The organism is Nocardia sp. GCM10030253 (assembly GCF_042675075.1).
Classification (GTDB): domain Bacteria; phylum Actinomycetota; class Actinomycetes; order Mycobacteriales; family Mycobacteriaceae; genus Nocardia.
Genome location: NZ_JBHTDL010000005.1, coordinates 286854 through 342370 on the forward strand (window position 1 = coordinate 286854; position 55517 = coordinate 342370).

Genomic DNA, 55517 nt, shown 5'->3' on the forward strand with positions numbered 1-55517 from the left:
TCCGCTCGGCGTAAATGTCGGGGTCAGTGACGTCGAACCCGTCCGGCAGATTGGGCCGGGCATTCCGAGGGTCAACCACCAGATGTCTCCTTCGACAAACTGAAACACGTTCTACAATCATTGAAGCACAGGCGGAAGAACGAGGAAAGAACAGGACAGATCCCCCTGGAGCTATCGTGGATACACGTTTCAGTTTTCTGTCCCAAATGAAAGGTTGGACATGGGCACACCCGTCATCGTCGAGGCCGCTCGCACCCCGATCGGCAAGCGCGGGGGCTGGCTGTCGGGCCTGCACGCCGCCGAACTACTCGGCCTGACTCAGCGCGGACTACTGGAGAAAGCACACCTGGATCCAGCCCTGGTGGAACAGGTCATCGGCGGCTGCGTCACCCAGGCCGGCGAGCAGTCCAACAACGTCACCCGGGTCGCATGGCTGCACGCGGGCCTGCCGTGGCAGGTCGGCGCCACCACCATCGACGCGCAGTGCGGTTCGGCGCAGCAGGCCAATCACCTGATCGCCGGGCTCATCGCGACCGGCGCCATCGATATCGGCATGGCCTGCGGCGTGGAAGCCATGAGCCGAGTTCCCTTGGGCGCCAACGTCGGCACGAACGCGGGCCCGCGCCGACCCGCCACGTGGAGCATCGACCTGCCCAACCAGTTCGAGGCGGCCGAGCGTATTGCCAAGCGGCGCGGCATTACTCGCGATGATGTCGACGCACTCGGCGTCCGCTCACAGCAGCGGGCGGCCCAGGCATGGGCCGAGGGCCGCTTCGATCGTGAGGTGCTTTCGGTGACCGCACCCGTCGCCGACAAGGAGGGCAACCTCACCGGCGAGAAGCTCGAGGTGACCAGGGACCAGGGTCTGCGGGACACCAACCTGGAAAGCCTCGCCAAACTGAAGCCGGTGCTCGAGGGTGGTATCCACACCGCGGGCACCTCGTCGCAGATCTCCGACGGCGCCGCAGCGGTCCTGCTGATGGACGAAAAGGCCGCGCAGCAAGCGGGATTGCGGCCGCGCGCCCGGATTGTCACGCAAGTCCTCGTCGGCGCCGAGCCGGAGTTCCATCTCGACGGCCCCGTTCAGGCGTGCACACGGCTACTGGAGCGGTCCGGCATGAATATCGGTGACATCGATCTATTCGAGATCAATGAGGCATTCGCTTCGGTCGCACTTTCGTGGGCGTCTGTACACAATCCAGACATGGACCGGGTAAATGTCAACGGTGGCGCGATCGCACTCGGGCACCCAGTGGGCTCCACCGGATCTCGGCTCATCACAACGGCTTTGCACGAACTGGAGCGAACCGGGGGCAGCACGGCGATGGTGCTCATGTGCGCAGGTGGCGCACTGGCGACGGGCACGATCATCGAGCGACTGTAAGAACGTCAACCAATTCCCCGATTGTTGAACGTTCATCCCAAAGCCGCCAAAACGTGTCGTACGCCACACAAAGTCCACTTCGGGCAACTAGATGAGACGTCAGCTATGTTTCGGCTATCATCGATCCGACGGGCAAGACCTCTGCGACGGGCCAGAACCGGTGAACACCACCCCTTCGCAAGAGCCGTTGGGGCGACCCGCAAACGCAACGGTCGCAGTGACTTCGCCGGGGCTGGACCTAGAAGCTTCAAGGAAATCCTGAATCAGGCGTAGGTTTTCAGTTACTGAGCCGCTAATATCAATGATACGTATCCGAGATAACGACTGTTAGTACAGCGAAGGGAATTGGGCGGCTCACAATGGCTGATTTCGCGGCGCGGCTGAACAAGCTGTTCGAAACCGTGCATCCCCCGGGGCGCAAGCCGCACACCAACGCGGAGGTTGCGGCTGCGCTGACGGCCTCCGGGCATCCGATCTCCAAACCGTACCTCTCGCAGTTGCGGTCGGGACAGCGGACCAACCCGTCGGACGAAACGGTGGCTGCACTGGCCAAGTTCTTCAAGGTCAAGCCGGACTACTTCTTCAACGACATCTATGCCGCCAAGATCGATCACGATCTGGAGTTGCTGTCCCAGCTGCAGGGCTACGGATTGCGGCGGTTGTCGAGTAGAGCGTTCGATCTGTCCGAAGAATCACAGAACCTCCTCACCTCCATGGCGGAGAAGTTGCGAGCAAGCGAAGGCTTGCCCGAAATTCCTCCGGACGGCACCGAATAGGTTCTCCCACAGTGCGGTACGGTGCGACCTTCGGGTCGCACCGTACTTCGTCATGGGTTGGGGTGCCCCCAAAATTATGGGCTGGCGGAGCATGCGGGGGGTGAGTTACAAGCTTCCCCGCGACTTACCCATGTGTGTACGAAACAGTTGATCGGATACCGGGGTGGGCTTAACACGAATCCGGCTCGGCGATCGCCGAGCCGGATTCGTTGTTGTGTCAGGAGATTCAATACGGGGGTTTCATCGAGAATGCGCCGCGATGATCAGTATTGCGGCGAGTCGATCAATTCTGGGCGTGGGCGGGAGTGGACGCCTCGTAGGCGCGAGCGATGGTTTGGACCCAACCGCGCGGGCTGATTCCCTCGGGCGGAGCAATCCACCGCGCGTCTACTACTACGTCGCCCAATGGATTACGCGCCCACTCCGCGACTCGGTCCGCACGCTCGACCGGTGACAAGGGCGGCGGACCCGCCGCAATCAACTCAAGGCCGCCACCCGACTGCAGGTAGAGGGCGTCCATGATCTGTGCCACTTGATCGGACGCCTTGAGCTGAGTCGACGAAGTCGCCTGCTCGTGCGCGATCACCTCGGGGAACCGGCCGATCATGACGCGGTGCAGCGGCCGAATCTGGCGCAGCAGCACCCGTGCTCGCACCCACAGTTCGACCACGATCCATACCGCACCGAATGCGATGAGCAGACTGGCGATCTCCCATGCGGGCCATGCCCACGCCGCATGGCCCGGAACTGTTCGCGGCGCATCGATGAATGCCTGACGGACCTCCAGTACCGCGAGCACCGCCACGAACGCCGTGCCCGTGGTGTAGATCGCGATACCGCGACCGAGCGCCGTCCAGTCGAGGTTGCGCAGTCCGGTAATGACGATGAATATGCTGCCGAGTGCCACGACGACCCAGCCGAAGGTGGTCGACCAGGCCAGCGTGATCGCGATCGCGATCGCACCGATGCCGTAGATCACCATGGCGATCTGGCGCAGGTTCTGGCGCGACACCACCGGCCATGCGGCCGAGGCGACTACCGAAGTGGCCGTGGCGAAAATCATCCACGCCGACACCACAACACCTTCGGAGAGCATGGCGTTGTGCAGTCCGCGCGGCAGTAGATTATCGATCGCCAATGCGATCTCGGGGACCGCGACCGTGGCGGCAAGCGCGACGGCGGCGACCGCGACGACGATGGCCACCCGGGCGGTCGTCGCGGGCTTCACCAGCACGCGGCCCACTCGCGCACCGGCGGCAACCCAGACCAGCAAGGCAGTCAACCAGAGGGTCATCCGAGTGCCTCATCGAATCGAAGGACCGAGACGCCTGCGCCTCGGCTGTTGAATACGCGCAAGCGGGTCATCAACATGGCGGCGAACGTCTCGGCCTCCCATTCGGCGAGTTCGTCGGCGCCGTCGTCCATGATCTGCTGATGTGCCCGCTGGCTGAGCATGTACGCGATCAAATCGTCGCTGGCCTCCAGCGTCACCTCCGGCGCAGGCGCGCCTTCGTGATCGAACACGATGTGGCCCAACTCGTGTGCGAGGGTGTGGTCTCGGCTCGGCAGTGCGGTGGCCAGCACGATCACGTCCCGGTCCGGATAGAACCTGCGCTGTCCGCAGACGCCGGGACCCAGTTGCGCACTGGCGATCTCGATCTCCCGGTTGCGTTCACTGGCGATCGACGCGACAACCTCGTCGAGGGTTGTCGCGTCGAAGTCCGCGGCGACGGCGCATACGGCATCGACCGCCGCGGCCACCCGCCGGTAGGACCGGGAGCTGCTCTGTGTCCTGCTCTCACTCATGCCGCACCCCACTGACGCTCGACTCCGGCTTGTGCGACGCACGTTGTGAATCGGTTCGCTCAGTCATCAGTAGCCCCTCACGCCCGCGGTCCGAAGAACTCGGCACGTGCCGCATCAATGCGCGCCTGCGCGGCCGAGGCACTCTGGAAACTCACTGCGCCGGAACCGGTTCCGACCAACGCCATCGCGACGAGGCCACCGATCACCGACAACAGCTTCGGCTTGGGCAGTCCGTCGTTCGCACTGGTCGGCCGCACGTCCGGATTAGGTTTGGCGGGCGCCGCCGGCGGGGCTGTGGCAGGGGGTGCGGGCGGAGGCGGAGGTGCGTCCGCGAGAGCGGGCGCGGGTGGCGCGGCCACGAGGACCGGCGCGATCTGCGGGGCCGCGGGCGGGATGACCATGGGAACGGGCGGGACGACCGGGGCAGGCGGAGCAGGAAGCGGTATCAAGAGCAGCAGCAGCGGGCTTGCCGAACCGAGCGCCGCAGAACCGACTGCCGCAGAACCGGTTCCGATGCCCGCCGAACCGACACCGGCGGAGCCGACACCAGCCGAACCGACACCAGCCGAACCAATACCTGCCGAACCCACACCAGCGGACCCAACGCCTGCCGAACCGACCGCGGCGGAACCCGTCGCACCGAGCGCCGAACCTGTGCCGAGAACGGCAGAACCGGTACCGACGGCAGCCGAACCGACTGCCGCAGAACCGGTTCCGACAACAGCGGAACCCGTCCCGACCACGGCGGAGCCGGTACCGACAACAGTCGAACCGGTACCGACTGCCGCAGATCCGAGCGCTGCCGAACCCGTGCCGAGTGCGACACCGAGTCCCGCTGAGCCCGAGCCGAGCAGCGCACCGAGAATCACCGAGGTCGCCGTAGCCGAAGCTGCGGCCGAACCCCCAGCGGCCGAACCAGCTGCGGCCGAACCGGGAACCAGCGCCACGTCCAACGCGGATTCGATCGGCTCTACCGAAAGACCAACGGGCGACTGCTGGCCCGGGATGGAAAGCGGCTGCCAGACATCCCCGTCGTCATGGCCTGAGGTACCGGAGGAGTCGGAGGAATCGGGCTGGGCCTGCGCCGCGACGCCCCCGAGTAGCGCAATACCGGCAACAGCCGCAGCTACTGCAACTACGCGCGACGTGCGACCAACGGCCATGCGCCAGCCTTCCCCTCATTCGATATAGCGCAGATCTTCACCCGGTCGCAACGCACAGGTCCGGGACTTAACGGACGGGAGCCCATAGTAAACCCCAGCCCAAATCAGCGCAGAGGGTCGGCCCAGCCACTCCATGAGACACGCCCGACACGCTGAGACGCCGCGCTCCCCCGCGCACACACGGCAATCCCGCACGTCCTTCCGCGTAATACCCAGCGCCCGACCCCGCCCATCAACCACCCCGGGAAATCCGCACTGCGCGGACCGCTCACCTCGGACACACCGCCCCTTCCACCGATCCGTACATCGCGCGGCCCCGAACCCATCGGACCGTTCACGCATCCCTCAGCCCGGCCACACACCCTGGATCGGCCGTACCTCCGAACCCAGCGACACACCTCGAAATCCCCACAACGCCACCGCAACCAGTCCTCACACCAGAACCCGACACCACCACGGCACAACAGGTATGGCCGTCACCAACAGCCGACCCGCAACACCAACCGTCTCTGATCTCGAAATCCCCACAACACCACCACAACCAGCCCCACACCAGAACCCGACACCACCACGGCACAACAGGTATAGCTGTCACCAACAGCCGACCCGCAACACCAACCGTCTCTGATCTCGAAATCCCCACAACACCACAACCACCAGCCCCCACAACGGAACCCGCCACCGCGCCCAGCTGTCTTTGGTCTCGAAAATCCCTACAACGCCACCACAGCCAGTCCTCACGCCGGAACCCGACACCGCGCACCTGACTGCGGAAGGTAAGCCGGGTACCCCACACGACGCACCCAGCACTGCCCCGAAAACCACCCCAACGCAACCTGTTCTCCCGCACCGGAACCGGAGCGGGGTACGTCCCGGGAACGAACCCACCACAATGCCGTCCCGGAAAGGTTCGCCTACCCGGGAATTACCGGGGGCAGTGCTGGGCACGACGAGTGCCGTACCCGGCTTACCTCCCGCAGCCAGGTGCGCAACATCGAGTTCCAGCGTGGTCATCCGGCTGTGGTTACGTCTCGAGCACGATCCCTAGACAACAGCGCAACCCGTCGTTGCAACGCACACAACCCGCCGCTCATCGCCGACAACGCCCCCCACACTCGGCGTGATCGAAGGACCGTGCACCCCGTGTTACAGCCGCACACCCCGTGTACTGGGTGTACGGCTGATGTAAAGAGTGTTCGGATGCGCAGCGCCAGCTTCCAACGTGGCCGTCTGACTGTGGGTGCGTCGCCAGCGACGCCACCCGAGAACCGAACACCCCGTGTAGCAACCGCGCACCCCGTGCACTGGGTGCGCGGTGACGACGCGGGGTGTCAGGACGCGCAGCGCCAGCCGCCCGCGTGATCGTCTGACTGTGATCGCGTCACGAGGCGGATGCCGCCCGGTACCGAACACCCCGTGTTACTGCCGCACACCCCGTGTATTGGGTGTACGGCTGATGTAAGGAGTGTTCGGATGCGCAACGTCAGATTCCAGCGTGGGCATCTGCGTCTCGAGCACGATCCATAGGGCGCAATCGTCGTTGCGACGCAAACAACCCGCCATCCATCGCCGACACAGCCACCCCACCCCACACGCGGCGTGATCGAGGGACCGGACACCCCGTGTCCTAACCGCACACCCCGTGTACGGGGTGTGCGGTCTAGGAAAGGGGTGTTGGGACGACCGATGGGGGCGACCGCCGTCAATGGGTCAGGCGCTTCGGCCGAGCGTGTTGATTGTCGGGCGAGATGTTGGCGTGCTGCGGTCAGTGTCGGCTTGCGCGGCGAAGGCGGACGGATCGCTGAAGGTCAGGCGCCGTATACCGGTTCTGGTGGGGCTGCCTTTGCGATCAGGTCGGCGACTACGGGGGCGAGTTCGGCGGGGGTCCAGCGGGCACCGCGGTCTACGGCGACGCCGTGGCGCCAGCCGTCGGCCAAGGCCACCTTGCCGCCTTCGACCTCGAACATGCGGCCGGTGATGGCGGCGGACTGGGTGCTGCCGAGCCAGACGACCAGAGGGGAGATGTTCTCCGGGGCCATCGCGTCGAAGCCGTCCTCCGGGGCGGCCATGGTTTCGGCGAAGACGGTCTCGGTCATCCGGGTGCGGGCGGCCGGGGCGATGGCATTCACGGTGACGCCGTAGCGGGCGAACTCGGCGGATGCGGTCAGGGTGAGGCCTGCGATGCCTGCCTTGGCCGCGCCGTAGTTGCCCTGGCCGACGCTGCCCTGCAGGCCTGCGCCCGAGCTGGTGTTGATGATGCGGGCATCGACGGCGCGGCCCGCTTTGGACTCACCGCGCCAGTACTCGATCGCGTGCCGCATGGTCGCGAAGTGGCCCTTGAGGTGGACCCGGATGACCGCGTCCCATTCGTCCTCGCCGAGATTGACCAGCATCCGGTCCCGCACGAAGCCCGCGTTGTTGACGAGCACGTCGAGACCGCCGAACGTGTCGACGGCCTGCCGGATCAGATTGCGGGCGCCGTCCCAGTCCGCGATGTCGTCGCCGTTGGCGACGGCCTCGCCGCCGAGCGCTTTGATTTCGGCAACCACCTGCTCGGCGGGCGTCTCCGTGGTCTCCGCGCCATCCAGCGCCGAGCCGAGATCGTTGACCACCACGCGGGCGCCCGCGGCGGCGAAAGCCAGCGCGTGCGCCCGGCCGATGCCGCGGCCCGCGCCGGTGACGATGACGATGCGCCCGGCGCAGATCTGCTCGGTGTCCATACCTGTTGTCCCTCTGTCGTATTTGTCTATTAAGTCGGGTCTGTGCGGTCAGGCGTCGGCGAGTTTTTCGCCGACGGCCGCATTGGACGCCGCGAGGAAGGCCGGGCGTTCCCCGCCACCGTGGACGAGCAGGGTCGCGCCGCTGACATAGGAAGCCAGTGGTGAGGCAAGGAAGGCGGCACAGCGGCCGATGTCGTCGGGCTTGGCCATCCGCCCGAGCGGGATCGTCTCGCCCACCGCGTCGATACCGTCCTGGTCGCCGTAGTGCAGCTCGCTCTGCTCCGTCTCGACCGGACCGACGACAAGCGAGTTCACCCGGACCTTGGGCGCCCACTCGACCGCGAGCGAGGCGGTGAGGCTGTCGATACCCGCCTTCGCCGCGCCGTAGGCGGCGGTGCCAGGAGAGGGCCGGTGCCCGCTCACGCTCGAGACCATCACGATCGATCCGCCGCCGTGCTGCTGCTGCATCACAGCGTTCGCGGCCTGTGAAACAAGCAACGGTGCGAGCAGATTCAACTCGACGATCTTGGCGTGGAAGTTCTTGCTCGCGTCGGCGGCGAGGGCGAACGGCGCGCCACCCGCATTGTTGATCAGATGGTCGAGATGGCCGTGCCGCTCGACGATCGCGTCGATCAGTGCCTGTACGGCCTCCGCATCGCGCACATCGCACGGCAGATATTCGATCTCGCGCCCGCCGCTTCGCACCGGGTCGTCGGCCGGGCGCCGGGCACACGCCACCACGGTCGCGCCCGCGGCGAGAAATGCCTTACTCACCCCGGCGCCCACCCCGCGCACACCTCCGGTGACCAGAACGACGCTGCCGGCGAGATCGATTTCGAGTGCCACCGTGCTAACCTACCAAGCAACTGCTTGCTTTGCCAATGCGCCGAGCTAATCCGGCACGCACGATGGGATATGCGATGGGGATCAACCGTCACTCCGAATCAACCGGCATCACCGTGGTCACGGTCGATTACCCGCCGGTCAATGCCATACCGTCCGACGGCTGGTTCGCCATCGCGGACGAGATCCGGGCGGCCGGACGCGAGCAAGAGACCAAGGTGGTCGTGCTGCGCGCGGAGAACCGCGGGTTCAACGCCGGTGTCGACATCAAGGAAATGCAGCGCTCACCGGGCCATCAGGCGCTGATCGATGCGAATCACGGCTGCTACGAGGCGTTTGCGGCGGTATACGACTGCCCGGTTCCGGTGATCGCCGCCGTGCAGGGCTTCTGCCTCGGCGGCGGCATCGGGCTGGTCGGCAATGCCGACGTCGTCATCGCCTCGGACGATGCCACCTTCGGCCTGCCCGAGGTCGACCGCGGTGCGCTCGGTGCGGCAACCCACCTGTCGAGGCTGGTCCCGCAACACCTGATGCGTGCGCTGTTCTACACCGCGAGCACCATCACCGCACAGCAGCTGCAGCACTTCGGCTCGGTGTACCAGGTGGTTCCGCGTGCCGAACTGGACGCCGCCGCAATGGAGGTCGCCAAGAACATCGCGGCAAAGGACGGCCGGGTGATTCGTGCGGCGAAGCGCGCGCTCAACGGCATCGATGTGCAGGACGTGCACCGCAGCTACCGCTTCGAGCAGGGGTTCACCTTCGAGCTGAACCTGGCCGGTGTGGCGGACGAGATCCGCGCCCGCTTCGACGACGATCTGGCGGCGCGCAAGGCAGCAGAGAGCAAGGGGAACTAAGACCATGCGGGACAAGCGAATGTCGCTCGACGAGGTCGTCGGCGAACTGCGCAGCGGAATGACCATCGGCATCGGTGGCTGGGGTTCCCGGCGCAAGCCGATGGCCATGGTGCGGGCCATTCTGCGCTCGGACATCACCGACCTGACCGTGGTCAGCTACGGCGGGCCGGACCTCGGGCTGCTGTGCTCGGCGGGCAAGGTCCGCAAGGCGTACTACGGCTTCGTATCACTGGATTCGCCGCCGTTCTACGATCCGTGGTTCTCAAAAGCGCGCACCTCGGGTGCGCTGGTGGCGCGGGAAATGGACGAGGGCATGCTCAAGTGCGGGCTGGAGGCAGCCGCGGCGCGACTGCCGTTCCTGCCGATCCGCGCCGGGCTCGGGTCCGATGTCATCAATTTCTGGGACGGCGAACTGCGCACCGTCACCTCGCCGTACGCCGACGCGGACGGCAAGACCGAGACGCTGGTCGCGATGCCCGCGCTCGAACTCGACGCGGCCCTTGTGCATCTGAACATCGGCGATCGGCACGGCAATGCCGGCTACACCGGAGTCGATCCGTACTTCGACGACCTGTACTGCCTGGCCGCCGAGCGCCGCTACGTCTCGGTGGAGCGGGTGGTCGATACCGAGGAACTCGTGAAAACCGTTCCGCTGCAATCGCTATTGCTCAACCGCATGATGGTGGACGGCGTCGTCGAGGCGCCCGACGGCGCGCACTTCACCTTGGCCGGTGACAGTTACGGCCGCGACGAGAAGTTCCAGCGCCACTACGTGGAATCGGCCAAGACGCCGGAGGCATGGCAGCAGTTCGTCGACAAATATTTGGCCGTCTCCGAAGCGGAGTACCAGGCCGCCGTTCGCGAGTTCGCACAGGAGGCATCGAAGTGACGAGCACCGAGACCATCACCAGGGCCGAGATCTGCGCTGTTGCCTGCGCCGAAATCTTCAGCGGCGCCGGGGAAATCATGGCGAGTCCGATGTCGCCGATGTCGATCCTCGGCGCACGCCTTGCCAAGCTGACCACCGAGCCGGACCTGCTGCTCTCCGACGGCGAGGCGCTGTTGTTCGCCGACACTCCCCCACTCGGTGGCAAGTCGCCGATCGAGGGCTGGATTCCGTTCCGCAGGGTGTTCGACGTGGTGGCCTCCGGCCGCCGCCATGTGGTGATGGGCGCCAACCAGATCGACCGGTTCGGCAATCAGAACCTCTCGGCGTTCGGCCCGCTCCAGCAGCCGAGCAGGCAGATGTTCGGCGTGCGCGGCGCTCCAGGCAACACCATCAATCATGCGACCAGCTACTGGGTTTCGCGGCACACGAAGCGCGTCTTCGTCGATCAGGTCGACATCGTCTCCGGCGTCGGCTACGACAAGGTCGATTCATCCAACCCGGCGTTCCGGTTTCACCACCTGCACCGAGTGGTCACCAACCTCGGCGTCTTCGATTTCGAGGGCCCGGACCACACGATGCGGGCACGCAGCCTGCACCCCGGCGTCACCGCCGACGAGGTCGCCGAGAACAGCTCCTTCGATATCGCGGGGCTTGCCGACGCCGGTGAGACGCCGCTGCCAACGGCCGAGCAGCTGCGGCTGATCCGAGATGTGCTCGACCCCAAGAAAGTTCGTGAATCGGAGGTTCCGGCATGAGTGAGCGCAGCGGACCATTGCGGACCGCATTGACCGAGCTCGTCGGCGTCGAGCACCCGATCGTGCAGACCGGCATGGGCTGGGTAGCGGGCCCGAGCCTGGTGTCGGCGACCGCGAACGCGGGTGGTCTCGGCATTCTCGCCTCGGCCACCATGACCTTCGCGGAGTTGGAGGCGGCGATCGCGAAGACCAAGGCGCAGACCACGAAACCGTTCGGCGTGAACATTCGCGCCGACGCTTCGGACGCTCCCGAACGCATCGACCTGCTCATCCGCGAGAAGGTGGCGGTTGCGTCGTTCGCGCTCGCCCCCAAGCAGGACCTCATCGCCAAGCTGAAAGACGCCGGGGTCGTGGTGATTCCGTCGATCGGCGCAGCGAAGCATGCCGTGAAGGTGGCCTCGTGGGGTGCGGACGCGGTGATCGTGCAGGGCGGCGAGGGCGGTGGGCACACCGGCCCGGTGGCAACCACACTGCTGCTGCCCTCGGTGCTGGACGCCGTCGATATCCCGGTCGTCGCGGCAGGCGGCTTTTTCGACGGGCGCGGCCTGGCAGCCGCCTTGGCCTACGGCGCGGCGGGCATCGCGATGGGCACGCGCTTCCTGCTCACGCAGGAGAGCACGGTGCCCGATGCGGTCAAGCAGGAGTACCTGGCCAGGCAGTTGCAGGACACGGTGGTCTCGCTCAAGGTCGATGGCATGCCACACCGGGTGCTCAACACGGAACTGGTGCAGCGCCTGGAACATTCGGGCCGTTGGCGCGGCCTGGCCGCCGCCGTCTCGAACGCGGCGAAGTTCAAGGGCATGACCGGCATGAAGTGGTCGACCATGGTCCGCGACGGACTGGCCATGCGAAAGGCGAAAGACCTCAGCTGGTCTCAGGTCGTGATGGCCGCCAACACCCCGATGCTGTTGCGCGCCGGCCTCGTCGAGGGCAACACCCATGCAGGCGTACTGGCCGCAGGCCAGGTCACCGGCATCATCGACGACCTGCCCACCTGCAAAGAACTCATCGACCGCATCATTACCGATGCCGTCGCGCGAATCGAGGCCATCGCCGCACTCACCGAGCACCACAAGGTGACCCCGAGCGCGCCCTAACCGAAGCGCCCCTTCGGTTTACCCGCTAAGGCCGCCCTGGTCCAGCTGACCGGGGCGGCCTTCCGTATGCCAGGGACATGGTGGCGGACCGTCGGTCGATGCCGCAGCGATGCCCTGTTGATCTAGATGGGTGTGTGACGGTAGAGGTCAAGGCCGCCCGTTGAAATCGGCTCCAAGGGGCGGCCTTCGGTTTACTCAGCGAGACTGACGAAGGCTTAGCTGAGGCGTTCGATGATCGTCGCGTTCGCCGTGCCGCCGCCCTCGCAGATGGTGAGCAGGCCGTAGCGGCCGTTGACACGCTCGAGCTCGTTGAGCAACGTCGCGAAAAGCTTTGCGCCGGTGGCACCGAGCGGGTGGCCGAGGGCGATTGCGCCGCCGTTGACGTTGACCCGCTCCGGGTCCGCGCCGGTCTCCTTCAGCCACGCCAGGACCACTGGCGCGAAGGCCTCGTTGATCTCGACCACGTCGATGTCGTCGATGGTCAGCCCGGACTTCTCCAGCGCCCACTTGGTCGCAGGAATGGGGCCGGTAAGCATCATGATCGGATCGGCGCCGCGGGCACTCACGTGATGGATGCGGGCGCGTGGCTTCAATCCATATGCCTCGACAGCCCATTCGGATGCCAGCAGTGTCGCGCTCGCGCCGTCGGAGATCTGGCTGGCGACCGCGGCGGTCAGCGTGCCGCCCTCGGCGAGCACGGGCAGCGACGCCATCTTCTCGAGCGTGGTCTCCCGCGGGCACTGGTCGATCCAGAAGTCGCCGACCGGAATGATCTCCCGATCGAAACGACCGTTCTTGATCGCATCGCGTGCTCGCTCATGGCTGCGCAGTGCCCAGCGCTCCATGTCTTCCCGGCTGATGTCCCACTTATCGGCGATCAGCTGCGCGCCGTTGAACTGCGAAACCTCGCCGGTGCCATAGCGGTGATCCCAGCCGGTGGCCCCGACGAACGGGGAGTCGAACCCGTACTCCTTGCCGGCGAGCATCGCCGCGGAGATCGGAATGGCGCTCATGTTCTGCACGCCGCCCGCGACGATCACCTCGGCGGTGCCGCTCATGATGGCCTGCGCGCCGAAATTGATGGCCTGCTGGCTGGATCCGCACTGCCGGTCGACGGTGACGCCGGGGACTTCCTCCGGGTATCCGGCGGTCAGCCACGCGGTCCGGCCGATATTGCCCGCCTGCGGGCCGATGTTGTCGACGCAGCCGACGATCACATCGTCGACGGCCGCAGGGTCGATCGTGTTGCGGTCCAACAGGCCTCGCAGAGCGGCCGCGCCGAGATCGGCGGGGTGGACGGCGGCCAGTGCGCCGTTGCGCTTGCCGACCGGGGTGCGCACCGCGTCGATCACGTAGGCATCGCGCAGCGGGGCGTAGGGACGGCGGGCAGGTGCAGACATGAAGTTCTCCTACTTGGAGTGCTCGGGCACGGTGAGCCCGTCGAGCACGATGGTCAGGTACTGCTTGGCAAGGTTTTCGACGGTGATGGCGCCACCCGGCTCGTACCACCGCACCGCGACCCACACGGTGTCGCGCAGGAAGCGGTAGGCCAGTTCGACATCGAGTTCGGGCCGGAAGCTGCCGTCGTGCACACCGTTGGTCAGCACCCGGTGCCAGAGCTCGCGGAATTCGCGGTTGTACTCGGCGATATAGGTGAACCGGTCCGAGGTGCGCAGGCGCTTGGCCTCGGCCTGGTAGATCGCGACCGCCGCGTGCGAGCGGTCGAAGGACTCGTAGGAAGCAAGCACCAAGGCTTCCAAGGTATCTCGCGAGCTGAGCCCGGAACCGACGATCTCCCGGTAGCGCCCGAACAGATCGTCGAGGAAGCCGCGCAGGATCTCGTCGACCATCGACTCCTTGGAATCGAAGTGGTGATAGAGGCTCCCCGATAGGATTCCGGCCGCATCGGCGATATCGCGCACGGTTGTCGCGCGCAGCCCCCGCTCGGCGAACAGCTGGGCTGCCAGTGCGAGCAGTTCATTGCGCCGTGCTGATTTCGAGGCGTCTGGTGCGGTCACGTCGCCATAATACAACCAAGCATTTGCTTGGTCGAGTCTCGCCTATCCATTACCGCTGCGAATACCGCAGTGGTGACGAGACCGACAGGTCCGCGAGGAGCCGGTCGCAGATCACCACGGGCGACACACCCGCTCGCGCCAGCCGCGCCACCAGCGCAAGACGCCGCTCGCAGCTGTCCCACTCGACGATGAGCTGACCGCGCCCGGGCCCGGCATCCACCGTCGCCATCACCCGGGGCGGTCCGAAGGGCATCGGTACCTCGTTCAGCTTCAGCACCATGCCGCGCTGCCAGGCTTGATAGGTATCCATATCCGCACCAACGACCAGCTTGTCGGTGGCCGCACACAGTCCCTGCGCGATCTCGTCCGCGAACGTGACGCGATCGAACCGGAATTTCCGGCTCTTGCTGACCACCTCGAGCAGATCGGCCCGCACCTCGCACAGTAGCGCCGCCTGCCGCTGCCTGCGCCGGTCCTGTTCGGAGGCGGGCACACCCGGCTGCGCACTGAGTCCGATCCGGCAGGCCCGCGCGTGGTCGCGGGCCATATCCGAGCGCAACGCGCCGCGCGGATCTCGCGCGACTTCGCCCTCGTCGACGGCATACTGTTCCAGGATCTGCGCGGCCCGTGTCGCGGTTGCCCGCTCGGACAGGTGGTCCATCAGTTCGGCACCGAGGGTCAGCGCAGCAAGTACCAAGCTGTCCAGGCGACGCCTGGCCAGTACCACTTCGCGCACCAATTCGAGTTCCAGTTGTTCGCGGGCAATTGGGCGATCCAAGCCCATAGCCATCGCCCCTTTGGGAGTGCGGGATCCGACCACCCTCAGCATGGCACACCCGACGACTCAACGCGCCATCCTTTTTTACCTGATCAGACGCCCACTTTGCCCCAACCGGCAGAGGTCTGGATGCGATCGCATTCCGGCGCCGACGACCACAGAAACTCAGGCGCGTTGACTGCTCACCGAGACGACTTCGCCGGTGAGGTACGAGGTGTAGTCGCTTGCCAGCATGGCGATGGTCGCGGCCACTTCCCACGGCTCGGCGGCGCGGCCGAAGGCTTCGCCCTCGGAGAGCCGGTCGAGCAGTTCGGTCGAGCTGACCTTGTCCAGGAACGCGTGCCTTGCGATGCTCGGGGCCACCGCGTTGATCCGGACGCCGAGTTCGGCAGCCTCGATCGCACTGCATCGGGTCAGCGCCATCACGCCCGCTTTTGCGGCGGCGTAGTGGGCCTGGCCGTATTGGGCGCGCCAGCCGAGGACGCTGGCGTTGTTGACGATCACGCCGCCGTGGCCCGCATCGCGGAAGTAGGCGAGCGCGGCGCGAGTGCAGCGGAAGGTGCCGTTGAGGGTGATGTCGAGGACGCGGTCCCACTGTTCGTCGGTCATATCGACCACCGGGGTCTCGCCGCCGAGGCCCGCGTTGTTGACCATGATGTCGATGCGGCCGAAAGCGGTTGCCGCGCCGCGCACCAACTCGTTGACCTGCTCGGTGCTCTGCACGTCACAGGCGATCGACGCGACCCTGCGATCCGGGAATTCGGCCTTCAGCTCGACCTCGGTCTCGGCCAGACGCCGCTCGTGCCAATCGGATACGACGACATCTGCGCCTTCGGAGAGCAGCCTGCGTGCCGTTGCCGAGCCGATTCCGGTGCCCGCGGCGGCGGTGACGACGGCGGTCCGGCCGGTCAGCAGACCGTGGCCGGGAATGGGCTCGGGTGCGATGGAGAGCGGCCGTGCTGTGTTGTCACTCATGGACGCGCCTCCCGCGGCAGACCGAGCACGCGCTCGGAGATGATGTTGCGCTGCACTTCGTTCGAACCTCCGTAGATGGTGTCGGCGCGGGTGAACAGATACAGCCGCTGCCATTCGTTCAGATCGTCTTCGTCGGCGAGCAGGCCCGCGGGACCGAGCACCGCCATGGCGAGTTCGCCGAGGCCGCGATGCCAGTTGGCCCACAACAGCTTCGAGACGGAGGCCTGGCCCCCATCGTCGGCGCCGGTGCCTTCCATCGTGCGCAGCGCGTGCGCGCGCAGTACGCGCAGTCCCACCCAAGCCTTGTCGATCCGGTCGGCGATCAGTGGATCGTCGGCCGCGCCGGTGCGGCGGGCGAGCGCTTCGACATCGGCCAGTTCGCGGGCGAACCTGATCTGCTGACCGAGTGTGGAGATGCCGCGCTCGAAGGTCAGTGTGCCCATGGCGATGCGCCAGCCGTCGCCCGGCGCGCCGACCACCAGGTCCGCGGCGGTGCGCGCGTTATCGAAGAAGACCTCGTTGAATTCCGAGGTTCCGGTCAGCTGGATGATCGGGCGCACCTCGATACCCGGCTGCTTCATGGGAACCAGCAGGTAGGAAAGGCCCTTGTGGCGGGAGGAGCCGCGCTCGGTGCGCGCGATGACGAAGCACCAGTCGGCGACATGGGCCAGCGAGGTCCAGATCTTCTGGCCGTTGATCGACCATTCGTCACCGTCCAGCTGCGCGGTGGTGGTGATGGCCGCCAGGTCCGAGCCCGCGCCCGGTTCCGAGTAGCCCTGGCACCACAGCTCGGTGACATTGCGAACTCCGGGCAGGAACCTGGCCTTCTGCTCGTCGGTGCCGAAGGCGATGACCGTCGGCCCGAGCAACTCCTCACCGACATGCGAGACCCTGGCGGGCGCATTGGCCTTGGCGTACTCCTCATGGAAGATCACCTGCTGCCGCACCGACGCCTCGCGGCCGCCGTATTCCTTGGGCCAGCCGAGGCAGGTCCAGCCGGACGCGGCCAGGTGCCGGTCCCAGGCGAGGCGTTCGTCGAACGCCTCGTGTTCCCGGCCCGGCCCGCCTAGTCCGCGCAGCTCGCGGAATTCTCCGTTGAGATTCTCGTCCAACCACTGGCGCACTTCTGCGGAAAACCGCGCGTCCTGTGCGGCAGTGTCGGAATCTGAGGTCTGGATCGCAACCACGCCGGTAGGATAACCTACCAAGCACTTGCTTTGTTAAAGTCCATCGAATTGGGCCCAGTCTGGTGACTTTGACTGAGTATCGGCATCAACGACCGCACCGACGGTGAGGACAACCGTGACAACCCCTGCACAAACGACACCGCTGGCACTGCACGACGCCGCACGCACGTTCGGCGCCGCACCCGCCGTCGGCGACGGCGACGTCCGGCTCGACTGGACGCAGCTGCTGACGTCGGTCCAGGAGGTGGCGCGGGCACTGATCGCGCGCGGGGTGCAGGCAGGCGACCGGGTCGCCATGTGGGCACCCAATACCCACCACTGGGTGATCGCGGCGCTGGCCGCCCACTACGCCGGCGCTGCCCTCGTCCCACTCAACACCCGCTATGTCGCCGACGAGGCCGCCGACGTGCTCACCAGGGTCGACGCGAAGGCGCTGTTCATCGCGGGCACCTTCCTCGGCCGCGATCGGCTCACCGAACTGCGCGCTGCCGCACCGGAACTGGCGATCGATACGATCGTCGTCATCCCGGTCGAACCCGGCACCGAGGCCGTGGGCAAGAACGTGCTGAACTGGTCCGAGCTGCCCGTGGCGGCGGAGCAGGTCACCGTCGCCGAGGCGGAGAAGCGCGCACTCGCCGTCGAACCCGACGACATCTCCGACATACTGTTCACCTCCGGCACCACCGGGCGCAGCAAGGGCACCCTGGTCGCGCACCGGCAGGCGCTCTCGGTGGTGCGGGCATGGGCGGAGTGCACCACCCTCACCGGCACCGACCGCTACCTGGTTGTCAGCCCGTTCTTCCACAACTTCGGCTACAAGGCTGGCATCCTCGCCTGTCTGGTCACCGGGGCGACGATCGTCCCGCAGCCGGTGTTCGATGTGCCTGCCACCATGCGTCTGGTCAGCGCGGAGCAGATCACGGTGCTGCCGGGGCCGCCGACGATCTATCAGACGATTCTCGACTTCCCTGACCGCGACAAGTTCGACCTGAGCACGCTGCGCGTGGCGGTCACCGGCGCGGCGACCGTGCCGGTTGTGCTGGTCGAGCGGATGCGTTCGGAGCTCGACTTCGATGTCGTCATCACCGGTTACGGCCTTTCCGAGGCCGCGGGGTTCGGCACCATGTGCCGCGCCGACGACGACGCCGCGACCATCGCGGGCACCTGCGGGCGGCCGATCGCCGATTTCGAGCTGCGCCTCGGCCCCGACGGCGAAGTACTGCTGCGCGGCCCGAACGTCATGCTCGGCTACCTGGACGACCCCGAAAGCACCGCCGAGACCATCGATTCCGATGGTTGGCTGCACACCGGCGATATCGGCACGCTCGACGAACGCGGCTATCTGAAGATCACCGACCGGCTCAAGGACATGTACATCTCCGGCGGTTTCAACGTATATCCGGCGGAAGTGGAACAGGCGCTCGCCCGCCTGGACGGCGTCGCCGAATCCGCGGTCATCGGCGTGCCGGACACCAGGATGGGCGAGGTCGGCAAGGCCTACGTGGTCCGCAAGCAGGGATCCGCCTTGAGCGAAGACCAGGTGCTCGCCCACGCCACCACCGTGCTGGCCAACTTCAAGGTGCCGCGGTTCATCGAATTCCGCGATCAGCTGCCCTACAGCGCCGCCGGGAAAGTGCTCAAGCGTCAACTACGTGAGGAGAAGTCGTAATGTCGGACGAAGCCGGGGTTCCCGACGAGGGAGACGTCGTCACCTATGAACGGCGCGGCCGGATCGCGATCATCACCTTGGATCGGCCGGACTACCGCAACGCACAGAACTCGGTGATGACCTATGCCATCGACGCCGCATTCGAGCGCGCTGTCGAGGACGACGAGGTCGGCGTGATCGTGTTGGCGGGCAACGGAAAACACTTCAGCGCCGGACACGACATCGGCACGCCGGGTCGCGATCATCACGTGCGCTACCCGAACAAGGCCGCGCTGTGGTGGGACCATGTCGACAAGGTCGGCGGCGATCAGCGGTTCGCACGTGAGCTCGAGGTCTATCTCGGCATGTGCCGTCGCTGGCGTGAGATTCCGAAGCCGACCATCGCGATGGTGCAGGGCGCGTGCATCGCGGGCGGCCTCATGCTGGCCTGGGTGTGCGATCTGATCGTCGCGTCCGACGATGCGTTCTTCTCCGATCCCGTTGTCCGCATGGGTATCCCGGGTGTCGAATACTTCGCGCACCCCTGGGTGATGGGGCCGCGCGCGGCCAAGGAGTTCCTGTTCACCGGGGACCGGTTCGGTGCGGCGCAGGCCAAGGAGTGGGGCATGGTCAACCGGGTGGTGCCGCGGGCCGAGCTCGAGGCCGAGACCCTGGCGCTCGCCGAAAAGATCGCGACCATGCCGCGATTCGGCCTGGCCCTGACCAAGAAGGCGGTGAACCAGGCCGAGGACCTCATGGGCATGCGCACGGGCATGGATTCGGTATTCGGCCTGCACCACTTCGCGCACGCACACAATGCCGAGGTCGGCGCCGACTCACTGGGCGGCATGAACGCCAAATCCATGAAGGCGACAGCAGAGCAGAACGGGACAGCGTAGTGGATCTGGATCTCGACAAGGCGACCCAGGAATTCCAGCGGGAAGTCCGCGAATTCCTCGCTGCCAACAAGCCCGGCAAACCGCTGCCCTCGATGGATACGAAGGCCGGTTTCGAGGCGCACCGCGAGTGGGAACGCACCCTCGCCGACGCGCGCCTCTCGGTCGTCTCCTGGCAGCCGGAATACGGCGGCCGCGACGCCTCACTGCTGGAGTGGGTGCTATTCGAGCAGGAGTACTACGCCGCCGGGGCGCCGGGGCGAGTCAGCCAGAACGGCATCTTCTTGCTCGCGCCGACGCTTTTCGAACACGGCACGCCGGAGCAACTGGACCGCATCATGCCGAGGATGGCGCGCGGCGACGATATCTGGGCGCAGGCCTGGTCCGAGCCAGAGGCGGGCAGCGACCTGGCGGGCATCCGGTCCACCGCGCGCCGCACCAAGGGCGGCTGGCTGCTGAGCGGACAGAAGACCTGGAGTTCGCGAGCGTCGTTCGCGGACTGGGCATTCGGGCTGTTCCGTAGCGATCCCGAGGCCGAGCGGCATCGCGGGCTCACCTACATGATGTTCCCGCTGACCGCCGACGGCGTCTCGGTGCGCCCGATCCCCCAGCTCGACGGCGAGCCCGGTTTCGCCGAGATCTTCCTCGACGACGTCTTCGTGCCCGATCGCGACGTGATCGGGGAACCGAACGACGGCTGGCGGGTGGCGATGAGCACCTCCAGCAACGAGCGCGGCCTTTCGCTACGCAGCCCGGGCCGGTTCAGCGCGACCGCGCAGCGACTGATCGATCTGTGGCTCGACACCGGCGACCGCACCAACACCACGCAGCGGGATGCGGTGGTGGACGCCTGGATCGGCAGCGAGGCCTACCGGCTGCACACCTTCGGGACGGTCACCCGGCTGAACGAGGGCGGCAAGCTCGGCGCGGAATCCTCGATCACCAAGGTGTTCTGGTCCGAACTCGACATCGCCATGCACGAGACCGCGCTGGAGGTACTCGGCGGCGCCGCCGAGCGGTCCGGACCGTGGACCGACGGCTACCTGTTCTCGCTGTCGGGCCCGATCTACGCGGGCACCAATGAGATTCAGCGCAATATCATCGCCGAGCGACTGCTCGGACTACCGAGAGGGAGCAGCCGATGAGTGTGCAATACCTGTCCGGCGTCTACCCGTCTCGAGCCATCTATTGGTCTGCTTCTACGACGCGGGAGTCGCGTATGGAAAGGAGGGCTCGATGAGATTCGCGCTCAGCCCGGAACAACTCGACTTCGGCACCAGTGTGCGCAAGCTGCTCGATGCCGGACGCACCCCCGCGGCGGTGCGCGCCTGGGCGGCAGGCGATCCCCGGCCCGGCCGGTCGCTGATCCGCCAGCTGGCAGGCGCAGGCGTGCTCGGCTTGGCCGTGGACGAAAGCAACGGTGGCATCGGCGCCGATCCGATCGACCTCGTCGTCGCATTCCTGGAAATCGGCAGGGCCGCCGCGCCAGGACCTCTTGTCGAGACCGCTGCCGCGATTCCCGCGCTGCTGCAGGGCCTTCCGGACGCCGGACTTGCCGCACGGTGGCTGCCCGGCTTCGCGGACGGCGCCGCGCTCGGGACCGTGGCCTTCGCCGCGCCGGATCAGGGCACTCTCGCGCTGGATGCGGACACCGCGGAGGTGGTGCTCATCGCCGACGGCGACCAGCTGTATACCGCGCACCGGACCGGTCTGGTGCGGTCGGTCGATCCGGCTCGGCGCCTGTTCACCGTCGCCTCGGACGAGGTTGTCGCCTCGGGCGAGCAGGTGTCCGAGGCCATCGCGGTGGCGTTCGACACCGGCGCCCTTGCCGCCGCCGCGCAGCTGCTCGGCGCCGGGCGGGCGTTGCTCGACGCCGCGACCGGATATGCCAAGCAGCGCAAGCAGTTCGGCAAGCCGATCGGCGAATTCCAAGCCGTCAAGCAGAAGCTGGCCGACGTGCTGATCGGCCTCGACCTCGCCGAGCCATTGCTGTTCCGCGCCGCACTGACGATGGCCGACACCACCCGAGGCCGCGATGTGTCGGCGGCCGTTGTCGCCTGCGGCGACGCCGCCTACCAGGCGGCCCGAGCCGCCCTTCAGGTGCACGGCGCCATCGGCTATACCGCCGAGTACGACCTGTCGCTGTGGCTGACCAAAGTCACCGCGCTCCGGTCCGCATGGGGCACACCGGATCTGCACCGCTCGCGAATCGCCCGCGCACTGCGTGACGAAGCGGTACGCGACCGCGCGCTGCGAGGTGCGGTATGACCACTACCGAGCATCTCGAATTCGTCAACTCCGTTCGTGCACTGCTCGCCAAGCATGCGGGCCGCGACGCGGTACGCGCGGGCATGGACACCGAACTCGGCTACGACGAGGCGTTGTGGCGGCTGCTGTGCGAGCAGATCGGGGTTGCCGCACTGGCGATTCCAGAGGAATACGGCGGCTTCGGCGCAAGTCTTGTCGAATCCCTCCTGGTGGTCAGTGAACTCGGGCGCACCCTCGCCGGAGTCCCGATGATCGGCTCGGCCGTGCTCGGCACCCAAGCCGTGCTGCTGTCCGGCGATGCCGATGCGTGCAAGCGGCTGCTGCCCGAGGTCGCCGAGGGGACCCGCACAATCGCGGTGTGCTGGGCGGGCGAACGCGGCTGGGACGAGCCCGGCGTGTATGCCGAGAACGGAACACTCACCGGCACCGCCAGTTATGTGCTCGACGGCATCCACGCGGACACCTTCATCGTGGTGACGCCCTCCGGGCTGTTCGAAGTCGAGGCGGCAACCGAGGGCATTACCCGACGCGCCCTCCCGACCATGGACCCGACGCGCAAGCTCGCCGAGGTCACCTTCGCTGCGGTCGCCGCACGCAAGCTCGACGCAGGCGATCCGGCGGCGGTCACGGCACGCCTGCACGAAATCGCCTGGGCCGCAGTAGCCGCAGAGCAAGTCGGGGCAGCCGAGCAGTGCCTGGACATGACGGTCGAATACACCAAGTCCCGTGTGCAGTTCGGCCGCGCGATCGGCAGCTTCCAAGCACTCAAGCACCGCATGGCCGACATGTATGTGCTGCTGGAATCTGCCAAGTCCGCCTCGTACGCGGCGACCACCGCCGTCGCCACGAACAGTCCGTCGGCCGCAGAAGACGTCTGGGCCGCGCGCATCCACTGCTCCGAGGCGCTGAGCACCATCGTGGCCGAAACAGTCCAACTACACGGCGGCATCGCCATCACCTGGGAACACGACGCGCACCTGTTCTTCAAGCGCGCCCACGGCGACGCCCAACTATTCGGCACACCCCGAAGGCCGCTCCCCCACCCCGCCTAGCCACCCCCACCCGGTCCAAACACCTCGTGCCCCAACCAAACACCCCGTATACCGGGTGCGCGGTGGGGACGCGGGGTGTGAGGTGGTGCGACTGCCGGTGGATCACTGCTCGAGACGCCACCACAGCCAGATGACCACACCGGAACTCGACACCACGAACCCGACTGCGAGAGGTAAGCCGGGTACCGCACCCGACGCGCCCAGCACTGCCCCCGGTAATCCCGGGTAGGCGCACCTTTCTGGCGCAACGAACAATGCCCTACTCCCAACCCCATCTCCCCGACCCGGTCCAAACACCCCGTGTCCCAACCAAACACCCCATATACCGGGTGCGAGGTCGGGACACGGGGTGTGAGGTGGGTACGACTTCTGCCGGCCGATCACTGCTCGAGACGCAACCACAGCCAGATGACCACGCCGGAACTCGACACCACGCACCCGACTGCGGGAGGTAAGCCGGGTACGGCACCCGACGCGCCCAGCACTGCCCCGGTAATCCCCGGGTAGGCGCACCTTTCCGGAGCAACGAACAATGCTTACCCCAACCCCAACCCCAACCCCAACCCCATCGCCCTCACCCGGTCCAAACACCTCGTGCCCCAACCAAACACCCCGTATACCGGGTGCGCGGTGGGGACACGGGGTGTGAGGTGGGTACGACTTCTGCCGGTGGATCACTGCTCGAGACGCAACCACAGCCAGATGACCACGCCGGAACTCGACACCACGAACCTGACTGCGGGAGGTAAGCCGGGTACGGCACCCGACGTGCCCAGCACTGCCCGGTAATACCCGGGTGGGCGTACCTTTCCGGGACGGCATCGTGGTGGGTTCGTTCCCGGAACGCACCCCGCTCGGCCCGGTGACGGAGAACAGGTTGCGTTGGGGTGGTTATCAAGGCAGTGCTGGGCACGTCAGGTGCGGTACCCGACTTTGTCTTCCGCAACCCGGGGAGGCAGGCACACGGCTTCCAGCGTGAGGACTGGCTGTGGTGGCGTTGTAGAGATATTCGGGATCGGGAAGAGGGTTGGTGCGGCCCGATTGTTCAGGTCAGCCGAGTTTTCGTTTCCTTGCGGTGTTGTGGTTCCGAGCCTGACATAGTTAGCCTATGTAATAATATTTGGGTGCAGCAGGCTCGGGTGGCATCACCAGAAGACAGCGTGGTCAATCTGCTCGTCACCGCAGGTCGGCTGACCCGGCTGGCCGGGGTGATCAGCGGCGACGATCTGCCGCGTGCCGTGCTGCGAGCGCTGGCGGTGCTCGAGGAGCACGGCGCCGTGCGGGTCAGCGAGTTCGCCCGCATCGATCGATGTTCACAGCCGGCGGCAACGGCGCTGATCGGCCGACTTGTCACGGACGGCTTCGCCTCCCGCCGCAAGGACCAAGAGGATTCCCGGGCCGTGGTCGTCGAACTCACCCCGGCTGGACGCGACCGGCTGCACCACGCACGCCGCGCCTTCGGCACCGCACTCGTGACCCGACTATCCGAGTTCGACACCGACCGACTCGCCCGAATGGAAACAGATCTGAACGAACTGCTGGAGGCCCTGAAAAAGGCTGCGCCACAGTACTAGCGGAATCAGTCGGCGCGGACCGTTCTTCAGCGCCTCGGTGCTGATCCGGGCCGGTATTGCTATGGGGCGTCGGTGCCGAATGCCCAGGTGTTCCCGACGGATCGGCCGCCACGGCGGATGGGAGCGCCGAGTAGGTCGGTGATCTGTGCCTCGACCTCGGCCAACAGCTGGTCGCCGAATACACACAACGTGTACTCCCATGGGTGACCGAAGGTTCCGAGCCGGAAATCGGGCGTCAGGTAGATGTAGTAGTCACCGTCTGGGCATGCGGAACCGGGCCAGTTCGGCTGGCCCGTGCCACCCACCCGGCTCGGATCGAAGCGATATCCGGCATGGTGCCAGTCGAGCCAATAGATCACCTCGCCGGGCTTTCTGCACGCGAGCAGGCCGGCGCTGATGATGCGCTGAAGTTGTTCCACGCCATCCTGTTCGGATCCGGCGTCCGTCCGATCGAGAGCTCCCAGATGCCAGGTTGCCGATGCGGTCGGTTCGGTAATGCCTGGAGAGGTGGTGGTGCTCGGACGAAACTCGAACTCGGTATAGAAGCGATCCCACAGGGTGTTGTGTTCAGGGTCGTCCAACAGTTGCCGGACCGGGCGCGTTTTTGCGGGTGGGTCTTCGGGAATCCAGTGAAAGGCAGTGACGGTGGCGATGACGCGCATGCCCGCTGTTTCCAGTACGGATTGCAGCGCACCGTCGGCCTCGGCCACCACGTAACGCCGATCGGCGGTGCGGTTCGAGCCGATCGAGTCCGAGCGCTGCCAATCCCACGCGCACAGGTGGTCTGCGAACATCAGCTCCGGATCCGTGATCCCACCGATGGACACGAAGTTCGTGTCCGCGAGATATTCGGCCCACGCGGCGGCCCGAATCCGTCCATCGTGCCTGGCGACCAGCACGTGGTCCGCCCAGCGCAACATCCGGCCATCGGCAAGGAACTCGGTGAAACGGGTTGGCTGTGGTCCGGTTCCGGCCACGAACAGGGCAACGTCCTGAAGGTATCGGTGTTCGGATACCTCGACCACCTCTGCCAACGATGGCAGCGGGTCGGTAGTGGCGATCTGCTGCACAGGCGCGACCAGCACGCTGCGTTCCCAGCCCGCGATAAATCCCGCCGCGCGCAGTCGCTGTGGTAAGTCGGGCGGACTGTCGTGTGCGTAGACCTTCCATTCCACGGGCTCACCGCGTGCAGCACAGGCGTCGCGCTGGCGGGCGATCAGCTCATCCAGTCCCTCGGTGGGTAGTGCGCGATGATCGATGGTCGCGTGGGTGCCGTAGTGGATTCGGACAACCGGACCGTCCTGTTCGACGACGCCGCCGACCGGCGGCGGTACCGGCAGTCGACCACGCAACTGGGCATCGTGCAGTGCCAACAATTCCTCGATGCTCTCTGTCGTCGAGCCCATTCCATAGATCTTCCCATTGCAAAGGACACTCTCGCGAAGCCGGATCGGCATCTTCGGAACGCGGGTCACGCCGGGGTGCGATCGGGGACGTCCGCCCGGCCCGGCGCGCCTGCGCCGACTCGTCCAGGCAATCCCTGTAGCGTCCGCCGGGTCGGAACCCTTGCGTGCCAGATTCCCTTCGGTCGAACGGAGCAGCATGTTGGAGACAGCGCAGACGCTTGTGCTCGGCGGGACCGGCAAATGCGGTCGACGCCTGGTGCGGCGCCTTCGTGCCGCAAACCGGTCGGTGCGGGTGGGTTCCACCGCGGGAACCCCCCGATTCGACTGGGTCGACCGGGCAACATGGGCCGCCGCGTTGGACGGGATCAGCGCCGTTTTCGTTGTGTACTCCCCCGATGCCGCAATGCCTGGGGCGCCGGAAGTGATCGGCGCGTTCGCCGAGCAGGCGGTTGCCGCGGGCGCCCGGCGGTTGGTCATGTTGTCCGGCCAACGGGCCGAGGTCGGCTTGGACAGCGAGCGGCGACTACAGGACTCCGGTGCGGAGTGGACGATCCTGCGGGTCGCCTGGTTCGACCAGAACTTCGACGAAGGTTTTCTCCTCGACGATGTGCGGGCCGGCCGAGTGGCATTGCCGGTCGGCGCGGTGGGTGAGGCGTTCATCGATGCCGATGACATCGCGGATGTCGCGGCGACCGTGCTCACCGAGCCGAGGCATTCGGGGGCGATCTACGAACTCACCGGGCCGCGCCTGCTGACCTTCGCCGACGCGGTCGCCGAGATCGGTGCGGCCAGCGGGCGGGACATCCGATTCGCCGAGGTGTCACCCGACGCCTATGCCGCGACACTGACCGCGCAAGGCATGTCGGCGGCCGCGGTCGAGCAGTCGATCTACCTGTTCACCAAGCTCATGGACGGGCGCAACGCCCGGGTAGAACACGGAGTCCAGAAGATCCTCGGCCGTGAACCGCGCGACTTCGCCGACTACGCACGTACCGTCGCCGCAACCGGAGTATGGGCGGTCGACTGACTTCGGATTTCCGTCGACATTGCGGAGTACGGTCGGGAACTATGACCGAAGAGAAGCGGGGCCGCGTCAAGATCGAGACGAGCCAGAAGCGGGTGCGGGTCTATCTCGGCGGACAACTGGTTGCGGATACGGCTCGGCCGGTCCTGGTCTGGGAGAGCCCGCACTACCCGACCTACTACCTGCCGGTCGCGGATCTGCACGCGAAGCTCGAACCGAGCGGCACCGGCAAGCACTCCCCCAGCCGGGGTGAGGCGACCGGATACGACGTGGTGGTAGACGGCGCCACCGCGGCGGGCGCCGCATTGCGCTACCACGATTCTCCGCTGCCCGAACTCAACGATCTGGTCCGGCTGGACTGGAACTCGATGGGCGAATGGTTCGAAGAGGACGAGCCGGTCTACGTCCATCCACGCGATCCATACTCCCGAGTCGACATCCTGGCCAGCTCGCGGCATGTGCGCGTCGAGATCGACGGCGTCACCGTCGCCGACTCCCATTCGCCGCGAATCCTCTTCGAAACCGGGCTCCCCGCAAGGTATTACCTGCCGTTGACCGACGTGCGCATGGACTTGCTGACCACCTCACCGACTCATTCGAGTTGCCCCTACAAAGGCACCGCCGACTACTGGAACGTCCGCATCGGCGACAAGGAGCACACCGACATCGTGTGGGGCTATCGCACACCGCTGCCGGAGAGCCAGAAAATCGCGGGCCTCGCCTGCTTCTACAACGAGAAGGTCGATATCTACGTCGACGGCGAACTCCAGGAACGCCCGCACACGCCTTTCAGCTGACCAACGAGTAGAAGCCGATGCCGTGGGCATCGACGAAGTCCACGAGCAGCAATCCAACGCTCGGACAGGCGATGTCGAGCCGATCGGCCTGAGACAAGGCGCCGAACCCGATACGCAAGCAGTGAGCTCAGCGGTATCCGGCTAACCCGTCGGCCAGTTCCACGTGGTCACCGTCGTGGTGGGCGTCGAAGGCCTGCTGCAACGCGAAAGTTCCTTGGATGGCGGCGATCCTGGTCGGCAGACTGCTGTCGGAATCGCCGCTCAGTTCCAGAATCGGGCGCAGCAAGTCCGAGCCGTATCCCGCGCCGAGCGCGGCGAGGTCTTCGGCGGGATCGCCGAGGCATGCGCCGTCCCAGTCGACGATCCCGCGCAGTATGGGTCCTTCCGCGCCGTTCTCCCACAACAGGTTCTCGCCGCCGAGATCTCCGTGCACCAGCGCCGTGGTGCGGTGCGGCAGCGCATCGAGCACCGCCAGTTCTCGGGTGGCACGCGCCCGCCCTCGGTCGCTCATCAGCGGATACAGATCCTCGCGAACGCCGTCGGCGAATTCGGCCCATCGGCCCTCGGGTGCGACCGGCAGTGTGGCGCGTATCGCGGTGTCACGTCGTCACCCGGCAACAGCTGGCTCAGCAGTGCACGGTGCGTCTCGATCAGCTGTGCGCGGCGGGCCGGTTCCATCCTGATTCTTACTCCTGACTATCCGGCGCGCATGGCCCGCGGGCCCCGGCAGGTCAGACCGCGATGAGTGGCGGCTTGTCCTCGGCGCGGCGGTATTGCCCTGGGGCTTCGCCGTATTCGCGTTTGAATGCCTTGGCGAAGGCGAATTCCGATGTGTAGCCGACCTTTCGGGCGATAGTGCTCAGCGAGCTGTCGGTATCGCGCAGGAGCCGAGCCGCGGTGAGCATTCGCCAGCGGGTGACGTAGGCGAGGGGCGCCTCGCCGACGGTGGCGGTGAAGCGGCGGGCCAGGGTTGCGCGGGAGACGCCCGCGATATCGCTGAGGTCGGGGACGGTCCAGATGCGGTCGGGTTCTTCGTGCACGGCACGCAGGGCGGCGGCTACGGCCGGGTCGGCGAATGCGCCTGCCCAGCCGGAGGCGGGCTCATCGGCCGCGGCCTGTTCGTCGAACCAGGCCCGCAGGATGAACAGCAGCAAGGTCTCCAGCACGGCGGGCACCGCCGCGTCAGTGCCTTGCCGAGGCTCGGCGACCTCGGCGGCCAGCAGGTCGACGGCCGCGCGCAGCGACGGATGGCGGCCGGGACGGGCTGGGAGATGGATGAATTCGGGTAGCTCGTCGAGTAGCGGGTGGCTGCGCTGTCGGCCGAGTTCGTATGCCCCGCACAGCAATGCGGTCCGGGCACCGGGCCCGACGATCTCGCGCGGCTCCCCAGGCTGCGCCTTCTCGGTGACCGGGCTGTCCAGCCGGTCCACCAGATCGTGGTCGGCGCCGCGCGGCATGAACAGGACGTCACCGACGCCGAGCGCGACCGGCTCTCCGTTCGGGCGCACCAGCCAGCAGGAACCCTGCAGCAGCACATGGAAGCTCGAGCCGGGCACCACCGGGTAGCTGCGCCCCCACGGAGCATGCCGGACGAACATGCCGGATACCGGGTTGCCTGTGCGGATGGCGGCGATGGTCTCGCTGAGAATGTCCACCCTTTCACCATAGCGCTTACAGATGAGTGTTCAAGACATAAAAGTGAGCCACACAGCCATGGATTCGCTCATCATGTAGCCATATCGTTTGAATCATGACAAACACGGAAACCACCAGGACGATCGCCGTCTACGGCGCGACCGGAGTCACCGGCGGCCACCTGCTCACCGAACTGAACCGCCGCGGCATCACCCCGATCCTGGTGGGCCGCAATGCCGATCGCATGCACGAGGCCGCCGCGGCCGCGGGAGTCCCGGCCGCGGAGATCCGGGTCGCGGACCTCACCGACCACGGCGCCCTGGTTGCCGCGTTCACCGGCGCCGACGCGGTGATAAGCAGCCTGCACTCCTACAGCGACAACGGCGAGGCAGTGCTCGCGGCCGCGATCGATGCCGGTTCGCACTACACGGATATTTCCGGCGAGCAGCGATTCCTGCAGCGAGTGCTCGACGACTACGCGGCCCGCGCTGAGGCGGCCGGAGTCACCGTCGTTTCCGGGATCACCGATAGCAGCCTGCCCGGCGACCTGCTCGGTTACCTGACGTCCCGCGCCGTAACGGGTCCCGCCGAAATCGTGCTCAGCCATCTGAGCAAAAGCGGCGGAAACGGCTCCAAGGGCAGCGCGAAGACAGTGTTCGCCAACCTCGACTGGTTCCGCAGCGGCGGCTGGCACTACGCGGACGGTGAATTCCGTACCGACGCGACAGCCCGGCACACCGAGATGACCATCCCGGGCGACACCGAGCCCACTGCCGTCTCGAAATTCCCACTGCCGCCGGTGCTTAGCGTCCCCCGCCACTCGAACGTCTCCTTCGTCGAAGGCGTGGTCCCCACAAAGCTCCACGAGACCCTGAGCGGCTTCACCGAGGAGATCATCGAATCACTGCCCGAGCATCCCAGCTCGGATCTGCGCTACGACCTGGTCGTCGACGCCTACGGCACCGATGGCGGCCGCGCCCGCGGCATTGTGAGCGGCGGTCACACCTACCGCGATTCGGCGCTGATGGCCGTAGAGGCCGCGGTCCGACTCACCGACGGCACCGCGAAGGCAGGCGCGCTCGCCGCGGCCGAGGCCTTCGACGCCACCGACTTCCTCGACGCCCTCACCCCCTTCGGCATCAGCTGGCGCATCGAAACACGATGAGCTCGGGCGCCGTCGTTCGCGCACAGTGATCAGGCATAGTCGGACCATGACCGACAATCGACCGCCGCTTGCCGTCGCACTCGATCTGGAACCGCACCCGGAGGGCGGGTGGTATCGGGAAACATGGCGCAGCGCAGTGGAATTCATGCCGGAGGGATACACAGGTACGCGCGCGAGCGCGACCGGGATCTATTTCTTGCTGCTGCCCGGTGAGGAGTCCGCACCGCACACGGTGCAGTCGGACGAGGTGTGGCTGTGGCACCGCGGCGGACCATTGGTGCTCGATATCGGAGGCGAGGAGATCATCCTCGGTCCCGATGTCGAGCACGGTCAGGTATTGCAGGCGGTGGTGCCCGGCGGTGTCAGCCAGGCCGCGCGACCCGCGGGCGCGGACTATGCACTGGTGAGCTGCATCGTCTCACCCGGCTTCGATTTCGCCGACTTCCGTTTGGACTGAGCGGCGTGTTCGGGCCCTGCTAGTGCCCGTAGATTCGGATTTCATGCGACACGGTTGGTGCACGCGGCGCTACGCCAGCGATCAAGCTCACCAATCACTCCATGGGTGAGCCCGCGCCGGCGTAGCACAGCCCGGTTGGGCAGCGAGTCCCACCGCGGCATGTGTATGGCAGGACCGACGGTGGAGCCGAGCCTTCGACACCTATCGGCCGGTCACCATCACCTCGTTGTGATTTTTACCGGCGAGGGCCTGGGCGATTGCGAGGCCGGGGCCGATCGTGGCGACCGCCGCGGTGGTCGTGACAATCGCCAACCGAGCGAGTAGGTGGCCGGGGGTGGTGTCATCTCGTGGGTGGGGGGTTGTGTGGTTCATCTCGACTCCTTGATAGCTGAACCGGATAATTGCCCATCCCACGGTTGTCCCCGGCCTCCGCTGCGGAAACCGACCCAAGGTGTCGATATCCACCACCCTCGACGTTGCTCCCGGTCCGGCGGCCATATCCGGGATAGCCGTCTGAAATGGCCACTCAGGCCGGATCCGGTGTCACGGAACTTCGATGACGCCTTCGTCCACCGCCCACTTGATGGTCTTCTCCAGGTTCGGGCAGGTGTCGGGGCGGCCGGGCGCGTTTCCCTTGGCCGCGAGTTCGGCGAAGACCGGGCAGTGGGCGGCGGGATCGCCCTTCCACTGCACGGAGGTCTGGTGCGAGCTGCTCTTCCGCACCAGGACTTCGCTGTCACAGGCCTGACACCGCAGCGGGGTCAGGCCGTCCTCCAGGTAGCGCTGTTTGTCGACCACGGTCTGGGCCCGCACCGCGGCCCGCCGAGCCGGCTGGTCGGCGAAGTCGGGTGCTTTGGCCCAGGTCGCCGCCATCAGACACCCGCCTCCGCTTGATTCGCCTCGGCCGCATCGACTTCCGCCTTGCGCCGCAGATTCTCCGCGACCTCGGCCTCCCACGCCTCATTGGCCTTGGTGGTGTCCACCTCGAACTCGAAGCGCTGCGTCATCTTCTCCGTCACGTCGGCCAGGTCCACGTAGAACTGGTCATACCAGCGGCGCAGCTGGTAGACGGGGCCGTCTTCCTCACACAGCAGCGGGTTTTCGACCTTGGACTTGTGCTTCCAGATCTCCACGTCCTGCAGGAAGCCGACGCTGATGCCCTCGGTCATCTTCGCGGCCAGCTTGTCGGCCATCTCGCCGTCGACGCCCTGCGGCTTCTCCAGTGTGATGCCCCACTGCAGCATGAAAGAGTCCTGCGTCACCGGATAGTGGCAGTTGATCAGGACGCTCTTGACCTCGTACCCGCTGTAGATATTGATCAGCGGATTGATCATGTAGGACGGCCCGAAGTACGACGCCTCCGACTTCAGCAGGGTGTCGCCGCCGTACTTGGAAGCCATACCGATGTCGGGACGGCCCTTGGTCTCCAGGAACTGAGTGGCGATGTGCCCCTCGAAGACGTTCTTGAAGTACGTCGGGAACGCGAAGTGGATGTAGAAGAAGTGCGCCATGTCGACCACGTTGTCGATGATCTCGCGGCAGTTCGCGCCCTCGATCAGCATGGAATTCCAGGTCCAGTCGGTCCAGCCGCTGTCGAGTTGCTCGGTCGGATTGCCGGCCGAGTCCGTGTACGGGCCCTCGATGTGCGGGATGGTGATTTCCGGCGGCGGCTGGCTGCCCTCGTGGTCGTGCCAGACGAACAGCTGACCGTTGCGCTCCAGCGTGGTCCACTTCCTGGTGCGCGCCAGCGGCGGTACCCGCCGCGCATAGGGAATCGCGGTGCACTTGCCGCTCGCGCCCCAGCGCCAGTCATGGAACGGGCAGGCGATGTCGTCGCCCTTGATCTCGCCCATAGTCAGGTCGCCACCCATATGCCTGCAGTAGGCGTCGAGCACCCGCAGTTCGTCATTGGTATCGGCCCAGATCACAAGCTTGGTGCCGAACACCTCGACCGCGTGCGGCTTACCGTCGCGGAACGATTTCGCCAGGCCGAGGCAATGCCATCCCCGCGCATATCGGGTGGGTGCGGAGCCCACATCGAGCTCTCGAACCTTCGCACCGCTCCCCTGTGGGGTAACTGCCATCGCGATTCCTCCTCCTTCTGTACTAGAACACGTTACAAAAATGTCGCGTTCCACGCCAGCGATTCGGCCTACTTCCAGCACATGTCCGTACTTTCCCCGAGATGAACACCCGTTCTCGACAGAAATAGGAACCTGTTCTAGTCTCAGAGGCAAATGAGTACCGGTTATCAATCCGACCAGGCAGGAGCAGGTCCCGAGATGACGCAAGAAGTGACCGAACGGGTCGAAGCGCTATTGCCGACGCTGCGCGAGCGCGCGCAGGAGGCCGAGGACCTGCGGCGCATCCCAGACGAGTCGATGAAGGCACTGCAGGAGACCGGGTTCTTCCGGCTGCTGCAGCCCAAGCAGTGGGGCGGCTACGCGGCCGATCCGGTGACCTTCTACGACACGGTCCGCAAGATCGCGAGCGCGTGTGGTTCCACCGGCTGGGTGGCAGGCATTGTCGGCGTGCACAATTGGCACCTCGCGCTGTACTCGCAGCAGGCACAGGAAGACGTGTGGGGCGAAGACAACGAGGTCCGCATCTCGTCGTCCTACGCTCCGATGGGCGCAGGCACGGTCGTCGAGGGCGGCTACATCGTCAAGGGCGCGTGGGCCTGGTCCTCGGGCTCCGACCACGCCACCTGGGCGGTGCTCGGCGGCCCGGTGATCAAGGACGGCAAGCCGGTCGACTTCGGCAGCTTCCTGATCCCGCGCACCGACTACCGCATCGATGACGTGTGGAATGTGGTCGGCCTGCGCGGCACCGGCTCCAATACCGTTGTGGTCGAAGAGGTTTTCGTGCCGTCGCACCGGTTCCTCAGCTTCCGCAAGATGAGCGAGCTCGCCTCGCCCGGCCTGGAGCAGAACACCGACCCGGTGTACAAGATGCCGTGGGGCACTATCCATCCCACGACCATCGCGACCCCGATCGTCGGCATGGCCTACGGCGCCTACGAGGCGCATGTCGAGCACCAGGGCAAGCGCATCCGCGCCGCCTACGCGGGCGAGAAGGCCAAGGACGACCCGTTCGCCAAGGTGCGTATCGCCGAGGCGTCCAGCGATATCGATGCCGCGTGGCGGCAGCTGTCGGGCAATGTCGCCGACGAATACGCACTATTGGTGGCGGGCAAGGAGATTCCGTTCGACCTGCGGGTGCGGGCACGGCGCGATCAGGTCCGCGCCACCGGCCGGGCGATCGCCTCCATCGACAAGCTGTTCGAGAGCTCCGGCGCCACCGCACTCGCGAACGGCACTCCGCTGCAGCGCTTCTGGCGTGACGCACACGCGGGCCGGGTGCACGCGGCCAATGATCCCGAGCGCGCCTATGTCATGTACGGCACCCACGAGTTCGGGCTGCCGGTCACCGACGGCATGGTCTAGGAGACTTTGTGACCTCGACAGTAGAGCTCACCTACGAATCGACCTCGCGGTACGCGCAGGTGCGGCCCGATCTGCGCCTGCACTACCACGAAGCCGGGGTCGGGAACGGCCCGACGATCGTGCTGCTGCACGGCGGCGGGCCCGGCGCTTCCTCCTGGTCGAATTTCGCGCGCAACATCCCGGTGCTGGCGCGGAATTTTCATGTGCTCGCCGTGGATCAGCCGGGGTTCGGGCAGTCGGACAAGCCGGTCGACCATCCGCAGTACTTCGTGCACAGCTCGACGGCGCTGAAGGATCTGCTCGACCACCTGCAGATCGCCGGCCGGGTGCATCTGCTCGGCAATTCGCTCGGCGGCGGCGCCGCGGTGCGGTTCGCGCTGGACTACCCGGATCGCGCGGGCAAGCTGGTACTGATGGGCCCTGGCGGGTTGAGCGTCAACCTGTTCGCGCCGGACCCGACCGAAGGCGTGAAAAACCTCGCGAAGTTCAATTACGAGCCGACCAGGGAGAACCTGGAAGCGTTCCTGCGGATCATGGTCTTCGATCAGTCACTGATCACCGAAGAACTGATCGACGAGCGCTTCGCCTCGGCCAGCACGCCGGAGTCGCTGGCGGCGACAAGGGCGATGGGAAAGTCGTTCTCCGGAGCCGACTTCGAGAAGGGCATGATCTGGCGGGAGGCGTACAAGCTGCGCCAGCCGGTACTGCTCATCTGGGGCCGAGAGGATCGCGTGAATCCACTCGACGGCGCTTTGGTTGCGACAAAGATGATTCCGCGGGTTCAGCTGCACGTGTTCGGTGGTTGCGGGCACTGGGCCCAGCTGGAGAAGTTCGACGAATTCAACCGGCTGGCAAGCGACTTCCTCGCCGGCGTCAAGGAGAAGTGATGGGCATTCGATCACTGGCGTATTTGCGCATCGAGGCCACCGACATGGCGGCTTGGCGCGAGTACGGACTCAAGGTACTCGGCATGGTCGAGGGCAAGGGCGGCGATCCGAACGCGCTGTACCTGCGCATGGACGACTTCCCCGCACGGCTTGTCATCGTTCCCGGCGACAAGGACCAGCTACAGGTCTCCGGCTGGGAGACGGCCAATGCCGGTGAGCTGCAGGATATTCGGGATCGACTGGACGCGGCCGGGGTGGCCTTCAAGGAGGGCACCGCGGCGGAGCGGGCCGACCGCAGGGTCGATGAACTGATCCGTTTCGAGGACCCCTCGGGCAACACGCTCGAGGCTTTCCACGGTGCTGCGCTGGAGCATCGGCGCGTGGTCAGCCCCTACGGGCACAAGTTCGTCACCGGCGAACAGGGACTCGGCCATGTGGTGCTGAGCACGAAGGACGACCAGGCCTCGCTGACGTTCTACCGGGACGTACTCGGCTACCGGCTGCGCGACTCGATGCGGCTGCCACCGCAGATGGTCGGGCGGCCCGCCGACGGCGAACCGGCCTGGCTGCGTTTCTTCGGCTGCAATCCGCGCCACCACTCGCTGGCCTTCCTGCCCATGCCGACCCCGAGCGGCATCGTGCACCTGATGCTCGAGGTGGAGGGCTCCGACAGCGTCGGGCTGTGCCTCGACCGCGCGCTGCGCAAGAAGGTGAAGATGTCCGCGACGCTCGGCAGGCACGTCAACGACAAGATGCTGTCGTTCTATATGAAGACTCCTGGCGGATTCGATGTCGAATTCGGTTGCGAGGGTCTCGAAGTCGACGATCATTCATGGATCGCCCGGGAATCCACCGCGGTGAGCCTGTGGGGCCACGACTTCACGGTCGGACAGCGACAGCAATAACTTTCGAGCGACCCGCAAGCGATCGCTAGCGGTGATGAACAGGGCGAACAACACAATGACAACCGACGAATACCCCGCGGTCGACGGACGCCAGTTCCGCAACGTACTCGGCCAGTTCGCCACCGGCATCACGGTGATAACCACCTTCGACGGCGAAAGCGCGCCGATGGGGTTCGCCTGCCAGTCGTTCGCCGCCCTCTCCCTCGAACCACCTCTCGTCCTGTTCTGCCCCACCAAGACCTCCAGGTCCTGGGCGGCGATCGAACAGTCCGGACGCTTCTGCGTGAACGTCCTCGCCGAGGAACAGCAGCAGCTGTGTGCCCGCTTCGGTTCCCGCGAACCCGACAAGTTCGCCGAAACACGCTGGCACACCTCAGAACTGGAGCTTCCGCTCCTGGACGACGCCCTGGCCACCATCCAGTGCGTGGTGGACAGCGTCGTCGACGGCGGCGATCACTTCATTGTGATCGGCCGAGTGCTGGCCCTGTCGGAGTCGACCACCTCCGGCAGGCCGCTGTTGTTCTACCGAGGCCAATACAGTGCCATCGAACCGGACAAAACCGTCCCGGCCCCCTGGCGTCACGACCTCGAGCACTTCCTCACCACAACAACACTGGATACCTGGCTGTAGCAAGGTGTGTCAGTCGTTCAGCTGTGGCCGTTGTTCGATGTGGCAGGGTAACGCGGGTGGCAGGTGGTTCAGCGGAGGAATTCGAGGGACAGCGGGGGCGGCTGTTCGGGGTGGCGTATCGGATGCTCGGATCGGCGGAAGAGGCCGAGGATGTGGTTCAAGACGCCTTCGTCCGCTGGGGCGGAGTCGATCGGGCAGCGATAGTTTCGCCGTCCGCGTGGTTGGCGAAAGTCGTCACCAATCTCTGCCTGAACCGGCTCACCGCGGCGCGCGCACTGCGGGAGGAATACATCGGTCCGTGGCTTCCGGAGCCGGTGCTGACGGCGGAGGGTGCGCTCGGCCCGCTGGAGTCCGCCGAGCAGCGCGACTCCGTGTCGTTCGCCCTGCTGGTCTTGTTGGAACGGCTCACCCCGGCCGAGCGCGCGGTATTCGTGCTGCGGGAGGCGTTTGCCTACAGCTACCGCGAGATCGCGGAGATCATGGAACTGTCGGAGGCGAACTCCCGACAGTTGTCCAGGCGCGCCCGAGAGCGAGTGGATGACGGCCACTCCCGCTTCCAGCCGGATCGTCGACAGAGCAACGAACTCGTCGAACGGTTCTTCGCCGCGGCGCGGGAGGGTGATCTGCGAGGCCTCGAGGAGATGCTCACCGCCGACGTGATCTCGGTGGCGGACGGCGGCGGCAAAATCAGCTCGGCACGCCGTCCGGTGGTGGGTGCCGAGCGGGTCGCCCGATATCTCGCAGGTGGATTCGGTAGATTTGCCACCGCGATGGAGATTGGGTTTGCCGAGGTCAACGGCCAGCCCGCACTCGTCGGCGTGGATGGCGGGGTGCTGCGCGGAGTCGCCGTCGCAGACGTCCTCGACGGACGGATCGCAGCGCTGCGGATAGTGACCAACCCAGAAAAACTCGGGTTCCTTGCTCGACAGGTGGATGCACTGTCACATTCCGAGTGAGTCGCCGGTTCCTCTAGATGACAGCACTTCATCGGAGGGACCGTGAACAAATCAATCTTGGTGACCGGCGGCACCGGCGCGCTCGGCCGGGTGGTAGTCGACCAGCTGATCGATACCGGGCAGGTGACGCGTGTGATGAGCCGGCGCGCACGGCGGTCCGAGGACGGCGCGCCCTATGAGTGGGCAACCGCGGACCTGGAATCCGGCCATGGCATCGACGCGGCGTTGACCGGAGTCGACGTGGTGGCGCACTGCGCGACCGCGATGAACGGCAGGAAAGACGTCGCGGGCGTCCGGACGCTGGTGGCAGCCGCGCGACGAACCGGTTCACCGCACCTGGTGTACATCTCGATCGTCGGTGTGGACAAGGTGCCGCTCGGTTACTACCGCGGGAAATTGGCGGCCGAGCGGATTGTCGAGGAGTCAGGGCTGCCCTACACGATCCTGCGCGCTACGCAGTTCCATGACTTGCTGCGGGTGATGTTCGCCGGGACGGCCAAGCTGCCGGTGATGCTCGTGCCGGACCTGCGGTTCCAGCCCATCGACACCGGCGACGTGGCCAACCGGGTGGTGGAACTCGCGACCGCCGCGCCGATCGGCCGCGCGCCGGATATCGCGGGCCCACAGGTGCGCGAAGCCCGCGACCTTGCCCGCGCGTATCTACAGGCCATCGGACGGCGGCGTTCGATCGTACCGATCCGGCTGCCGGGCAAGACTTTCCGCGCTTTTCGAGAGGGTGGAAACCTCGCGCCCGAGCACCCGATCGGCAAGATCACGTTCGAGGAGTACCTTGCCGTGCACGCGAATGCGGCGAGCGTTTCCTATCGAGGAAAGCGATGATGACGACCCAGGCGCACGGCGGTTTGCGGGCCGGAATGATTGTCCTCACGGCAATCCAACTCGTCCTCGGGTCCTGGATCATGCTGTCCCCTCGGTCGTTCTACTCGATCCCGTGGGTATCGATGCACCTGCCGTACAACCAACATCTGCTGCTCGACTACGGCGCGCAGAATCTGGCCATGGCGGTGGTGCTCGGCGCAGGCGCGGCGACCATGACGCGTGGGCTCGTATACGCGGGACTCTGCTCGTTCCTGGTGTTCTCTGCGTTGCATGTGGTCATCCACGCCACGATGCTGGCGCATCTCTCGACAGCCGAGGCAACCGCAATGATGGCCGTACTGTCGATGGGCGTGGTGTTGCCGCTCCCATTCCTGGTAGTGGCCGGTCGTCTACCGCACAGCCCGAGAGGAAGCAGCGAGCCGCGACCGGTTCGGTGACCGGTCGCGGTTCATTCGGAGGTCAGGCGGAGGCGGCGCGGAGAGCGAGCCAGCCGTTCGTGGGGTCGGCGTAGCCGTGGTAGAGCAACGGGATTCGCTGGTCTATTTCGAAGTGGCGGTAGATGGCCAGCATTGCGGTGCGGACGGCATAGTCCTGGAAGTCGTCGACGCGGCGCGGGCCGATCGGCAGCTCCGGGAGCGATGCCAGGCGAACCATGTCGGCGGGGTCGGTGGTGTCGAGGCCGATCGGCGCGGGGTCGGTGATCAAGTGATCGTGGAGGATGGCGCGGGTGCGCGCATAGTCGGGCAGCAGCGCGGAGAAATCCCGGAACTCCGCACGCACCGAACTGTTCGGCTCGACCTGCGTCTGCACCAAGTCCATCAACTCGGCATCGAGATGCGGTGCTTCGACATCCGTGCCGAGTGGGGCCTGCTCCAACAGGTGGAGGATGCACCCACCGCGTACCAATGGTTCCGGAACAAGAAATAACGCCAACACCGGATCGTGGTACTCCCGGCAGGTCAGACAAACCTTCGTGTGAATCGGATCAGCCATGGAGCCCTCCTCGAGAGAGGCGTCGGCCGCTACACCCGACCCGCAAAGCGACCTCGATTGTGTATCCATCGAACGCCGACCGCCGAAGACCACTCCGATCCCAACACCCGACCAGGCTTGCATTGGCCAGTATAGGAGCCCGCTACCGAAGAGGAAACGCCCTCGAGGGAGTCGAATCAGGCGGTGGGGGGAGAAGTTGCGAGCCCGGCGCTCGCTAGTTCGGACCGAGCGATGGGGCGTGTCGTCGCGCGGTCGGTTTCATCTGATCCCTGAGTGACCAACCGGTAGAATGCAGGCATGTCCAGACTGGATCGCATCACTTCGGACCCCGCCGTGTGCCACGGCAAACCGGTGGTGCGTGGTCTCCGTTATCCGGTAGAGATGCTCCTCGAGCTGCTGGCAGCCGGCATGAGCATCGAGGAAATACTCGATGACTATGCCGATCTGGAAACCGACGACATCCTTGCGGCGCTCGAGTACGCCGCGATCGTGACTGCCCAGCGGACAACGATCCCGTTCAACGCGGCGTGAAGTTTCTCATCGACGCACAGCTGCCCGCCAAGCTGGCAGCATTCCTGAAAACTACAGGTCATGACGTCGTGCACACGTCCGAGCTGCAGCGAGGAAATCGGACGACCGACACGATCATCGCCACACTGGCCGATCGAGAAGGTCGCATAGTTGTCACCAAGGACCGCGACTTCTGGATCGGCCACCTCCTCGATGGATCGCCTCGATCATTGCTGCTCGTATCCACGGGAAACATTGCCAATGCCGCCCTGCTTCAGCTCTTCATCGACCACCTGGACGACGTTGTGACGCTATTGAGTCAGAGTGCGGTCATCGAACTGGGTCGCGATCGGCTCGTCGCACACACCGATCGCGACCCATCAGGCGAGAACTGAGCGAACCAGCATCAGGCGGAGACAACCGCCTGTTCGCGCTGGAGTTCGAGGGCGATATCGATCAGCTGGTCTTCCTGGCCGCCGACGAGCTTGCGCTTGCCTGCGCGGACGAGCATCTCGGCGGCGGAGACGCCGTAGCGTTCGGCTTGGCGTTCGGCGTGCTTGAGGAAGCTGGAGTAGACGCCCGCGTAGCCCATCATGAGGGCCTGCCGGTCCAGGAGGCATTCCTGGGGCATGACGGGGCGGACGACGTCTTCGGCGGCGTCTGCGATGGCGAAGAAGTCGATGCCGGTCTTGACGCCGAGTTTGTCGCAGACGCCGACGAACGCCTCGACGGGGGTGTTGCCCGCGCCCGCGCCGAAACGTCGTGCGCTGCCGTCGATTTGCTTGGCGCCAGCGCGGACCGCGTACACCGAGTTCGCGACCGCGAGGTCCAGGTTTTCGTGGCCGTGGAAGCCGACCTGGGCGTCGTCGCCCAGCTCCGCGACCAGGGCGGCGACTCGGTCGGAAACCTGTTCCAGGACAAGGGCTCCGGCGGAATCCACCACGTACACGCACTGGCAGCCCGCGTCGGCCATGATGCGGGCCTGCTTGGCAAGCGCCTCCGGCGGCTGGGTGTGCGACATCATCAGGAAGCCGACGGTTTCCAGGCCGAGTTCGCGTGCCAGGCCGAAGTGCTGGATGGAGACGTCGGCCTCGGTGCAGTGGGTCGCGATGCGGCAGATCGAGGCACCGTTGTCCTGGGAGACCTTGATGTCTTCTTTGACGCCGACGCCCGGCAGCATCAGCACGGCGATCTTGGCCTGCTTCGCCGTCTCCGCGGCGATCTTGACCAGTTCCTGCTCAGGGGTTTTCGAGAATCCGTAGTTGAACGACGAGCCACCGAGGCCGTCGCCATGGGTCACCTCGATGACCGGGACCCCGGCACCGTCGAGCGCCGCGACGATATTGCGGACATCGTCGCCGGTGAACTGGTGGCGCTTGTGGTGCGAACCGTCACGCAGCGAGGTGTCGGTGACGCGGATGTCGAGTTCTGCGGAATATGTCATGGTTGAAAGCTCCTTACACCCGGGCCGAGACGATCTGCTTGGCCATGACCTCGCCCACCTGCGTGGCGGCGGCGGTCATGATGTCGAGGTTGCCCGCGTACGGCGGCAGGAAGTCACCCGCACCCTCGACCTCTACGAACACCGAAACCTTCGCCATACCACCGGAAATCACCGACGGCGGATCGAACTGCGGCTCGTTGAGCAGCCGGTAACCGGGCACGTACTGCTGAATATCGGCGACCATCCGGTGGATCGACTCGGCGATCGCGTCGGTGTCGGCATCCTCCGGAATCGCGCAGAAGATAGTGTCGCGCATAATCATCGGCGGCTCGGCCGGGTTCAGGATGATGATCGCCTTGCCGCGCCGCGCGCCGCCGATCGTCTCGACGCCGCGGCTGGTGGTCTTGGTGAACTCGTCGATATTGGCGCGGGTGCCCGGTCCCGCGGACACCGACGACACCGAGGCCACGATCTCGGCATAGGCCACCTCGACCACCCGCGACACCGCCGCGACGATCGGGATGGTGGCCTGGCCACCGCAGGTGATCATGTTGACGTTCAACGCATCCAGGTTCGCGCCGAGGTTCACCGGCGGCACCACCGCGGGCCCGACGGCGGCAGGCGTGAGATCGACCGCCCGGATACCGGCCTCCGCGTACTTCGGCGCCGCGGCGCGATGCACGTACGCCGAGGTCGCCTCGAAAACGAGGTCGGGGAGCTCGGACTGGCCGAGCAGCCAGTCGACGCCTTCGGCCGAGGTCTCCAGGCCGAGCCCGCGAGCCCGCTTCAAACCCTCGCTCTCCGGATCGATCCCGATCATCCACCGCGGCTCCACCGTGGTGGAGCGAAGCAGTTTGTACAGCAGATCGGTGCTGATATTGCCGGATCCGACGATCGCGGCGGTGACGGTCCCCGTTTCGGACACGGCTGGCCTCCTACGTGAATTGCAGACGAACGGAACCGAGTCCAGCGAACTCGGCGTGGAAAGAGTCGCCCGGATGGGCATCGATGGCGCGGGTGCACGAGCCGGGCAGCACGATGTCGCCTGCCTTCAATCGCACTCCGAAACTGGCCACCTTGCGAGCCAGCCAGGCCACCGCTATTACTGGATCACCCAGCACCGCGTCGCTGCGGCCCTCGGCGACCACCTCGCCGTTGCGGGTGAGCACCGCGTCGATGGCCTTGATATTCAGGTCTTTCGGCGCAACCCGCGCGGCGCCGAGCACGAAGCCCGCCGAGGAGGCATTGTCGGAGATGGTGTCGGTGAGCCCGATCTTCCAGTCCTTGATGCGCGAATCGATCAACTCGATGGAGGGGGCGTAGGCGACCGTCGCGGCAAGCACATCGGCCTCGGTGCAATCCGCCCCTGGCAGGTCGGCGCCGAGCACGAAGCCGACCTCCACCTCGACCCGTGGGAAAAGATAACGCGACGCCTCGACCGGAACGTCCTCGTAGACCTCCATGTCCGCGAGTAGGTGGCCATAGTCGGGTTCGTCGACGCCCATCATCTGCTGCATCGCCAACGACGACAGCCCGACCTTATGCCCGACCACGCGGGCGCCGCTGTCGAGCTTGCGCCGAATATTGATCAGCTGGATCTCGTAGGCGTCGACGACATCGATGTCGGGATGCCGGGCGACCAGTGGGTCGATGGCCACTCGATCGCGCTCGGCGAGGTCGAGTTCATCGGCCAGTTCGGTTCGTACCGCATCGGACAGCACGCTAATTTCCTTCCGCTGTTGTCGAATCGAGCGCTGTGGTCGTATCGGAGACAGCTGCCCTGGAGAGAACTTCGGCCGGTGCGCCTGCCGCGGACCGGCCGGCACGACGCCCCGAGAAGACGCAGTCGGCCAGCGACAGTCCGCTGACATAGGAATCCGAGCAGATCCCGACCGCCGTCCGGCCCGCCGCGAACAGGCCGGGAATGTCATCTCCAGCAGTCGTTTTCACCGCTCCGGTGGTTTCGTCGACGACAACGCCACCGAGGGTGAGCATCGGGCATGGGTTGACGAGGCTCGGCTTTATGCCGACATCCAACAACCAAAATGGTCCCGCGCCTACCGATTTGGTGAATTCTGCCGGTTTGCCGACCGGGTCGGGCGTGCCGTTCTCGATAGCGGCATTGTGCGCGGCCACGGTCGCGCGCAGCCCGGCCGCGTCGATCCCGGCCTTCGCGGCGACCGCGTCGAGGGTTTCGCCCCGCACCGCGGTCCGCCGCATCGCCTCGAACTGCCCCCGCTGGAACCAGGCCGACTGCTTCGTAATCTGGGCGATGGCGGTGCGCATCAGGGCGTCGTCGGCCAGCAGCCAGCCCTTGCCCGCATGCTCGGTGATCAGCGCGTGGCCGACCGCCGCACCATAACGGGTTTCGTCGATCACCCGGCGGCCATCCGCGTCCACCAGCACGGCACCGGTAAATGCGCTGGGCGGCAAGATGAATCGCCATGCCGAGACATTGCCCATCCGGTCGGTGGCCGCGCCGACCTGCTGCGCCATCCGGATGCCGCTGCCGTCGTCACCGGTGGTGCCGAGCGGAAGCCCGCCGCGATACTGCGGCCCGTACTCCTGCAGCATGGTGCGATTGGCGATGAAGCCGCCGGCGCTGAGCACCACGCCACGACGTGCCTGGATCCGAATCGTCTTGCTGTAGCGGCGATCCAGCTCGGCCAGCCGCCGGTCCAGCGCCTTGCGCAACGGCGGATAGTAAATGCCCGGCTTGGCCGCGATTTTCGCCATTCGGGTGTAGCGGTCTCTGACCCGGCCGGGGGCATCGCGCAGGGTGCGGCACTCGACGCCGATCACGGAGCCGTTGCCGTCGACGATCAATCGGGTTACCTGCGTGAGGGTTTCCACCCGCACACCGCGCTGGGACGCGGAGGCGGCCAGCGGCCCGGTCAGCTTCTTACCGGAGGTGCCCTTGCCCTTGACCCGGTGCCCGCGCTGCGCGGGCGTCGCGACCTCGCGGCCGTAACCGGAGACTTCGCTGCCGGAGTAGTAGAGGTAGTAGCTGTCGTTCGGATACGAGGTCTTATACGGACACAGCGACGCCTCGAACGGCACGCCGTGGCCCTTCAGCCACTCGATCATCGCGGGGCTCTCGTCCACGAAGCGGCGCAGCGTCTCGGGTGTGACGGCGGTGCCGACCTCACGCTCGAGATAGGCGAGCATCTGCTCCGGCGTATCGCTGACACCCGCCTCTTGCTGCACCGATGTGCCGCCGCCCGCGTAGATGATGCCGCCCGACAGCGCCGAGGCGCCGCCGCCCGCAAACCGCTCCAGCACCAGCACCTGCGCACCCGCGTCCGTCGCTTCCAGCGCGGCCGCCGCACCCGCTGCGCCGTATCCGACGACGACCACATCGGCGGCAAGGTCCCATTCGCCGCTTGCGACTGCTTGCAGGTCGCTCGACACGATACTGCCCATGTACATCACTCCGGTCAGAAACTGAAACAAGTTTTCTCGACGAATGGAACGCCGAGCGCGTCTTCTGCCACACAACATAGACCAACGGCGCCCCCATTCTATAACGTGTTCTACATGACTGATCGGGTTAACGAACCACACAGCTACGACGTGGTGGTGGTCGGCAGCGGCGCCGCCGGGATGACCGCCGCCCTCGCCGCCGCGCACAACGGGCTGAGCGCGGTGATCATTGAGAAGGCCGCGCACTACGGCGGATCGACGGCCCGCTCCGGTGGTGGCGTGTGGATCCCGGGCAACAAAGCGCTGCTGGCGTCCGGGCGACCCGACGACCGCGAGGACGCGCGCACCTACCTGCACAGCATCATCGGCGACGTGGTGCCGAAGGAGCGGATCGATACCTACATCGACCGCGGCGCGGAAGCCTTCGACTTCCTGCTCGATCACTCCCCGCTGCGGATGAACTGGGTGCCCGGCTACTCCGACTACTACCCGGAGGCTCCTGGTGGCCGGGGCGAGGGTCGCTCGTGCGAGCCCAAGCCGTTCAACGCCATGATCCTCGGCGAGGAGCGGTTCAAGCTGGAGCCGCCGTACGCGAAGGCGCCGCTGAACGTCGCGGTCACGCAGGCCGACTTCGTCCGCCTGAACCTGATCCGCCGCCATCCGAAGGGCATCATGCGGGCCCTGCGGGTCGGCGCGCGCACCTACTGGGCCAAGTTCACCCGCAAGCATCTGATGGTGATGGGTCAGGCCATCATCGCCGCGCTGCGTAAGGGGCTCATGGACGCGAATGTGCCGCTGCTGCTGAACACTCCGATGACCAAGCTTCTGGTGGACAACGGCGTGGTCACCGGGGTCGAGGCGGTCCAGGACGGCGAGCCCGTGACCTTTACCGCGCGCTATGGCGTTGTCCTCGGCAGTGGCGGTTTCGAGCACAACGCCGAGATGCGCACCAAGTACCAGCGTCAGCCCATCACCACCGAGTGGACCACCGGTGCGGCCGCCAACACCGGCGACGGCATCATCGCGGGCATGGAGGCGGGCGGCGCCGTCGGCTTCATGGAGGACGCCTGGTGGGGGCCGACCGTCTTCAAGGGCGGTAGACCGTGGTTCGCACTGGCCGAGCGCAATCTGCCCGGCACCATCATGGTCAACGCCGACGGCAAGCGATTCGGTAATGAGTCCGCTCCTTACGTCGAGGCTGTGCACACCATGTACGGCGGCGAATACGGGCAGGGTGACGGTCCCGGCGAGAACATCCCCTCGTGGCTGGTGTTCGACCAGCGCTACCGGAACCGGTACATCTTCGCCGGATTGCAGCCTGGTCTGCGGTTTCCGTCCCGCTGGATGGAAAACGGCAACATCGTCAAGGCCGACACCCTCGAGGAGTTGGCGGCCGAGATCGGCGTGCCCGCGGACAACCTCGCCGCGTCCGTCGCCCGGTTCAATACCTTCGCCGAGATCGGCAAGGACGAGGACTTCGGCCGCGGCGACAGCCATTACGACCGGTACTACGGCGATCCGACCGTGAAGCCCAACCCCTGCCTGGCCGGGCTGGTGCAAGGCCCGTACTACGCGGCCAAGATCGTGCCCGGCGACCTCGGCACCAAGGGCGGCCTGGTCACCGATACCGCGGGCCGCGTGCTGCGGGAAGACGAGAGCGTCATCGAGGGCCTGTACGCCTCCGGCAACTCCAGCGCCCCGGTGATGGGCCACACCTACGCGGGCCCCGGCGCCACTATCGGCCCCGCGATCACCTTCGGATACCTGGCGGTGCTGGATATCGTCGAGCGGAAGAAGCTGTCGACCAAGTCCGCCGCCGAGGCGTAAGCGATCGACGCGGTGCCCGTCCCATGGAGCGGACGCCCCCTTGCTCGGTCCGACGTGGACGCCGCAGGATCGATCCGAGGCCACCGTCACCGCGAGCGACGGACCGGAGGTCGCCTCGGATCGACCCGGCAAGGACGCGGCCGACCGAAGGCCGCCTGCATCGGACAGCGGACGCTGTCCACAAGCACTCACAAGGAGAACTCGATGCCCATCGACCCGAAAATCGCACTCGGCGCGGAGCTTCCGAGCCGCGAGTTCGCGTGGTCGCCGTCCGACGTGCAGCTCTACCAGCTCGGGCTGGGTGCGGGCACCCGCTGGACCGACCCCGCCGAGCTGCGCTACCTCGGCGACCGCACCCCGCAGGTGCTGCCGACGTTCGCGACCGTTGCGGCCACGCTGCACGACACCGAGCCGCCGAAGGTGCAGTTCCCAGGCATCGACATCGATCTGGCGAAGGTGGTGCACGGACATCAGGAGGTCGAGGTGCACCGTCCGATTCCGGCCGAGGGCAAGGCGACGAGCACCGGGCGGATCACGGAACTGTGGGACAAGGGCTCCGCCTCCGTTGTCGTGCAGGAGCAGACCGTCACCGGTTCCGACGGCGCGCCGTTGTGGACCGCACGCTCGTCCATCTTCGCCAAGGGTGAGGGCGGCTTCGGCGGCGAACGCGGCCCGAGCACCAAGTCCGTGCTGCCCGATCGCGCACCGGATTTCGAGGTCACCACACCGACACTGCCGCAGCAGGCGCTGCTGTACCGGATGTCCGGCGACCGCAACCCGCTGCATTCGGACCCCGAATTCGCCCGCGCCGCCGGCTTCCCCAACCCGATCCTGCACGGCCTGTGCACCTACGGGATCGTCTGCAAGACCGCAACCGATACCGTGCTCGACTCGGACGCGAGCCGGGTCGCCGGATTCCGCGCGCGCTTCGCCGGAGTGCTCTACCCCGGTGAGACCATTCGCACCCGGATCTGGCGCGAAGGCGATGAGCTGACCATCGCGGCCACCGTGGTCGAACGCGACGATGCCCCCGTACTCAGCGACGTCACCCTGCGGTTCCTGCCCGTCTGATCAGCCCGCGGCCGCGGCGGATCCGTCGTCGGAACGGCCGCGTCGAGCGGCGAGGCCCTGGATTATCAAGGTGTACAGCACGATCACCAGGATCGGCGCCGCTATCGGTGCCCAGGCCAGGCGCAGCGGCAGCAGCGCCGCACCGACGGCTGCCGCCGCGAATCCGACGGCTCCGACCGCCGACGGCACGGTCGTCGGGACCACCCCGACCGGCGCGGACACGGTCGCGGCGTTCAACAGGTAGGTGGTGGCAACCAATCCCGTTGCGGCGGCGGCGAGTACGCCGGTGTCTGCGACGGCGAGCACACCGATCGCCAGCAGCACCGCCGCGACGGCCGCGAGCCGGAACCACCAGCCCGCGGCGACCAGGATCAAGGCCGGGATGCCTGCCCACGGCGTCATCAGGGTTACCGATGCCACCAGCAGCGCACCGGACAGGACGGCGAGGAAACGGATCATCGGCGCACCCGAACGGTGCGCCGGTGCTCCGGGATCAGGCGCATGACTTCATCGAGCCGCACACCGTCGGGCCACGCCACGATGTCCACGCCGACGGTGCCCATGTCCCGGTACATCGAGGTGCGCTCCAGCTGCCACATTCTGGCCAGCGTCGGATCGAGGTGATCGTAGAAGGGGGTGCCGCGCAGGACATCCACGACGACCACGACGTGCCCGCGTTTGCGCAGATCGATCAATGCCAGCGCGAATTGGGTGTCCAGCAGGGTGGAGAAGGCGACGATGATGGCGCCGGGTGGCACTGCCCCGTGCGGCGCCAGCGTGCCGGTGGTCGGGATATGCTCGTCGCCGACATCGAGCACTGTGTCGACGATCCGATAGAACTGGCGGCGCCCGATATCCGGCCGCAGCCAGCGCGGGGACTGACCGAGGCAGACGACCGCGGTGCGATCACCCGCCTGCAATGTCGACTGCACCACCTGCGCCGCGCCGCGCACCGACAGCTCCAAGGATTCGGTCGCAGGCCCCGGTGCCTGCTGCGAAGTATCCACGAGCACAACCACATCCGCGGAACGGTTCGTCAGGCGCTCGGTGACATACAGCCTGCCGCGCCGTGCGCTCACCGGCCAGTTCACAATCCGCAGCTGGTCACCAGGGGCATAGGCGCGAATGTCGGCGTACTCCACGCCGGGACCGTGTTTGCGGGTCAGGTGAATGCCGAGTCGTTCAGGAAGCTCGATGCGTGGTAACCGCATTCGCTGCGGGTCGGTGATCGGATAGACGAACAGCTGACCTGCGGGCAGCACCGCGGTGGCCACCGACAGTCCCGCCGGGCTCAGCGCGGAAATCCGCACCGACAGCGGATACCGACCCCAACGGTCGGCCGTCAACGCCATCCGCAGCCCGGCGGGAGCCGTCCCGGAATCACTCGCCTCCTCGACTTCGATCCCGAGTCTTTCCACCGGTTCCGGCTTGCAGCGCAGCAGCGCATGGCCGGATTCGACGAAGGCGGCGATGGTGAGCACGACCTCCTCCGTCTCGAAGCACCGCAGGGTCCCGCCGCCGTCGACCTGAATTCTGGTCCGCGACTGTTGCCACGGCGCGGTGGCGAGCACACCAAGCAGCGGTGCGGCGAAGACGACGAGCTGCCATCGGCCCAGCACCACCGCGAGCAGCAATGCCAAGGCCGCGCACGCCGCGAGCATGAACACCAATGGCGCTGGCCGCCACTGTAATTCGGCCTCGATGATCGTGCTCGCGTCGCGATGTGTCATGTCACCGAAGCGCGCGGTACCGGAAGGCGGCGCAATAGCTCGCCGATGACGTCCTCGCCGCGGATCCGGCGCACCCACATCTCCGGGCGCAGCGTGATGCGGTGCGACATCGCCGGAATCGCCAGCGCTTTCACGTCTTCGGGAATCACGTAGTCCCGGCCGAGCAGTAAGGCTCGTGCGCGCGACATCTGCACCAGGTCCAATTCGGCACGCGGGCTCGCGCCCACCTCCACCTGTGGATGCCCGCGCGTTGCGGCCGCGAGCGCGACCACGTAGCTGACGACGTCGGGATGCACCGTGACGAACTCGACCGACTGACGCATTTCCAGCAGCCCGTTCGCGTCTACCACCTGGCCCACCGTCGGCGGGGTCGAGCCACGCTCCAGCCGGCGGCGGATCATCTGGGTCTCGTCGTGCTCGGAGAGATAGCCGAGCCGCAGCTGGATCGCGAACCGGTCCAGCTGCGCCTCCGGCAGCGGATAGGTGCCCTCGTATTCGATCGGGTTGTCGGTCGCGAGCACGACGAAAGGCTGTGGCAGCAGATAGGTTTCGCCATCTATGCTGACCTGCCCCTCGGCCATGGCCTCCAGCAGCGCCGCCTGCGTCTTCGGCGGGGTCCGGTTGATCTCGTCGGCCAGCAGCAGATTCGTGAACACCGGCCCGCGCCGGAAATTGAACCGCCCCGAGGCCATGTCGTAGATGGTGGACCCGAGCAGATCCGCGGGCAGCAGGTCCGGCGTGAACTGCACGCGGGTGAATTCCAGCCCGAACGCGGCGGCGAAGGATCTGGCGATGAGTGTTTTGCCGAGGCCGGGTAGGTCCTCGATCAGGACATGACCGCCGGACAACACGGCGATCATGATCAGCTGCAACTCATCCCGCTTGCCGACGATGACCCGGGACAACTCCCGAAGCACCGCCTCGCTGCGCTGGACGGTCGCGTCCATCGGCATCGTCATTTGTCTTCCCGCACTTGCCTCAACCCATTCTCCTTAGACCACGTTCGATTGGGCACGATCGGGGCCCTACACGGTTACGCACGCTCCTCCGGGCCTGACCTCTCATGCCCGGCATTACATTCTCTGAAGGCGCCGCAGGATTTCATCCAGCACCGCCCGCCCCGGTGCGCGAGTCGTCTGATCGCGCAGTGACGAGTTCGCCGGATCCACCCAGCGCCACAGCTCCGGGCCGAACTGCAGCATCCCCGCAGCCTCGGTCGCTCTGCGGTTCTTTGCGACCCGCAGGCCGGTGGACAACTCGAACTCCTTGGCCAGCAACGGACGCAGGTGCCGATCCCACTCGGCCCTGGTCCCGTCCGCGCGGTCGGCAAGCATCTCCGCCCTGGCATGCCAGTTGTGCAGCATCTCCGCAGGGCCGTTCTGGATTTCGTCGGTGTCGGTGTCGGTGTCCTGGCTCGGCGCCGACCGGGCGCGCAGCGACCAGATCAGCTGCGTGAGCGCGAGCGCCACCGGAATTCCGGCGAGGATCAGCATCGCGCCGCGGGCCTTGCCGAAAGTAATGAGCTCGATCAGTACGACGACGGCCACCGCACCGATCGCGATTCCCATGCGATTCACACCGGCACCTCACCTTGCAGATCGGCAAGCACAATGCGCAGCAATTGTTCGGCCCGCATCCGCTGCCACTCGAGCATCGAGTGTGGACTGAACCTGGCCTCCTCGAACAGCGCGACCAGTTCCCGTGCGGACGCGTCGTGCAGCGCGCCGCGTTCGAAGGCGCGCGCCAGCACCTCCATCGGGGTGTCCGAGGCCAATGGTGCGGCCGCGCGATCGAAGGACAGGCCGTGTTCCATGGCAACGTAGCAGGCGATGATCGCGGTGCGTGGGTCCTGGCCTGGCGCGTTCATCGCGGCGAGGCCCATTTCGGCGGCCCTGGCCAGTGAACCGACAACCTTCGGCGTGGCCGCTGCCGTGGACGCGGGCCCCGGAACCGGCTTGCGCCGGACTATCACCGCGATCACCACCAGGCCGATAATGGCCACGGCGACCAGCACGATGGCCGCGACCGTCGCCAGCAGCAGCTCGGTGCCGGTCAGCTGGGCGGACGGTCCGGACGGATCCGGTGGCGAGGTGACGACGACCTGTTCGGTCGGTTCGGCGGATCCGGTGGGGGGCGGCGGCCGATCGGCACCGCCTTCGCGGCGAAAGCCGACGAAGAAGACCGCGGATGCCGCCGCGACCACCAGCGAAAGACCCGCAAGCACGGCCAGCACCAGCAGCCCAAGCCTGCCGAGACGCCCGGATCGGCGTTCCACGACGCGATCGGACACCGGCATGGCCAAAGGCAGCCGATGCTGACTCGCGATTACCCCGGCGATCAGAATGACGACCGAGACGGTAAGCAGCACCGGCATCAACGCCACCGCGAGCGCCGACGGAATAGATCGGGGCTGTGCGGGGCCGCTCGCTCCCGGGATGTGTCCGCGTAACGCGATCGCGGCAAACGCAACCAGCGTGATCAGCACGATCACGCGCAATATCGGCGCTCGCGCCCCGGCCACTTCGTTACCGCCACATCTGAGTACTGCACAAAACAGCCACATAGTTACATGCCGAGCGGTCGGCTCGGGAGCGAATCGAATACTTAGGACTGGCTTCTCTTTATCTCGCGACACCACGGCTCCGGCTTGGTGAGCAGGTCCTATCAGCCCTGATCAGACCCCATCACAAAGGATGCGGGCGAATCTTGTGACGCAGCTGGACATCCTCGGCGTGTAAGGCGTCAATCGGCGTCGCGGTTGAGGTGGTGGTGACCAGGTTCCGGTCGATCGGACAGTGCCCGCCGGGTGGGTGACCACCGTGGCCGGCCTGTCCGAGGAGCTGTGCCGACCCGGGGTTCACAGAGGCAGCGCTGGGCACGTCGGGTGGGTGACAAACCGTGGCAGCCCGTCCGAGGAGCTGTGCCTACCAAGGGTTTACCGGGCAGTGCTGGGCACGTCGAGTGCCGTACCCGACTTACCTCCCGCAGTCAGGTACGCGATGTCAGGTTCCAGCCCGGTCAACCGGCTGTGGTCCGGTCTCGAGAACCGACATCACAGAGAAATGGCTGGCACACGCTGTCATGCGAGTGCCACCACAAACCAACGCACACCCTCCCGCCACAAAACGCCCCGTGCCGTACCCGATCAGCACCACCAGACACACCCACTACGAACCGAACACCCGCTACACAGGTGCCCGGCATGCGGGCCACCCGAGTCGCGGGGAACCGCTGTATCCGATCAGCAGAGCGGACACACTTACTTCGAACCGAGCACCCAGTACACGGGGTGTCCGGTGCTGACATGGGGTGCCCGGTGGTGAACTCGCTAGGCGGCTGCCGCGCCTGCGGTCGATAGCGGTCTTTGCGCTCGTGCTGGTGGCGGGTCGTGCGGCGACGGGGTCGGGTCAGGCTGTGCTAGCTCGGTCAACCGGCTGGCTGTTCGCGAAAGGTCCGAGAGGGGGACGTCGGCGACCAGATCTGCCAGTGGCGCTTGGGCCGATATGGTGAGCTGGAGGTCTGCGTCGTACAGCACGTCGACCAGGTTCACCAGGCGCATCGCCCAGTCGAGTGGCACATCGCGCAGACGTGGCACATTGCAGAGGGTCCAGTTCGAAAAGTGTTGGGCCAGTTCGACATAGTCGGCGGACGAGGTCGGGGTTCCGCACAGGGCGGCGAAGTCGATGACGATCGACACGCCGTCGACAGCTCGTGCGTGGACGTGCTGAGTGCCGACGGTCAACTCGGCGCCACCGGCTGGCGCGGCAGCTAGGCCGGACGAGTCGGACGAAACGCTCGACTCGTCGGACGTGGCCGCCCGATACGGCAGGCCCGATTCGACATCACTGTCCAGGTCCGACTCGGAGTTCAGGCCCGGCACGAGGTTCGGCTCCTGCGGCCGCGTCGATCGTTCGGGGCGTAGCAGGTATCGGCCCGCTACGAAGCCGGTTGGTGCGCCACTGTGCGAGGTGCGGGTGCGGTAGTCGAGAGGGCCGTCGACCGAGAGGACGTCCAGGTTGGCGATGATGCGGGCGATGGTCGGCAGAAAGCGGTCGTGGAACAGCGGATTGGGGAGCAGGTCCTGCGGCGGGTAGTTCGAGGTCGCCACCAGCATGATGCGGCGGGCGAACAGCGTGTCCAGCGTTCGGGCGATCAGCATCGCGTCACCGATGTCGTGCACGTGGAATTCGTCGAAGCACACCAACTCGGCGTCACCGAGCAGGGCGTCGATGGCGCGATCGATGGATCCGGATGCCGCTAGGGCCGTGTGTAATTGAGCGAAGAAGCTGTGGAAATGGAAGCGCCGCTTGCGATTCGATGTGACGCTGGTGAAGAACCGGTCCATGAGCATCGTCTTGCCGCGCCCCGGCCTGCCGTGCAGATAGATGCCGCGATGGCGCTTGACCGGGCGGCCGCGCCGGTCGACGAGTTCACCGAGCCGGGCGGCCACCCGCACCTGGTCAACATCCAATTCGATTGCACCGATACCCATGACATCCTCCTGATCCTCTACAGTTGTAGAGGATCAGGAAATGCGCCCGCCAGGAAAGGTGACGATGTCCACAGCCGACCGTCGCTCGCTGATCGTCGACGCCGCGATCGATCTGATTGCCACCAAAGGCATCCGGGCACTCACCCACCGCGCCATCGATACCGTGCTCGACCTCCCTACCGGCTCGGCCTCGTACTACTTCCGCACCAAACGCGCACTCATCGAAGCCATCGCGGACCGAATCACCAGCCGCTCCCGCGCGGACTTCCGCGCCGCGCACTTCGCCGACGCACAGCTCAACGATCTCGATCCCGCCGCGGAGCGGACAGCGGCAGCACCGCTTGATTCGAGCGACGTCGCCCGCGCCATCGCGACCTGGCTCGACGGGCTACTGGCGCAGCGTCGCCATCACTTGATCGTCCGGCATGCACTGATCATCGACCTGCTGGCCGATCCGGACCTGCACACCAGGCTGGTGCAAAGCCTCTTCTCGGTCGACCGCGCCCGAAACCTCTTCCAAGCCATGGACTTTCCTTCCCCCGATGCAGCTGCCGCGAACTTCATCGCGGTCATCGAGGGTGCCGTCTTCGACCGCTTCGCAGGAGCCCGCACTCGTCTACCCGCGGGGACACCCGAAAGCGTCGACCAGCTCACCGCACTGCTATCGCCTTACCTCGCTCGGCCTTGATACGACGCAATCGGCGCACCTGATCCCTGGTATCCCGAGTAGGCCATTCACCGGAACGACGGTCACCGATGCCAGCCGCGTTCGCTGTAGGTGCTGCCGGTGGAAAAGGCGCGGATTCCGGCGAGCGGATAGCGGATGATCGAGTCCTCGGGCAAGGCATCGAGTGCAAACCAGCGAAGTTCGTAGGACTTGTCCGGCTCGCGATTGGTCGGGTCGCCGGTCCAGCGCGCCACCTCGAAGAACAGCCCGAGGCGGGCTTCGCGTCCGGAGCTGATCACGTGGGCGGTATGAAAGAGACGCAGATCCGCCGGATCAATGACGATGCCGATCTCCTCGTGCGCCTCACGCACCGCGGCGGCAGCCACGGACTCACCCGCTTCGAGCTTGCCCGCGGGCAGATGCCAGAGCCCGTCGAACTCGTCGTCGCTGCGCCGCTTGCTGAGCAACAGCTGATCGGCGCGGATGAGCAGGACATGAACGTCGACAACGTGCCGGTCGGTCATAGGA

The 55517-nt window shown here is 66.2% G+C and carries 57 protein-coding genes and 1 pseudogene (1 of these 58 only partly in view); 28 read left to right on the plus strand and 30 right to left on the minus strand.

Annotated elements, in window-relative coordinates:
- Nucleotides 1-121, minus strand: the 5' portion of a protein-coding gene (locus tag ACFQZZ_RS09675) for a cytochrome P450 (protein WP_378677058.1). Its footprint begins 1190 nt before the window's first position; the window shows 121 of its 1311 coding nt (coding positions 1-121); it begins with the start codon at nucleotides 119-121; its stop codon lies off the left edge, out of view.
- 99 nt (nucleotides 122-220) lie between these two features.
- Between ACFQZZ_RS09675 and ACFQZZ_RS09680 the strand changes: the two genes are divergently transcribed.
- Both ACFQZZ_RS09680 and ACFQZZ_RS09685 read left to right on the plus strand, forming a co-directional pair.
- Nucleotides 221-1384, plus strand: a complete 1164-nt coding sequence (locus ACFQZZ_RS09680; RefSeq protein WP_378677061.1) for a steroid 3-ketoacyl-CoA thiolase — start codon at nucleotides 221-223, stop codon at nucleotides 1382-1384.
- 359 nt (nucleotides 1385-1743) lie between these two features.
- On the plus strand, nucleotides 1744-2160 hold the full coding sequence (locus ACFQZZ_RS09685) for a helix-turn-helix domain-containing protein (RefSeq protein ID WP_011207048.1): 417 nt from the start codon (nucleotides 1744-1746) through the stop codon (nucleotides 2158-2160).
- A gap of 283 nt (nucleotides 2161-2443) precedes the next feature.
- On the opposite strand, the gene ACFQZZ_RS09690 is transcribed toward ACFQZZ_RS09685, so the two are convergent.
- From ACFQZZ_RS09690 to ACFQZZ_RS09710, 5 genes are all read right to left on the minus strand, one after another.
- Nucleotides 2444-3454: a hypothetical protein gene (locus ACFQZZ_RS09690; RefSeq protein ID WP_378677064.1), complete on the minus strand. Its 1011-nt coding sequence runs from the start codon at nucleotides 3452-3454 to the stop codon at nucleotides 2444-2446.
- Nucleotides 3451-3966: an ImmA/IrrE family metallo-endopeptidase gene (locus tag ACFQZZ_RS09695; RefSeq protein ID WP_378677067.1), complete on the minus strand. Its 516-nt coding sequence runs from the start codon at nucleotides 3964-3966 to the stop codon at nucleotides 3451-3453. Before ACFQZZ_RS09695 ends, ACFQZZ_RS09690 begins: the two co-directional genes overlap by 4 nt.
- Before the next feature lie 77 nt (nucleotides 3967-4043).
- Complete coding sequence (locus ACFQZZ_RS09700; protein ID WP_378677070.1) at nucleotides 4044-5129, minus strand: hypothetical protein; 1086 nt, start codon at nucleotides 5127-5129, stop codon at nucleotides 4044-4046.
- Nucleotides 5130-6937: 1808 nt separating this feature from the next.
- Entirely contained in the window at nucleotides 6938-7849 is a 912-nt protein-coding gene (locus ACFQZZ_RS09705; protein ID WP_378677073.1) for an SDR family oxidoreductase, read from the minus strand.
- A 48-nt stretch (nucleotides 7850-7897) separates the two neighbouring features.
- Entirely contained in the window at nucleotides 7898-8695 is a 798-nt protein-coding gene (locus ACFQZZ_RS09710) for an SDR family oxidoreductase (protein ID WP_378677076.1), read from the minus strand.
- Nucleotides 8696-8769: 74 nt separating this feature from the next.
- Between ACFQZZ_RS09710 and ACFQZZ_RS09715 the strand changes: the two genes are divergently transcribed.
- Genes ACFQZZ_RS09715 through ACFQZZ_RS09730 form a run of 4 tightly spaced genes read left to right on the plus strand, consistent with a single transcriptional unit; the run spans nucleotide 8770 to nucleotide 12287 of the window.
- Complete coding sequence (locus ACFQZZ_RS09715) at nucleotides 8770-9546, plus strand: enoyl-CoA hydratase family protein (protein ID WP_378677079.1); 777 nt, start codon at nucleotides 8770-8772, stop codon at nucleotides 9544-9546.
- Between the two features lie 4 nt (nucleotides 9547-9550).
- Nucleotides 9551-10435, plus strand: a complete 885-nt coding sequence (locus tag ACFQZZ_RS09720) for a CoA transferase subunit A (RefSeq protein WP_378677081.1) — start codon at nucleotides 9551-9553, stop codon at nucleotides 10433-10435.
- A complete protein-coding gene (locus ACFQZZ_RS09725) occupies nucleotides 10426-11190 on the plus strand; it encodes a CoA-transferase subunit beta (RefSeq protein ID WP_378678324.1) in 765 nt (254 codons plus the stop codon). The genes ACFQZZ_RS09720 and ACFQZZ_RS09725 overlap by 10 nt, the downstream gene beginning before the upstream one ends.
- Nucleotides 11187-12287, plus strand: a complete 1101-nt coding sequence (locus ACFQZZ_RS09730) for an NAD(P)H-dependent flavin oxidoreductase (RefSeq protein ID WP_378677084.1) — start codon at nucleotides 11187-11189, stop codon at nucleotides 12285-12287. The genes ACFQZZ_RS09725 and ACFQZZ_RS09730 overlap by 4 nt, the downstream gene beginning before the upstream one ends.
- A gap of 215 nt (nucleotides 12288-12502) precedes the next feature.
- On the opposite strand, the gene ACFQZZ_RS09735 is transcribed toward ACFQZZ_RS09730, so the two are convergent.
- The 5 genes from ACFQZZ_RS09735 to ACFQZZ_RS09755 all read right to left on the minus strand — a co-directional run bounded on the left by ACFQZZ_RS09735 (nucleotide 12503) and on the right by ACFQZZ_RS09755 (nucleotide 17245).
- Nucleotides 12503-13687 (minus strand): acetyl-CoA C-acetyltransferase, encoded by a 1185-nt coding sequence (locus tag ACFQZZ_RS09735; protein WP_378677087.1) that lies wholly within the window; start codon nucleotides 13685-13687, stop codon nucleotides 12503-12505.
- A gap of 9 nt (nucleotides 13688-13696) precedes the next feature.
- A complete protein-coding gene (locus tag ACFQZZ_RS09740; protein WP_378677090.1) occupies nucleotides 13697-14305 on the minus strand; it encodes a TetR/AcrR family transcriptional regulator in 609 nt (202 codons plus the stop codon).
- A gap of 49 nt (nucleotides 14306-14354) precedes the next feature.
- A complete protein-coding gene (locus ACFQZZ_RS09745; protein ID WP_378677093.1) occupies nucleotides 14355-15089 on the minus strand; it encodes a hypothetical protein in 735 nt (244 codons plus the stop codon).
- Nucleotides 15090-15248: 159 nt separating this feature from the next.
- On the minus strand, nucleotides 15249-16058 hold the full coding sequence (locus ACFQZZ_RS09750; RefSeq protein WP_378677097.1) for an SDR family oxidoreductase: 810 nt from the start codon (nucleotides 16056-16058) through the stop codon (nucleotides 15249-15251).
- A complete protein-coding gene (locus tag ACFQZZ_RS09755) occupies nucleotides 16055-17245 on the minus strand; it encodes an acyl-CoA dehydrogenase family protein (RefSeq protein ID WP_378677100.1) in 1191 nt (396 codons plus the stop codon). Before ACFQZZ_RS09755 ends, ACFQZZ_RS09750 begins: the two co-directional genes overlap by 4 nt.
- Before the next feature lie 115 nt (nucleotides 17246-17360).
- Between ACFQZZ_RS09755 and ACFQZZ_RS09760 the strand changes: the two genes are divergently transcribed.
- The 6 genes from ACFQZZ_RS09760 (at nucleotide 17361) to ACFQZZ_RS09785 (ending at nucleotide 24683) form a co-directional block, all read left to right on the plus strand.
- Nucleotides 17361-18914 (plus strand): FadD3 family acyl-CoA ligase, encoded by a 1554-nt coding sequence (locus tag ACFQZZ_RS09760; protein ID WP_378677103.1) that lies wholly within the window; start codon nucleotides 17361-17363, stop codon nucleotides 18912-18914.
- Nucleotides 18914-19792: an enoyl-CoA hydratase gene (locus tag ACFQZZ_RS09765; RefSeq protein WP_378677106.1), complete on the plus strand. Its 879-nt coding sequence runs from the start codon at nucleotides 18914-18916 to the stop codon at nucleotides 19790-19792. The genes ACFQZZ_RS09760 and ACFQZZ_RS09765 overlap by 1 nt, the downstream gene beginning before the upstream one ends.
- The gene (locus ACFQZZ_RS09770; RefSeq protein WP_378677109.1) at nucleotides 19792-20934 is read left to right on the plus strand and encodes an acyl-CoA dehydrogenase family protein; all 1143 of its coding nucleotides are present in this window, start codon (nucleotides 19792-19794) and stop codon (nucleotides 20932-20934) included. The genes ACFQZZ_RS09765 and ACFQZZ_RS09770 overlap by 1 nt, the downstream gene beginning before the upstream one ends.
- A 91-nt stretch (nucleotides 20935-21025) precedes the next feature.
- Nucleotides 21026-22057, plus strand: coding sequence for an acyl-CoA dehydrogenase family protein (locus ACFQZZ_RS09775; RefSeq protein ID WP_378677112.1), 1032 nt, complete (start codon nucleotides 21026-21028; stop codon nucleotides 22055-22057).
- The gene (locus tag ACFQZZ_RS09780) at nucleotides 22054-23109 is read left to right on the plus strand and encodes an acyl-CoA dehydrogenase family protein (protein WP_378677115.1); all 1056 of its coding nucleotides are present in this window, start codon (nucleotides 22054-22056) and stop codon (nucleotides 23107-23109) included. The genes ACFQZZ_RS09775 and ACFQZZ_RS09780 overlap by 4 nt, the downstream gene beginning before the upstream one ends.
- Nucleotides 23110-24248: 1139 nt before the next feature.
- The gene (locus ACFQZZ_RS09785) at nucleotides 24249-24683 is read left to right on the plus strand and encodes a MarR family winged helix-turn-helix transcriptional regulator (protein WP_378677118.1); all 435 of its coding nucleotides are present in this window, start codon (nucleotides 24249-24251) and stop codon (nucleotides 24681-24683) included.
- Nucleotides 24684-24742: 59 nt separating this feature from the next.
- On the opposite strand, the gene ACFQZZ_RS09790 is transcribed toward ACFQZZ_RS09785, so the two are convergent.
- Complete coding sequence (locus ACFQZZ_RS09790; RefSeq protein ID WP_378677120.1) at nucleotides 24743-26089, minus strand: DUF2716 domain-containing protein; 1347 nt, start codon at nucleotides 26087-26089, stop codon at nucleotides 24743-24745.
- 196 nt (nucleotides 26090-26285) lie between these two features.
- Between ACFQZZ_RS09790 and ACFQZZ_RS09795 the strand changes: the two genes are divergently transcribed.
- Together ACFQZZ_RS09795 and ACFQZZ_RS09800 are read left to right on the plus strand one after the other, a co-directional pair.
- Nucleotides 26286-27116, plus strand: a complete 831-nt coding sequence (locus tag ACFQZZ_RS09795; protein WP_378677123.1) for an NAD(P)H-binding protein — start codon at nucleotides 26286-26288, stop codon at nucleotides 27114-27116.
- 41 nt (nucleotides 27117-27157) lie between these two features.
- Complete coding sequence (locus ACFQZZ_RS09800; RefSeq protein WP_378677126.1) at nucleotides 27158-27910, plus strand: DUF427 domain-containing protein; 753 nt, start codon at nucleotides 27158-27160, stop codon at nucleotides 27908-27910.
- Here the strand turns inward: ACFQZZ_RS09800 and ACFQZZ_RS09805 are convergent.
- The 3 genes and pseudogenes from ACFQZZ_RS09805 to ACFQZZ_RS09815 all read right to left on the minus strand — a co-directional run bounded on the left by ACFQZZ_RS09805 (nucleotide 27903) and on the right by ACFQZZ_RS09815 (nucleotide 29565).
- Complete coding sequence (locus ACFQZZ_RS09805) at nucleotides 27903-28028, minus strand: hypothetical protein (protein ID WP_378677128.1); 126 nt, start codon at nucleotides 28026-28028, stop codon at nucleotides 27903-27905. The genes ACFQZZ_RS09800 and ACFQZZ_RS09805 overlap by 8 nt on opposite strands.
- A 9-nt stretch (nucleotides 28029-28037) precedes the next feature.
- Nucleotides 28038-28502, minus strand: a pseudogene (locus tag ACFQZZ_RS09810) (phosphotransferase); the annotation flags it as partial.
- 139 nt (nucleotides 28503-28641) lie between these two features.
- Nucleotides 28642-29565, minus strand: coding sequence for an AraC family transcriptional regulator (locus ACFQZZ_RS09815; protein WP_378677131.1), 924 nt, complete (start codon nucleotides 29563-29565; stop codon nucleotides 28642-28644).
- Between the two features lie 95 nt (nucleotides 29566-29660).
- Between ACFQZZ_RS09815 and ACFQZZ_RS09820 the strand changes: the two genes are divergently transcribed.
- Complete coding sequence (locus ACFQZZ_RS09820) at nucleotides 29661-30710, plus strand: saccharopine dehydrogenase NADP-binding domain-containing protein (protein ID WP_378677134.1); 1050 nt, start codon at nucleotides 29661-29663, stop codon at nucleotides 30708-30710.
- Nucleotides 30711-30756: 46 nt separating this feature from the next.
- Nucleotides 30757-31167 (plus strand): cupin domain-containing protein, encoded by a 411-nt coding sequence (locus ACFQZZ_RS09825; protein WP_378677136.1) that lies wholly within the window; start codon nucleotides 30757-30759, stop codon nucleotides 31165-31167.
- Between the two features lie 201 nt (nucleotides 31168-31368).
- Here the strand turns inward: ACFQZZ_RS09825 and ACFQZZ_RS09830 are convergent, their stop codons facing one another.
- The 3 genes from ACFQZZ_RS09830 to ACFQZZ_RS09840 form a co-directional block, all read right to left on the minus strand.
- Complete coding sequence (locus ACFQZZ_RS09830; RefSeq protein ID WP_378677139.1) at nucleotides 31369-31539, minus strand: hypothetical protein; 171 nt, start codon at nucleotides 31537-31539, stop codon at nucleotides 31369-31371.
- Between the two features lie 171 nt (nucleotides 31540-31710).
- Nucleotides 31711-32040 carry a hypothetical protein gene (locus ACFQZZ_RS09835; RefSeq protein WP_378677142.1) on the minus strand — a complete coding sequence of 110 codons (330 nt, stop codon included), beginning with the start codon at nucleotides 32038-32040 and terminating at the stop codon, nucleotides 31711-31713.
- Complete coding sequence (locus ACFQZZ_RS09840) at nucleotides 32040-33251, minus strand: Rieske 2Fe-2S domain-containing protein (protein WP_378677145.1); 1212 nt, start codon at nucleotides 33249-33251, stop codon at nucleotides 32040-32042. The genes ACFQZZ_RS09835 and ACFQZZ_RS09840 overlap by 1 nt, the downstream gene beginning before the upstream one ends.
- Before the next feature lie 198 nt (nucleotides 33252-33449).
- On the opposite strand from ACFQZZ_RS09840, the gene hsaA reads away from it, so the two are divergent.
- Genes hsaA through ACFQZZ_RS09875 form a run of 7 tightly spaced genes read left to right on the plus strand, consistent with a single transcriptional unit; the run spans nucleotide 33450 to nucleotide 39269 of the window.
- Nucleotides 33450-34613, plus strand: coding sequence for a 3-hydroxy-9,10-secoandrosta-1,3,5(10)-triene-9,17-dione monooxygenase oxygenase subunit (gene hsaA / locus ACFQZZ_RS09845; protein WP_378677147.1), 1164 nt, complete (start codon nucleotides 33450-33452; stop codon nucleotides 34611-34613).
- 8 nt (nucleotides 34614-34621) lie between these two features.
- Entirely contained in the window at nucleotides 34622-35500 is an 879-nt protein-coding gene (gene hsaD / locus ACFQZZ_RS09850; RefSeq protein WP_378677149.1) for a 4,5:9,10-diseco-3-hydroxy-5,9,17-trioxoandrosta-1(10),2-diene-4-oate hydrolase, read from the plus strand.
- Nucleotides 35500-36405, plus strand: a complete 906-nt coding sequence (gene hsaC / locus ACFQZZ_RS09855; protein ID WP_378677152.1) for an iron-dependent extradiol dioxygenase HsaC — start codon at nucleotides 35500-35502, stop codon at nucleotides 36403-36405. Before hsaD ends, hsaC begins: the two co-directional genes overlap by 1 nt.
- 55 nt (nucleotides 36406-36460) lie before the next feature.
- The gene (gene hsaB, locus ACFQZZ_RS09860) at nucleotides 36461-37036 is read left to right on the plus strand and encodes a 3-hydroxy-9,10-secoandrosta-1,3,5(10)-triene-9,17-dione monooxygenase reductase subunit (RefSeq protein WP_378677155.1); all 576 of its coding nucleotides are present in this window, start codon (nucleotides 36461-36463) and stop codon (nucleotides 37034-37036) included.
- A 56-nt stretch (nucleotides 37037-37092) separates the two neighbouring features.
- Nucleotides 37093-37992, plus strand: a complete 900-nt coding sequence (locus ACFQZZ_RS09865; protein ID WP_378677158.1) for an RNA polymerase sigma-70 factor — start codon at nucleotides 37093-37095, stop codon at nucleotides 37990-37992.
- 42 nt (nucleotides 37993-38034) lie between these two features.
- A complete protein-coding gene (locus ACFQZZ_RS09870; RefSeq protein WP_378677161.1) occupies nucleotides 38035-38832 on the plus strand; it encodes an SDR family oxidoreductase in 798 nt (265 codons plus the stop codon).
- On the plus strand, nucleotides 38829-39269 hold the full coding sequence (locus tag ACFQZZ_RS09875) for a hypothetical protein (RefSeq protein ID WP_378677163.1): 441 nt from the start codon (nucleotides 38829-38831) through the stop codon (nucleotides 39267-39269). The genes ACFQZZ_RS09870 and ACFQZZ_RS09875 overlap by 4 nt, the downstream gene beginning before the upstream one ends.
- 22 nt (nucleotides 39270-39291) lie before the next feature.
- Here the strand turns inward: ACFQZZ_RS09875 and ACFQZZ_RS09880 are convergent, their stop codons facing one another.
- Nucleotides 39292-39825, minus strand: coding sequence for a hypothetical protein (locus tag ACFQZZ_RS09880; protein ID WP_378677165.1), 534 nt, complete (start codon nucleotides 39823-39825; stop codon nucleotides 39292-39294).
- A 297-nt stretch (nucleotides 39826-40122) separates the two neighbouring features.
- On the opposite strand from ACFQZZ_RS09880, the gene ACFQZZ_RS09885 reads away from it, so the two are divergent.
- Both ACFQZZ_RS09885 and ACFQZZ_RS09890 read left to right on the plus strand, forming a co-directional pair.
- Nucleotides 40123-40356 (plus strand): DUF433 domain-containing protein, encoded by a 234-nt coding sequence (locus tag ACFQZZ_RS09885; RefSeq protein ID WP_378677167.1) that lies wholly within the window; start codon nucleotides 40123-40125, stop codon nucleotides 40354-40356.
- The gene (locus ACFQZZ_RS09890; protein WP_378677170.1) at nucleotides 40353-40730 is read left to right on the plus strand and encodes a DUF5615 family PIN-like protein; all 378 of its coding nucleotides are present in this window, start codon (nucleotides 40353-40355) and stop codon (nucleotides 40728-40730) included. Before ACFQZZ_RS09885 ends, ACFQZZ_RS09890 begins: the two co-directional genes overlap by 4 nt.
- Nucleotides 40731-40741: 11 nt before the next feature.
- Here the strand turns inward: ACFQZZ_RS09890 and dmpG are convergent, their stop codons facing one another.
- Genes dmpG through ACFQZZ_RS09910 form a run of 4 tightly spaced genes read right to left on the minus strand, consistent with a single transcriptional unit; the run spans nucleotide 40742 to nucleotide 45202 of the window.
- A complete protein-coding gene (dmpG, locus tag ACFQZZ_RS09895) occupies nucleotides 40742-41779 on the minus strand; it encodes a 4-hydroxy-2-oxovalerate aldolase (protein ID WP_378677172.1) in 1038 nt (345 codons plus the stop codon).
- 13 nt (nucleotides 41780-41792) lie between these two features.
- Nucleotides 41793-42704 (minus strand): acetaldehyde dehydrogenase (acetylating), encoded by a 912-nt coding sequence (locus tag ACFQZZ_RS09900; protein ID WP_378677175.1) that lies wholly within the window; start codon nucleotides 42702-42704, stop codon nucleotides 41793-41795.
- 10 nt (nucleotides 42705-42714) lie between these two features.
- Complete coding sequence (locus ACFQZZ_RS09905; protein WP_378677178.1) at nucleotides 42715-43500, minus strand: 2-keto-4-pentenoate hydratase; 786 nt, start codon at nucleotides 43498-43500, stop codon at nucleotides 42715-42717.
- A 1-nt stretch (nucleotide 43501) separates the two neighbouring features.
- Nucleotides 43502-45202: an FAD-binding protein gene (locus ACFQZZ_RS09910; protein ID WP_378677180.1), complete on the minus strand. Its 1701-nt coding sequence runs from the start codon at nucleotides 45200-45202 to the stop codon at nucleotides 43502-43504.
- A gap of 105 nt (nucleotides 45203-45307) precedes the next feature.
- Between ACFQZZ_RS09910 and kstD the strand changes: the two genes are divergently transcribed.
- Together kstD and ACFQZZ_RS09920 are read left to right on the plus strand one after the other, a co-directional pair.
- Nucleotides 45308-47029, plus strand: a complete 1722-nt coding sequence (kstD, locus tag ACFQZZ_RS09915; RefSeq protein ID WP_378677183.1) for a 3-oxosteroid 1-dehydrogenase — start codon at nucleotides 45308-45310, stop codon at nucleotides 47027-47029.
- A gap of 204 nt (nucleotides 47030-47233) precedes the next feature.
- Nucleotides 47234-48100: a MaoC/PaaZ C-terminal domain-containing protein gene (locus ACFQZZ_RS09920; protein ID WP_378677185.1), complete on the plus strand. Its 867-nt coding sequence runs from the start codon at nucleotides 47234-47236 to the stop codon at nucleotides 48098-48100.
- Here ACFQZZ_RS09920 and ACFQZZ_RS09925 read toward each other — a convergent pair whose 3' ends face one another.
- The 6 genes from ACFQZZ_RS09925 to zapE all read right to left on the minus strand — a co-directional run bounded on the left by ACFQZZ_RS09925 (nucleotide 48101) and on the right by zapE (nucleotide 54322).
- Nucleotides 48101-48559 (minus strand): hypothetical protein, encoded by a 459-nt coding sequence (locus ACFQZZ_RS09925; protein ID WP_378677187.1) that lies wholly within the window; start codon nucleotides 48557-48559, stop codon nucleotides 48101-48103. It lies immediately after the preceding gene.
- Nucleotides 48556-49830 carry a DUF58 domain-containing protein gene (locus tag ACFQZZ_RS09930; protein WP_378677189.1) on the minus strand — a complete coding sequence of 425 codons (1275 nt, stop codon included), beginning with the start codon at nucleotides 49828-49830 and terminating at the stop codon, nucleotides 48556-48558. Before ACFQZZ_RS09930 ends, ACFQZZ_RS09925 begins: the two co-directional genes overlap by 4 nt.
- Complete coding sequence (locus ACFQZZ_RS09935; RefSeq protein WP_378677192.1) at nucleotides 49827-50789, minus strand: AAA family ATPase; 963 nt, start codon at nucleotides 50787-50789, stop codon at nucleotides 49827-49829. The genes ACFQZZ_RS09930 and ACFQZZ_RS09935 overlap by 4 nt, the downstream gene beginning before the upstream one ends.
- Nucleotides 50790-50903: 114 nt before the next feature.
- Complete coding sequence (locus ACFQZZ_RS09940) at nucleotides 50904-51398, minus strand: hypothetical protein (protein ID WP_378678327.1); 495 nt, start codon at nucleotides 51396-51398, stop codon at nucleotides 50904-50906.
- A gap of 5 nt (nucleotides 51399-51403) precedes the next feature.
- The gene (locus tag ACFQZZ_RS09945; protein ID WP_378677195.1) at nucleotides 51404-52351 is read right to left on the minus strand and encodes a DUF4129 domain-containing protein; all 948 of its coding nucleotides are present in this window, start codon (nucleotides 52349-52351) and stop codon (nucleotides 51404-51406) included.
- Between the two features lie 807 nt (nucleotides 52352-53158).
- Entirely contained in the window at nucleotides 53159-54322 is a 1164-nt protein-coding gene (zapE, locus tag ACFQZZ_RS09950) for a cell division protein ZapE (RefSeq protein ID WP_378677198.1), read from the minus strand.
- Nucleotides 54323-54386: 64 nt separating this feature from the next.
- On the opposite strand from zapE, the gene ACFQZZ_RS09955 reads away from it, so the two are divergent.
- Nucleotides 54387-55010, plus strand: coding sequence for a TetR/AcrR family transcriptional regulator (locus tag ACFQZZ_RS09955; protein ID WP_378677200.1), 624 nt, complete (start codon nucleotides 54387-54389; stop codon nucleotides 55008-55010).
- A 62-nt stretch (nucleotides 55011-55072) separates the two neighbouring features.
- Here ACFQZZ_RS09955 and ACFQZZ_RS09960 read toward each other — a convergent pair whose 3' ends face one another.
- Nucleotides 55073-55513, minus strand: coding sequence for an NUDIX domain-containing protein (locus ACFQZZ_RS09960; protein WP_378677202.1), 441 nt, complete (start codon nucleotides 55511-55513; stop codon nucleotides 55073-55075).
- Nucleotides 55514-55517 lie beyond the last annotated feature (4 nt).

Coding starts and splice junctions, on each gene's coding strand:
- ACFQZZ_RS09680 (WP_378677061.1), top strand. CDS start 221: ATGGGCACACCCGTCATCGTCGAGGCCGCTCGCACCCCGATCGGCAAG.
- ACFQZZ_RS09685 (WP_011207048.1), top strand. CDS start 1,744: ATGGCTGATTTCGCGGCGCGGCTGAACAAGCTGTTCGAAACCGTGCAT.
- ACFQZZ_RS09690 (WP_378677064.1), bottom strand. CDS start 3,454: ATGACCCTCTGGTTGACTGCCTTGCTGGTCTGGGTTGCCGCCGGTGCG.
- ACFQZZ_RS09695 (WP_378677067.1), bottom strand. CDS start 3,966: ATGAGTGAGAGCAGGACACAGAGCAGCTCCCGGTCCTACCGGCGGGTG.
- ACFQZZ_RS09700 (WP_378677070.1), bottom strand. CDS start 5,129: ATGGCCGTTGGTCGCACGTCGCGCGTAGTTGCAGTAGCTGCGGCTGTT.
- ACFQZZ_RS09705 (WP_378677073.1), bottom strand. CDS start 7,849: ATGGACACCGAGCAGATCTGCGCCGGGCGCATCGTCATCGTCACCGGC.
- ACFQZZ_RS09715 (WP_378677079.1), top strand. CDS start 8,770: ATGGGGATCAACCGTCACTCCGAATCAACCGGCATCACCGTGGTCACG.
- ACFQZZ_RS09720 (WP_378677081.1), top strand. CDS start 9,551: ATGCGGGACAAGCGAATGTCGCTCGACGAGGTCGTCGGCGAACTGCGC.
- ACFQZZ_RS09730 (WP_378677084.1), top strand. CDS start 11,187: ATGAGTGAGCGCAGCGGACCATTGCGGACCGCATTGACCGAGCTCGTC.
- ACFQZZ_RS09735 (WP_378677087.1), bottom strand. CDS start 13,687: ATGTCTGCACCTGCCCGCCGTCCCTACGCCCCGCTGCGCGATGCCTAC.
- ACFQZZ_RS09745 (WP_378677093.1), bottom strand. CDS start 15,089: ATGGGCTTGGATCGCCCAATTGCCCGCGAACAACTGGAACTCGAATTG.
- ACFQZZ_RS09750 (WP_378677097.1), bottom strand. CDS start 16,058: ATGAGTGACAACACAGCACGGCCGCTCTCCATCGCACCCGAGCCCATT.
- ACFQZZ_RS09765 (WP_378677106.1), top strand. CDS start 18,914: ATGTCGGACGAAGCCGGGGTTCCCGACGAGGGAGACGTCGTCACCTAT.
- ACFQZZ_RS09775 (WP_378677112.1), top strand. CDS start 21,026: ATGAGATTCGCGCTCAGCCCGGAACAACTCGACTTCGGCACCAGTGTG.
- ACFQZZ_RS09780 (WP_378677115.1), top strand. CDS start 22,054: ATGACCACTACCGAGCATCTCGAATTCGTCAACTCCGTTCGTGCACTG.
- ACFQZZ_RS09790 (WP_378677120.1), bottom strand. CDS start 26,089: ATGGGCTCGACGACAGAGAGCATCGAGGAATTGTTGGCACTGCACGAT.
- ACFQZZ_RS09795 (WP_378677123.1), top strand. CDS start 26,286: ATGTTGGAGACAGCGCAGACGCTTGTGCTCGGCGGGACCGGCAAATGC.
- ACFQZZ_RS09800 (WP_378677126.1), top strand. CDS start 27,158: ATGACCGAAGAGAAGCGGGGCCGCGTCAAGATCGAGACGAGCCAGAAG.
- ACFQZZ_RS09820 (WP_378677134.1), top strand. CDS start 29,661: ATGACAAACACGGAAACCACCAGGACGATCGCCGTCTACGGCGCGACC.
- ACFQZZ_RS09825 (WP_378677136.1), top strand. CDS start 30,757: ATGACCGACAATCGACCGCCGCTTGCCGTCGCACTCGATCTGGAACCG.
- ACFQZZ_RS09830 (WP_378677139.1), bottom strand. CDS start 31,539: ATGAACCACACAACCCCCCACCCACGAGATGACACCACCCCCGGCCAC.
- ACFQZZ_RS09835 (WP_378677142.1), bottom strand. CDS start 32,040: ATGGCGGCGACCTGGGCCAAAGCACCCGACTTCGCCGACCAGCCGGCT.
- ACFQZZ_RS09840 (WP_378677145.1), bottom strand. CDS start 33,251: ATGGCAGTTACCCCACAGGGGAGCGGTGCGAAGGTTCGAGAGCTCGAT.
- hsaA (WP_378677147.1), top strand. CDS start 33,450: ATGACGCAAGAAGTGACCGAACGGGTCGAAGCGCTATTGCCGACGCTG.
- hsaC (WP_378677152.1), top strand. CDS start 35,500: ATGGGCATTCGATCACTGGCGTATTTGCGCATCGAGGCCACCGACATG.
- hsaB (WP_378677155.1), top strand. CDS start 36,461: ATGACAACCGACGAATACCCCGCGGTCGACGGACGCCAGTTCCGCAAC.
- ACFQZZ_RS09875 (WP_378677163.1), top strand. CDS start 38,829: ATGATGACGACCCAGGCGCACGGCGGTTTGCGGGCCGGAATGATTGTC.
- ACFQZZ_RS09880 (WP_378677165.1), bottom strand. CDS start 39,825: ATGGCTGATCCGATTCACACGAAGGTTTGTCTGACCTGCCGGGAGTAC.
- ACFQZZ_RS09885 (WP_378677167.1), top strand. CDS start 40,123: ATGTCCAGACTGGATCGCATCACTTCGGACCCCGCCGTGTGCCACGGC.
- dmpG (WP_378677172.1), bottom strand. CDS start 41,779: ATGACATATTCCGCAGAACTCGACATCCGCGTCACCGACACCTCGCTG.
- ACFQZZ_RS09910 (WP_378677180.1), bottom strand. CDS start 45,202: ATGGGCAGTATCGTGTCGAGCGACCTGCAAGCAGTCGCAAGCGGCGAA.
- ACFQZZ_RS09920 (WP_378677185.1), top strand. CDS start 47,234: ATGCCCATCGACCCGAAAATCGCACTCGGCGCGGAGCTTCCGAGCCGC.
- ACFQZZ_RS09925 (WP_378677187.1), bottom strand. CDS start 48,559: ATGATCCGTTTCCTCGCCGTCCTGTCCGGTGCGCTGCTGGTGGCATCG.
- ACFQZZ_RS09930 (WP_378677189.1), bottom strand. CDS start 49,830: ATGACACATCGCGACGCGAGCACGATCATCGAGGCCGAATTACAGTGG.
- ACFQZZ_RS09935 (WP_378677192.1), bottom strand. CDS start 50,789: ATGACGATGCCGATGGACGCGACCGTCCAGCGCAGCGAGGCGGTGCTT.
- ACFQZZ_RS09940 (WP_378678327.1), bottom strand. CDS start 51,398: ATGGGAATCGCGATCGGTGCGGTGGCCGTCGTCGTACTGATCGAGCTC.
- zapE (WP_378677198.1), bottom strand. CDS start 54,322: ATGGGTATCGGTGCAATCGAATTGGATGTTGACCAGGTGCGGGTGGCC.
- ACFQZZ_RS09955 (WP_378677200.1), top strand. CDS start 54,387: ATGTCCACAGCCGACCGTCGCTCGCTGATCGTCGACGCCGCGATCGAT.
- ACFQZZ_RS09960 (WP_378677202.1), bottom strand. CDS start 55,513: ATGACCGACCGGCACGTTGTCGACGTTCATGTCCTGCTCATCCGCGCC.